Below are 56,866 nucleotides of genomic sequence, written 5' to 3' on the forward strand. Positions count from 1 at the left end.
GCAGGCCTGCGATGACCGTCCCGCCGGAGGCCACGATCGGCTCGAACGCACCGCGCCAGGCGCGGGTGACAGCATCCCATCGCCGCGCACCCTCCGCGATCGCCTCGCGGAACCGTGCGACGTAGAGCAGCGCGTAGTCCGTCGCGGCGCCGATCACGAGGATGAAGAGGATGCCCTGCACCTGTCCGTTGAGGACGACGATGCCCGCGTGGGCGAGCCACCACACCGTCAGGAGGGCGACGCACAGCGCGAAGGTCGAGGTGAGCAGCACGAGGACGGGCAGGAGCGGTGAGCGGTAGACGATCACGAGGATGACGAAGACCGCGAGCAGCGCGACGACGAGCAGGAGGCCGTCGATGCCGAGGAAGCCCTTCACGAGGTCGGCGGTGAAGCCCGCGGGTCCCGTGACCCAAGCCTCCAAGCCCGCCGGGAGGCTCTCGTCGATCATCGCGCGGAGCTCGTCGACGGTGCCGTCGACGTCGCCTCCCGTGTCGATCGGCACGAAGATCTGCGCCGCCTCGCCGTCATCCGAGACGATCGGGGGCGAGACGTCGTCCGTCACGCCGTCCAGAGTCGCGAACTCGTCCGCGAGCTCCTGAAGCCCGGCGAGATCGTCGTCGCTCAGCGTGCCGTCCCCCGTCACGACGACGACGGCCGGGATGCTGTCGCCTCCCACGAAGTCGGGAAGCCGCTCGCTCACCGCGGTCGCGTCGGCGCTCTCCGGGAGGTACGTCGACTGGTCGTTCGTCGAGACCTCGTCGACCTTGCCGAAGTACGGCCCTCCGATCGAGCCGCCCACGAGCCACACCAGGATCAGCAGGACGGGGATGCCGATCCGCAGCCATCGCGTGGGCTGACGGAGTTCGTGGTGAGCGGCGCGAAGCTCGCGGCGAGTCGACATATCGCTAGCTTATCTAGCAATATCGGTTCCGTGACAACCACGTCCTAGGGTGAGTCGGGATGTTCCCTGCATTCCTCGCGCTCGGCGGAGCGCTCGTCTACGGCTCGGCGGACTTCCTCGGCGGCCTCGCCGCCAAGCGCCTGCGCTCGATCGTCGTGACCGCCGTCGCCGCTGCGACGGGGCTCGTCCTGCTGCTCGGCGCCTACCCGTTCGTCGGCGGGCAGTGGAGCGCCGCCGACGTCGCGTGGGGCGTGCTGTCGGGCTTCACAGGGGCGATCGCGATCGTCCTGCTCTACGCGTGCCTCGCGATCGGGCCGATGAGCATCCTGTCGCCCCTGACGGCCGTCGTCTCGGCGGTCCTCCCCATCGCGTGGGGACTCGCGGTGGAGGGCGAGTCGCTCTCGTGGATCGGCTACGCCGGCCTCGTCATCGCGCTCGTCGCCGTCGTGCTCGTGGGCTTCGTTCCCGGCGAGAAGGTCGTGCGTCCCAGCATCCGGGGACTCGTCTATGCGACCGGCGCGGGCCTCGCCCTGGGCGCGTTCCTCATCGTCATCGACCGGACCAGCGACGAGAGCGGCGTCGTGCCGCTCATGGTCAACCGCACGGTGAGCGCGATCCTCACGACAGCCGCAGTGGGGGTGCTCGCGATCGCCGCGGTCCGCGCCGGGCGCCGCGCGTCGAGCGTCTTCTCCGCGACCGCCGCGCACCTCGGCGCGACGCCGACCGGTCACGCCGACCTCGAGCATGCGCACGTCCATCCCGCGCAGGCTGCGGTGACGGCATCCCGGACGTCCGCGTGGTGGCTCGCGATCGGATGCGGGATCCTCGACGCCCTCGCGAACGTCGTGATCCTCTCCGCCCTGCGCATCGGCGACCTGGCGATCGTGTCCGCGCTCACGGCGATGTACCCCGCCGGCACGATCCTGCTCGCCGCCGTCGTGCTGCGCGAGCGCATCGCGCCGGTGCAGTGGCTCGGGCTGGGACTGGCTCTGGCAGCGGGCGGGATGCTGGCGCTCGGCTGATCCCCCGGGCACCGTGTCATACCGGGTTTCGGTGCGGCGCCGGCGGTGCCGCCATGATTCCGACCCGGCCGCGAGAGGTCGCGTCAGCCGCGGACGAAGAGCAGGATCCAGGAGGTGATGAGCGCCACGATCCCGAGCGCGAAGAGCCCGGCTGCGAGCAGCGAGACGGCACGCACGGCGGGTGAGCCGTGGGTCAGCCGCATGCGGTTGGGTGTCCCGCGGCGGTAGAAGATGTCGGCCATGTCGTGCCCGGCGACCTTGTGCGCCTGCTCATGGTTCAGGTGCGCGGCGTTGACCCCGCCGTCGGCATCGAACCAGCGCACGAGCGAGCCGCCGTCGTTGTGCTCGACGATCGCCCGCGCAGGCAGCCACGTGCCGTCGGCCAGCTTGAGGATCAGGGCCACCAGGCCGAGGAGGATTCCTGCGCCGATGCCGACCCACGAGAAGATCTCGATCACGGCGTCGATCGCGTGGTCCATCGGCTCCTCGTCCGGATACGGGCGAGGCCCGCTGGCGAGCGGGCCCCGGGAGACCTGGACTTGACCGCGGACTGCCGCCGGATCCGTCCCCTGTGTCGAGCACCAGCGTAGCCGATCCCCCGCCGCTCCCCGGGCACGTCGGAGGGCGCTGCGCCGTCAGCCGAGCCGCTGGCCGAGCCAGTCGCGCGCTCGCGCGACAAGGCGCACGGCCATGTCGGAATCGGGGGCCCACGCCTCGAATCCGTGCGGCGCGCCGCTGATGGTCTCGAAGGTGACGTCGACCCCCGCCTCGGCCAGCCGCTGGGCGTAGTCGCGATCCTCATCGAAGAAGAGCTCGATGTCCGAGGAGTAGAGCCAGGTGGCGGGCAGCCCCGTGAGGTCCTCCCGCCGTGCCGCGGCCGCGTAGCGGGGCAGCGCGGGCGCTCCCACACGATCGCCGAGGTACGAGCGCCAGCCGACCAGGTTCGAGCGGTTGTTCCAGACGAAGTGGCCCTCGGCATCGCGGGTGCGGTTCGCCGCCGTCCGGTCGTCGATCATGGGGCAGAAGAGCCACTGCGCAGCGATCGACACTCCTTCGTCGTGAAGGCGCTGGACGAGTGACGCCGCCAGTCCCCCACCGGCGCTCTGCCCGCCGACGGCGATCCGATCCGTGTCGATCCCGAGTTCGGCGGCGTGGCGCAGCATCCATGAGAACCCGTTCGCGCAGTCCTCGAGCGGGGTCGGGAACGGATGCCTCGGCGCGAGCCGGTAATCGACCGAGACCACCGTCGCACCCGTCGCGAGCGCCGTTTCGGCGCACATCCGATCGTCGACGGCGGCGGAGCCGAGGACCAGCCCGCCGCCGTGGATCCAGAGCAGGCCGGCACCGGATGCCTCGGACGGCGTGTACACGCGCACACGCGCGTCGCGCCGGACGATCCGCCGCTCGACACCGTCGATCCGCGTCCCGGGGGCCAGCCCCGACAGAGTGGCGAACATCCACCTGTTGAAGCCGTTCTCGAGCTTCAGGACGGGCGCCTTCTCCGTCGCGGCGCGCAGCGACGGGTCGACCTGTGCGATTTCCACGTGCTCTCCTTCGAGTCGAGGTACCTTCGGCTGGTCGATCGATTCGACGGCGCCGAAGGAATACGATACGCATCGTCTCGTAATTACGGAAGAGGTCCGATGGCCGCTCGACGAGGTCCCAAGCGCAGCGAGGCAGCGCGGCTCGCGATCCTCGAGGCCGCCGCGGCCGAGCTGAGCTCGCACGGGTATGAAGGTGTCCGGATGGAGGCGATCGCCGCTCGGGCAGGGGTGGGCAAGCAGACCGTGTATCGCTGGTGGCCGTCGAAGGGCGCGGTCATCGCCGACTGCCTGGCCGAGGGCATGATCCCGCCTCTCGCCTACGCGCCGTCGGACACGGGTGACGTCATCGCGGACATCACGCGCTGGGTCGAGGAGGCGATCGCCCTGATCGACGACGATGGCCGCCGCGGACTCATGCGCGGCCTGCTCGCGGCGGCGCTGGAGAGCCCCGCCGTGGCGCAGGCAGAGGCCGTCTCGAGCCCCGTCGCCGACCTCAGAGCACGCTTCGCCGCCGCGCAGGAGGCGGGGCAGCTGCGGCCAGACGCCGACATCGACACCCTGGCGGTCGCGATCAACGGATGCCTCGTCCTGCGCGTGCTGGAGCCGGGCCCCTCCCAGCCAGACGCCGCCCAGCGCATCGTGCGCACGCTGCTGCCGGGGGCTCAGCCCGAAGCAGCGAGCACGTAGCGGTCGAAGCGAGCAGGCCTGGGTCAGCCCTGCGAGCGGACGAGCTCGTTTCTCGGCGCGACCTTCCCGGGCCTCATGCTGAGCCGCGCGCGGCGGAAGACCCCGACCGGTCTTCCGCGCGGGCCCTCACGATGGGTGTTCGCGGCGACCACGGCATGCTGCCCAGGTATCGGACCGTCTCGAGTGCGGTCGCCTCGCCCGGATCGCGACTGCTGATCAGCGCGAAGTTGCCGTGTGCGTCGGTGATGAGCTCATCCACACCCGCGCCTGCCGCGCTCAGCAGCGGAAGCGCGTCGGACAGCCGGCTGCCGATCCACACCGACCGGAGCGTGGGGGCCGACCCGCCTTCGAGGTCCCCGAACGTTCCCGGCGTGCCGAGCACGAGGAACCTCGTGATCGATCCCGACAGGTCGTCGACTTCTCGCTCGAGCACCCGCAGGCCGTGCGCCTCCGCCTTTCCTGCTCCCGCGAGAGCGACAGCCGGAGACGAGGAGGCGGCCACCTGTTCGAGGGCTGCGGTGGTCGACGCGGTCTCGACGGGGCGCAGTCCCATGCGCCGGACGTAGTCCAGGCATTGGGCGAGCGCTTGAGGATGGCTGTAGACGGTCGCGCCCCGAAGCTCGTCGACGGCCGCGCCGACAGAGGTGTAGGCGTCGAATCTCACCGCGACATCGATGACACCACCGGCGACGATGGGAGCGGGGTTCGCGAGCAGCGCTCTGACCGCGCGCGTGACAAGGCCGGACGCCGAGCTGGACAGCGGAATGACGCCGATCGCACCGTTGGCGACAGCATCCAGGACCTCCTCGAATCCCGGGACGTCCTCGATCTCCGCATCCGCGCCCAGGCGGGAGGTCAGCTGGGCTGCGGCGGTCTCGGAGAAGGTTCCGGCGGGTCCGAGGTAGACGATTCGGCGCGCCGATCCGGAGAGGAACCGTCGCGAGACCCCCAACGGCCAACGGTAGACGGAGCCGATGTGATCGCGGACCTGTTCGATCGCGGAGTCGATCGAGCGATCCGCTCGGATGCCGAACCTCACGACCACCGAGCGCTGCCCCGTTCGGACCACCTCGTCCACGAGAACGGCGTCGGAGATGCCGCCCATCTCGCGGACAGCCTGCAGAACGCCCGCCCCGGAGATCGACTCCGGGACGAGGAAGCGCACGTCGCGCGGGATGCGGGCAAGCCACTCGTCCAGCACGACATCCAGTTCCGCCGGGGAGAGCACCGTCACGTGACCCAGGGACAGGAGGGTGCGGGCGGGTCTCTTCGTCACCCCGATGCGCGCCGCGTTGTCGACGCCCGGTCCGACCAGAAGCGCCGCCCGGCCTTTCGACCCCACGAGAAGCTCCTCGATCTCCACTGAGGTCGACGAGAGTTCATGTATGCGGCCGACATGGACTCTGGGGTTCGGGGCCGAACGCGCCAAACCGACCAGCCCTCCGGTCGCTCGGATCTCGGCGAGCTCGGCGCGCACCCGCTGGGCCGTCCCGATCGTCTGTGCCGCGACGGATCGGAGCGATTCGAAGAACGACCCCGAGAACTGGGAGCGCACCTGCTGGATCCAGCGGCCGGTGTCGGCGGTGCTCGGCGCATCGGGTGCGATTCTGTGCAGAGCGTCTTCGAGGGCCTCCGTCCGCTCGGGGCGAGCGAGAGCCTCCTGAATGACGCTGATCATCGCCTGCTGCCGCGGCTCGAGCACGCGGACGGCGAGTCCGAGGAGGGCCTCGAACAGCGGGGTGCGCGCGAGCCAGAGGTCATCCTCTATGTCGAGGCCGGATGCACCGACGGCTTCCGCGAAGGCGATGAGGTGTCGGTGGGTGAGCGCCTGCACGACCGACATCGTCCGATCGTGCTCCTCGGCCGTCCCCACTTTCATGACGGCGCCCGCCGCGTCGACCATCGATACGACGCGCGGGTCTGCCTTGGATCCAGCAGGCGCGAGGTAGATCGTCTGCCCGAACGCTGTCGGAGCCGCCGCATCGTTGAGCGCATGCACTCCGGTCACGACATCGCGGGGCCAACCACCCTGCAGCGCGACCTCGAGCGAGGTCGCCAAGCCCGCCACCGACACCAGCACCGAGGTCGGCGCGGGCACGACGGCATGAAGGGCCCGGACCACCTGTGGCAGCGCTGACGGCGGCACAGCGATGCAGATCGTCACGTCGTCCGAATCGGCCGGGAACGATCGCTGGGCGGAGCGTGACGTCGCGCCCGGATCGAGCTCGAACGACAGCGAGAGCCCATCGGCGGTCTCGATCGATTGACCGAAGCTGAGACGGCAGTCGAACGACCATTCGAGGTCCCGCAGCCCCGTGCGCGAACGATCGGAGTCGATCAGGTATGCATGGTCCCACTCAGCCCTGCTCAGGACGTGCTCGGCGAGCCAGCGGCCGCTTCCGAGTGCGGCGCCGACCACGACCAGCACACGCCGTGGGGTCCCCTGTCCGGTTACAGCCACGGCGATCCCTTCCTGCCGCACAGGGGCGCGAGGCGATCCGCCGCCGTCAGAGGTTCGCGCAGGGCGTCTGCGGGCGACCCGGCGGCTTTCTGTCCCGGTGAGCCCGTGGACGCACGGAGCGCGACAAGCGCACGGATGTTCGTCGGTCGCATGAGACCCGAGCCTACCGGCGGTCCCGGTCGGCCCCGGGCTCCCGCAGGGTCTTGCGGATGATGTCGACTCAGCGCCGCATCGTCGAGCGCAGGCCGGGCGAATTGCGAGAGTCTCCAGCCGATCACTCGGCGGGGAGGTGCACCGGACATCGCGAAGCCGGTGCCCGCGCGACCAGGTGAATGTGGAGCCACCTAAGGGAATCGAACCCTTGACCTATTCATTACGAACGGCTCTTCCGCCCACCCGGCGGAAGGGGCTTCCTCGAGACGTTGATCTCGACTCACCTGTACTCATCTGGGATCTCTCCCGTTGATGAACTTCGATGCGTCTCGATGCTACCCGACGATTTGGACTGGGCTGGACGCGCCCGTGCTCATTTGTGGTCAACAAATGGACAACGAGCCGGTTGAGCCGAACTAGGCGGCTTGACGGCGCTCGCTAGAGCCGCGCGCATCGGGCGATCCGCCGTGCCGGCTATACGGGCGCCTAGCTCGCCATGGCCAAGGAGCGCCGAAGCGGGGTGATGACCTGGGCGTGATCGACCGGCATCCGCGCGTTGGTCGACCCGCTACTGCGTCGCGATGAACGTCCCCTGGTGGAAGCGCAGCCGCGGCTTGTGACCATCGAGGACCCACACAGATGAGTGACGACTGTCGCCCTCTGCTGCGCGCACCGTGTAGCAGACGAGTGCGACTCCGGGCGCCAGCTCGCTGAACTGCCAGTCGGCGGTGACGACTGGAGCACGTTCGCTTTCGCTCGCGAGAGATTCGACGATCTCGTCACGGGACCATTGCCTGCCTGAACGACCGATCTCGGTGAAATGCGGATGAAGGAGCTCGCGCAACCGATCGGGGTCGTGACGTGTCGCCGACCCCAGCAGCTCTTCGTCCAAGGATCGCAGCAGGGAGAAGTCCATGCAGTCACCTTGGCAGGCCGCGCCGAAAGAGTCTCGATAAGCGACCCGGTTGCGAACGTCTAGCGAGCGCCGGTGCCGCCAGGCGCGCGGCGGCGTCGCCGCTCCAGGCTCTCGTCTCGCGCGAAGACTCCGCAGTAGATCACGCCCACCACCAGACAAGTTCCGACTGACAGGAACAACCCGTTCACCGTCAGCTCGGCCGACCCCAACAAGACGCCGACGACGAACATTACGACGCCGACCGCGAGGCTCAACAGCGCCGTCCACCGCGCAACGCGGAAGGCTGACCGCCGCATTGGAACCATGCGGCCATAATGCCAGCGGGCCGGCCAGATCTCACCAGGGGCGATGGGCACTGCCCCGGGGCGACGACGAAACGCGCACGTGGACCCACGGGTATGCGAGCGAGCCGCCTGACGTGGGACGGCATTGTCGAGGCCTCGAACGGGCCTTCACTTCGCATATCGAGCGACTAGTCAGTGAGGACGACGACGTGTTCGACCTCTGTGGGGTTTTGTCCGGCCAGGCGGACCAGGGGTACGGTCCGGCGTTCCAGCCCCTCTCTGACCGGTTGCCGTTCCATCTCGAGAAAGAGCTCAAACGCTCGGCCACGCGCGTGGCTCGATACCCATCGCTGACCCCCCTCGACATTCGAAGCATCGACGAGTATGTAGGCGTCCAGGTTGAACGCGTACCCCGGAGCTGGCTGCTCCCACAAGTGCACACGGTAAGTGGGAGCCCCGAGCTCGTGGCTCGGCTCGGCATGTCCGGTCGCGTGCACTTCCATCTGGAGAGTCTGGCAGGCGCCCTACCAGGCACAGAAGGACCCGCGATCGAGCCGTTCCCCGTGTGCGGAGGATATGCTCGCAGGTCGATGTAAGTGTCGGGAACGACTCGCCCGAGGCTCAACCGCTGCTTCGTTGCGAGATGGTACCTCGGAAGTGCCCGAGCGAGCGCCCCCAGCGTTGTTACAGTGCCGGACGGCGCATGCGGTTCGACAGGCTTGACCCTGCAAGCACTCCGAGTGCTATCGCCACCATCGTCCCCAACGTCGCGACGAGAGAAGCCGTCCCCGCAGAGTCGCCGCCGAGGATGTCGGCGACACTCACCAACCCGATCGCGCCCGGCACGAGCAAGGCGAACGCGGGCGTGAAGCTCACGAGCGCGGCGGGGCCAGTGGGCTGACGTGCTACGAGGGCGGTGACGGGCGTCACCACCAGTGCTCCGACGAACGCGGACAGGACTCCTCCGACGAGGAGGTCGCCGAGCACCTGTGCCGCATGAGCGACGTAGAGGACGAAGAGGATCCACGGGATCGACTTCCTCGGCGCGGACCGGTGCACGCAGATCGCCACGCCGAATACGGCGACGGCGATCCAGGGTGCGACCGGACCGAGGAGGTCGGGGTGTTTGCTGAAGTCGAAGTCCGGCACGCCGACGATGGCGCCGGCAGTCACGATGCCCGCGCCGCCAGTGCCGCCGGACGCGGACAACCCGCGCCGGAGATCATGTGCCCCATCGACAGCTCGAGGACCGCGGTGGTGAGCAGCGCGCCTGGCAGGAGCACGACAAGCGGCGCCAGGAGTGCCGCCAGGATGCCGCTTCCCCAGCCGAATCTGACCAGCAGCAGCACCACGCTCGCCACGAAGAATGCGATCGCGACCGTGATGAGCGCACCATATCGTCGTGGCACTCGTTCGCTGATGAGCAGCCCCGCACCTACCACCAGCCCGAGGGCAAGGGACAGTGACACGCCCAGCCATGACGCTCCCAGGAGGACAGACAAGGCGCCGCTCAGAAAGCCGTAGCCGACAACCCGCAGCACCGGCCCGTAAGCGGGTTCGATTCCCCGGATGCGACGGATCCGCTCGATCGTCGAGCTCGGATCCAGAACGCCGGTACGCGCGGCATCAGCAGTCTGCTGCACCTCATCGATCTGAGACAGGAGAAGCTGTCCGTCCCCACCTGCGACAGCGCCCGTCTCACGGCGTCCGGCGTCGCGCGCCGACATCAACACAGCGTTGGGGAAGACGAGAACATCGCTTTCTGGCACACCGTTGACGCGAGCGATATCGCTCAGCACGTCCTGCACCGTCTCCACGGTGAAACCCGCCTGGATCATCGCACCGCCCACGGCTTCGACAGACGCCAACGCTCCCGCCGCATCCGGCTCATCATCCGGACGAACCGATACAGCGCCGGTGATCAGAGCAGCGCGTGCGCTGACGGCGATGTCCCGCTCCCCGCGCGCGCGTACCGCCATCAGAAGGATCGCCGCCGCGACGAGCACAGCGACAGCGATCAACGCCACAATCACGGTCATCCCGCCCTTTGCCTGACTCCAAATCGTTCCGAGCGATTATCCATGGCGTGGCCACGAAGCCAGTCCCTCGGACACCACCCCGATCTTCGCCGGTCCAGCGCCAGCTCTACCTGCACCGGATTCCCAGTTCGATCGCCTATAACGACGAGCCCCAACCCGCCGATACGGAGAAGCGGCCCACGCGTCCTGTGAGGCGCGTGTGCTACCGCCCGCTTAAGGACCCCTCACTGTGTCGGCGCCGCACCGAGGACCGTCAAGGGACCTTCGTCGGCGGTCGGGGGCTCGAAGTGGTCGAAGTACTCCGCAGCGACGTTGTAGGGAAGCGCGTAGTCGTCAGCGTGCTCGTGGCTGCGTGCGCCCATCCGTTCCAATGCGACTGATCGCGGCGTCGCTAGATAGATCGTCTCCGGCACCACACCAAGCGGGCGCAGCAATTCCCGATACGCGAGGCGGGCGCGCTTGGACCAGAACGAGTAGTCGAGCACCACGTCTGTGCCGGCCGCGACGAGCGCGATGAGGCGAGCGCGGAGTTCCTGCTCGATCTCTTCGTGCACCTCGTTCGGTAGGGGCATGGTCTGAATCCCACGTCGCCAGGCTTCCTGATCGAATGAAAGGCGCACCAAGCCCTCCGCTTCAAGCCGCCTGGCGACGGTCGACTTGCCAGAACCCGCTGGCCCGCACATCAGAACGACTCTGGTCACCACTCCGACGATAGCCCCCGACCAATCGGGGTCGATCTGTGCGTCGCCCCAGTTTCGCAGGCCGATGCATCCCGGTAGTCCGCGAGCCGGCCGAGCATTTCGCGAAGGATCCGTCCGCGAGGGGACCGACTTGCGAACGGGGTCGATGACGATAGACGCCCTGTTGCATCGGATCGAGGCGGTATCGGAACCGCTTGTGATCGGGTGCCCGTCTATCCGTTCAGGAATGCGTGTATATACTCATAAATATGAACTCCGAGTGCTACTGCACCAGTTTGCGAGTCGCGATGCGACGGATGACCGCCATCTACGATCGGGCCCTTGAGCCTGCTGGCATCAACGTTGCGCAATGGTCGTTGATGCGACGCATTCCATCAGCCGGAGAGGCGCCCATCACGATCCACGAGCTGGCCGCGCGCGCCGAACTCGAGCGATCGACCGTTGCACGCAACCTCCGCGTGCTGGAGAAGGGGGGTTTGGTCGAGGTGAGCACGTCCGTCGCGGATCGGCGGGCGAGCGCGATCGTGCTGACCGCTGAGGCCGAGAGGGTGTCGGTGCTGGCCCTTCCCCTGTGGCAGGGCGCGCAGGCGGAGGTCGAGCGGATGCTGACGGTTGAGGGCGCTGGTCAACTCCGTTCTCTCGCGCTGTCGGTGGGAACCGAGGAGTCATGATGAGCGCGACCCGCATCGTCGACGGTCCGGGCCTGCCGGCAGGCCTCCCGTTCAGTCTTGCGGCCGGAACGGAAGACTTGTGCTTTATCAGCGGGATGCCCGCTTTGAACGCGGTCGGCCGCTATCAACCCGGCACGTTCGAGGAGGAAGCCGCCCTTGCATGGCGCAACGTGATGCGGATCGCCGATGCCGCCGGCTTCGCCCAGCACGAAATCGTCTACGTGCAATGCGTCCTCGCCGACATTGGCGACTACTCTGCGCTGAACGACTGGTGGCGCCGGCAATTCACCGATATCCAGAGCGCGCCTGCGCGCTTCACCTTCCAGGCAGCCGCGCTTCCCTTCGGTTGCAAGGTCGAGATGCAGGCTGTCGCCGCCCATCAACCACGCACCGACCGAGTCTCGTCGTGACCCGCATCGCACCGACCGCAGACGGTCTCCCCGCCCCTCGCCGGCGGCGAAACATCCACCCAGCATGGTGGGTCGCGACTGTCGCCTTCGTCGCGCTGCTCGCCGCAGCCGGCTTCCGCGCCGCTCCGGGAGCGCTCATGGTGCCGCTGAACGAGGAGTTCGGCTGGTCGACCAGCGTCATGTCGTTGGCGGTGAGCGTCAACCTCCTTCTCTATGGACTCACCGCGCCCTTCGCGGCGGCACTCATGGACCGGTTCGGTGTGCGTCAGGTTGTCGCCACCGCCCTCACGCTCGTCGCACTTGGAGCGGGCGGCAGCGTGCTGATGACCGCCTCCTGGCAGCTACTGATCTTCTGGGGACTGCTCATCGGCCTCGGCACCGGATCCATGGCGCTCGTGTTCGCCGCCACGATCGCCAACCGCTGGTTCGTGCGCCGGCGCGGGCTCGTGATGGGCATCCTGACCGCGGGGTCTGCCACCGGGCAGCTCATCTTCCTGCCGCCGGTCGCCATCCTCGCGGAGACGGTGGGCTGGCGGTATGCGTCTCTCGTCGTCGCGGCCGCCGCGCTGCTCGCCGTACCGCTGGTCTGGTTCGTGATGCGCGACTACCCAGCCGATCGCGGCGTGCTCCCGTACGGCGCCGACCCCGGAAGCTACGAGCCGCCGGCACCCGCTACCGGCGGTGCCGCACGACGGGCGTTCGAGGGCCTCGCCTTCGCGGCGAAGACCCGAGCGTTCTGGGCGCTGGCGATCGCCTTCGCCATCTGCGGCGCCACGACCAACGGACTCATCGGCATCCACTTCATCCCATCCGCTCACGACCACGGCATGGCAACCGCGACCGCCGCGGGGCTGCTCGCCGTTGTCGGCGTCTTCGACATCGTCGGCACTGTGGCCTCCGGCTGGCTCACCGACAAATTCGACCCGCGCAAGCTCCTCATCATCTACTACGCCTTCCGCGGGGTAGGCCTCCTGCTGCTGCCCTGGCTGCTCGCCGACACGATCCACCCGAGCATGGTCCTGTTCGTCGTGATCTACGGACTCGACTGGGTCGCCACCGTCCCGCCCACCGCCGCGCTGTGCCGCGAGATCTTCGGCGAGCGCGGCACTATCGTCTTCGGATGGGTCTTCGCCGCCCACCAGATCGGCGCCGCGATCGCCGCGCTCGGCGCGGGCATCATCCGAGACACCTTCGGCGAATACACCTACGCCTGGTGGGGAGGCGCCGCACTCTGCGCCATCGCGGCGATCCTCTCCCTCGCCATCAAACGAGCTCGCGCTGACGCACGGAAGGACAACTCGGAGCGCAACCTACGCGATTCACTCCCGTGACATCGCAACGCCTCCTCTTCAGTGCGATACGCGAGCGGAACACCACTCAGTCCAGCAACCTCGAGGACAACGCGAACGCTACGTCGCCTCCGGCCGGACGGTAAGGGACCGGCTTGCGGCCGCCCGAACGCGATAAAGCTGCCGAGGAATACGTGCCAGAATCGCGGTCGTGGACAGCCGATCATTCCCTCTTAGACCGCGATCGTCCACGGAGCTTGAATCGGGCGACATCCTTGCCGTCCCGATTGATTCGCTTGCCTGGGCGTGTCTCGTAGTGGTCGAAGTTCGCCGCACCGGGCCCGGTTCTCGGACTACGTTCATCGCCGGCACGGTCAGGTGGCGAGGTGAGCAGAGACCGTCAGCAGCGGACATTGCCGCGCGCCCAATCGTCGAGCAGGCGATGACTCGAATTGAGCTCTTCACGGACGGCGGGATCGAGGTCGTAGACAACATCGGCCCGGTGTCCACTCCGTTCGACTCCAACTATCGGGATCACCAGGTGGGAGCCATACATCGGGTGTGGGGTTGGAAGTCGGCCACGGAACACGCTCGACGTCAAGCCGAAGGCAGCGAAGCCGACAGGTAGGCGTTCGCGCGCGCAAGCGGACGCAACCGTGCGGCACGCTGGCGCAGCCGGAGTGGCAGGGCTCGTCGTCGTGATCGTTGCGCTCATTGTCGAGGGGACGGAGCTCTTTCCGCCCTGGATATGGGTCATACCTTTTCTGATCGGAGCGTTCTTCATCGGCGCCTGGTTAGCGTCAGTCAGCCGCAAGCCACGAGTGGCGCAGGCATACGCAGAATGGACTGAAGCAGAGGATGCGGCGGCTGCCTTTCCCGACACTGACTCGGCAAAAAGCGCGCTGATCGTGGCTGCTCACGAACGCTTTGGCGAATGGAAGCGCCTCGACGAGGCAGCGTTCGGGGCGGGCATGATCTTCGGACTCCTCAGCGCGACATTCATCGCGCCCCCGGTGGGCATTCTGGCCCAGATCATCTAGCGGCCACCCGTACCGGCCCAGCATCGGGGCCGCCGGGGTACAGGACCGCTCGTCGAGTCGCATGGAATCGGATGACATCAATCGCAGCAGCGACAATGGAGCTGTGGCGTTGGAGCGGATGGGATCGGGTGATCTTCAGGAGATTCGCGCTTTCCTTCACGAAGCCGACCTGACTCTGTCAGGCCTAGACGACACGACCGTCCAACTGTGGATCGAGCGGGATGAGCACGGAAACATTATCGGCAGCACAGGCTTCGAACTGAGCGCCAATCAGGAGAATGCCCTGATCCGCAGCGTCGCCGTCGCGCCCCGGCACCGGAGTGCCGGGACCGGCACGGGTCTCGCACAGTTCGCCATCGACCAGGCACGGGCGGCCGGTGCCACGCGTGCGTGGCTCTTTTCGCGGCGGTCCGGCCCCTTCTGGCAGAAACTCGGCTTCAGCCGCGCGGACCGGAACCAGCTCGCAGCGGCTCTACCCGACGCTCATCAAGTACTTCTGTTCACTCAGACTGGTCAACTCGAGCGCGAAGTCGCCTGGCAACGTCCGCTTGACAACAACGCACGCTGAGCGACCGTCTGTCGCGCGCTGAATGACTCCGTACAGGCTGCATCTCCCTCACCGCCTGGCGCGCTCTACAACTCCAGCAGCCCCTGCGACAATGCTCGCTTGATCTTTGCGACGCCCGCTCCGTCGCTGAACCCGGGGAACCCGCCGTGCGCGAAGACGAGATTGAGGTACGAGACGAACGATCCGACGTGATCGGTCACGAACAGGCCGTCGGCGCAACCGTCCGGTACGCGGAATCCGTACGGCGCGCCACCGCTGATGTTCGCTTTGTGAAGTCGATCCGGTGCGACAGGCAACACAAATCCGGGAGAGCCGACCGCATCCAGCGACTCCTCCTGCCACGCTTCTCGTTCGCTGGCCCAGTAGTCGAGCGTCGAATATCCCTGGTACCGAGACCCCTCGAGCTCCACCACCAGGGGGTCGGCGTGATCAGAGTCCGGCCACTCCGGGTGCGTTCCCACCAGCCACACATCACCGACGATCCGCATCCACGATGACACCACGAACGGGATGGGGCCGTACTCCCCTTCGAGAGCGGCGACCAGCTCCGTGATCTCGTCGCCTGGCGGGCGGAGCGGAACGACCGGCGCGGCATCAGCGTCGTTCGAGTGAAACCGAAACCCCTGCGCGGTGAGCCGCGCAACGAGGATCTCGACATTGGAGCGCGCACGGCGCGCCATTTCGTCGCAGACGTCACGAGCCTCGGCCTCGAATCTCGGCTCTCTGACAGCTGCACCCAGCTGGCGCAGCTCCCACCACACCTGCTCGCGCTCACCATCGCGATACCGATCAAGCCACCCGCCGCGAGTCATGAACAGCGATTATGCCCTGCCTCGCCTATCCACAGTCGCGCGCTCCTGCAAGTTATCCCCGTGCCGCCCGATTGCGGATCCAACGGGTACGGCCATGCGCCAGATCGAGCAGATGATCTGGGCCGCGACGTCGACATGGAGGTCACCGCTTGCACCTCCACCCCTGGATGCGAATGAACACGACCGACCACACTCGGCGGCATCGTCAAGTTCGCCATTCGTAAGCCAGGCAGGTACCCCGTCTCACTCAGCAAACTGCGGCTCGATCTCGAAGTACAAGTAGCTCGCATTCGTATAGCCGGGCTTCACGAAGCCGTCCAGTGCATCAAATCCAATTAGCTGACCCGCGGAGGTGAAGAGGGCAGATTCGACACCGGGAAGTGTGAAGGGGCTGTTTGGTGAGTTGTTGTAGAGCTCGGCCGAATCCTCGACAAACCGAACGTTGAAGACCTCGTCTGCGACTAAACCGACATTGGCGTACACCTGCAGGGGGAACGACGCGTCCGCAGTCACGAACGCCGACGCGCCGATTGAGGTGCCAGCGCAAGTTGGCAAATTCACCATGACCCTTGTCCCAGTCGCGACGGCATCCGGGTAGGCAGAGTCATTGCGAATGTAGATCCGGAGCGAATATCGATGACCTCGTTCGACCTTCACTTGCGTCTGCCAGCCACCGTCATCCGTGATCGATGCATCACGTATGACGAAAAACGCCCGCTCGTCCCCCACGTTCGGGTTATCAGTGACCGAGTTGAACAGAAGATAGTTCGGGGTCACGGCGTCCGCGAACAGGGGACGCTCAGGGCCCCAGCCGCCAGCGAATACTTCACCGTCCGACCGGCATGCCCCGTTCGTTGTTGCGTCATCCTCCGAATCGGCGCCGACGGGTGGGTTCGGCCCGCCGAGGGACTCGGCAATCGATTCGAGCGCATCACTCTGCCTGGTCTCTTCCGCGTGCGAGGCTGCCGCCGACTCGGCTTCTTCATCGGCCCGGGCATCCTCCCGGGCGTTCGCCCACGTCTGGAGTCCCAAAGGCAAGGCGATCGACACAATCACGGCGACAATTGCAACGACCAAGGAGGCAAGCGCTACCGCCGCCTCGGACCACCGATTACCCGCCATATCCGCACACTAGCGAACCTTGTCGCTGTGGCCCCGTATGGATGCGAAGTCCGCTTCGCGGCATCTGCTCCCGCCGAAAGAGGTGAGGACATCCGGGTACGCTTACACCGCGGCACGGACGGCGCGCGGGCGGGTACGACAGATCCACGAGCTGTTCTCGGTGCGCTACCCTCCGCTCTCGTGCGATGCGCGGTTGAGAATCGTGTTCGACCGTGATTAGGCGACCCGAACGGACCGCGCCTCCGCGCCTCGAGTGGAATCCGGGTCGGCGGGGCGAGATTCATCCCACAGTGGCACCGTGAGCATCTCGCTCACGGCCGCCTCGAGGTGGCGTGAGAGCGAGATCCCGGCGGGGTCGTCGAGCCACTGGCGCTGGAGTCCCTCCTCCAGAGCGAGCAGGCGGACGGCGCCTTCCGCGGGGTCGAGGCCAGGGGTGAGGATGCCGGCGCGCTGAGCTCCGCGCAGCGCCCAGGTGATCCCGGAGCGGACCCGGCGGTAATTCTCGTGCACGTAGGCGTGGGCGGGGTGTTCGGGCGAGATGGATTCCGCCGAGACGACGACGTAGAGCTGCACGAGGCCGGGCACGGTTTCGTTGTGCCGGGCGAGGGCGACCATGCCCCTCAGGACGCCGAGTCCGTCGGGGCGGCTCGAGTCGTGCGCTCGGAAGACTTCTCGGTCGATCGACTCACGGCGGTCGAGGACGGCGATGAGCAGCTCTTCCTTGGAACTGAAGTGGTGCATGAGCCCCGCGCGGGTGATGTTGCACGCGGCGGCGATCTCGAGGATCGATGCTCCGGAGTAGCCGGCGTTCGCGAAAGCGGTGACGGCGGCGCTCAGGATCTCCTCCCGTCGCTCGCGTCCCTTGGCGTAGCCGGTTCGCGCCATCGCCTGCGCACCTGCCTTCTTTTCTCCGGTGACTGCTGGTTGCAGAAACCTACACTAGTGCAGGTATTGTGTTCGAGCCGGTACAGCGCCGGCACCCGAGACGAAGGAGTCACGTTGTCCACATCCACCGAGGGCGTCGAGCCCACCACCGTCGGCGCGGCGGTCGCAGAGTCTGTCGCTCAGGCCCCGGCCAGAGAACCCCGCGGGTTCGCAGCGACCTACTGGCTCGCGACGTACGGCCTGTTCCTGGGCGTCCTCACCCCGATCATGGGCGGGCTGGCGGTCCGCGTGCAGAACCTCGTGGGTCTTGAGGAAGCGCCCGCCGCCCTGGGTCTCGTGATGGGCGTCGGCTCGCTCTTCGCCCTCATCGCGCAGCCCCTCGCAGGCCGCCTTTCGGACCGGACCACGTCCCGGCTCGGCATGCGTCGACCGTGGATCCTTGGCGGAGTCCTGGTCGCCGGCGTGAGCCTGGCGCTCGTGGGCGTCGTGCCCGCAGTCTGGATGCTCCTCGTCGTCTGGTGCATCGCGCAGACCGCGAGCAACTTCGCACAGGGCCCCGAGACCGCTTCGGTCGCCGACCAGGTGCCCCACCTGCGCCGCGGCTTCATCAGCGGCCTGGCCGGAACCGCCACCCCCCTCGCTCTGCTCACCGGCGCAGCCATTCTCAACGCGATGCCCAACGACGCCCTGCGCAGCCTCGTGCCCGCGGTGATCGCCACGGCCTTCGGCCTGCTGTTCGCCTTCACCCTGAAGGACCGAGTGCGCACCGCGCCTCCTGCTGAGAAGTTCAGCTGGCAGGAGTTCGCGAAGACGTTCTACTTCAACCCGCGCACCCACCGCGACCTCGGGTGGGCCTGGCTGACCAAGGCCATGATCATGTTCGCCTTCGGCGCGCTCGGCGGGTTCCTCACGCTGTTCGTAGGCACGCAGTACGGCCTCGATGTCCCCGCGCAGCTCGCCTTCAACCTCACCTGCACGATGATCCAGGTCGCAGCGATGGTCGTCGTGTCGGTGGTCGCGGGCAAGTGGTCCGACAAGGCGAACCGCCGCAAGCCCTTCGTCACCGTCGGCGGCGTCCTCGTCGGGCTGGGCGTCATCGTTGTGGCGCTCTCGCCGCTCGCCGGCGACGGAGGCCTGACGGTGATCCTCGTCGCCGAAGCCATCCTCGGCGTGGGTGCGGGCCTGTTCTTCGGTGTCGACCAGGCGATGTGCATCGACGTGCTGCCCGACAAGGAGAACATGGCCAAGGACCTCGGAGTGCTGAACATCGCCAACACCCTCCCCGCGATGGTCGCACCGTTCCTCGCCGGCACGATCTTCATCCCGATCGGCGGCACTGTGTTCGGCGGCGGGTACACCGTGTGGTTCGCGTTCGCGGGCGCCGTCGGCATCATCGGCGGACTCCTGGTGACGAAGATCCGCGGCGTCAAGTAGCACAATCCCCGGGGGATCCTTGAACCGAACAGGGTCCCCCGGCTCCCAGCATCCGAAAAGCAGAAAGAAGCAAGCGCCTCATGACCACAGTCACCGACACTCGGTTCCCGTTCCAAGACCCGACCCTCTCGCCCGAGCAGCGAGCGGACGACCTGCTCAGCCGGCTGCCCCTCGAAGACAAGGCGGGCCTGCTGTTCGTCGGCATCTCGGTGTACGGCGACCCCAGCCAGCCCAGCCCGATGTTCCCGGCGCCGTCGCTGGAGTCGACGGTGTCGAAGCTGCGGATCAACCACATCTACGTGATCGGCGACGCGGACTCCGCACGCGAGTTCGCGCAGTGGCACAACACGTCGCAGGACATCGCGGCGCGGACGGGCTTCGGCATCCCGATCACGTTCGGAACCGATCCGCGCCACGGCTTCCACTTCAATCCCGGCGCGAGCGCGGCCGCGAAGGTCTTCTCGCAGTGGCCCGAACACCTCGGATTCGGAGCGCTGCGGTCCGAGGAGCTCGTCGAGCAGTACGGCGACATCATCCGCCGCGAATACACCGCCGTCGGACTGCGGCTCGCCCTGCACCCGCAGATCGACCTCGCGACCGAACCGCGCTGGGCGCGTCTGAACGCGACCTTCGGCGAAGACCCCGACCTGGTCGCGGGCCTCGGCGCCGCCTACGTCCGCGGCCTGCAGGGCACGAAGCTCGGGCTCGAATCGGTGTCGGCGATGGCCAAGCACTTCCCCGGCGGCGGTCCGCAGAAGGACGGCGAAGACCCGCACTTCGCGTACGGCAAGGAGCAGATCTACCCCGGCGGCCGCTGGGACGACCACCTCAAGCCCTTCATCGCCGCGATCGAGGCCGGCGTCTCGCAGATGATGCCGTACTACGGGATGCCGGTGGGCACGCAGTACGACGAGGTCGGATTCGCGTTCAACAAGGCGATCATCACCGACCTGCTGCGCACCGAACTCGGATTCGACGGGATCGTCTGCACCGACTTCGGCCTCGTCTCGGACGTCGAGATGTTCGGCGCGCCGTTCCCCGCCCGCGCCTGGGGCGTCGAGGACCTCTCGGCGCAGGAGCGCATCGCGCGCATCTTCGACGCCGGCTGCGACCAGCTCGGCGGCGAGTTCTGCGTCTCCGAACTGCTCGGCGCGGTCTGCAACGGCCTGATCACCGAGGAGCGCCTCGACCAGTCCGCCCGGCGCGTGCTGATCGAGAAGTTCACCCTCGGCCTGTTCGACGACCGCCACGTCGACCCCGAGCAGGCGGAGCTCGCCGTGGCGACCGACGAGATGGTGCAGGCCGGCATCGACGCGCAGCGGCACGCGCACACGCTCCTCACCAACGGAACCGCGGATGCCCCGACGCTCCCGCTCACCGCCGGGCTCAAGGTCTTCACGAAGAACATCGACGGTTCGGTGTTCGACGGCTGCGAGATCGTCGACGACCCCGCCGCCGCCGACGTCGCCGTCCTGAGGATCGCCGCCGCCTACGAACCGCGCACGAACGGCTTCGAGCTGTTCATGCACGCGGGCAGCCTCGACTACCCGGATGCCGAACGCGACGAGATCCTCGCCCTGTGCGCCGCGGTGCCGACCGTGATCGTCGTGAACCTCGACCGGCCCGCGATCCTCACGCCGTTCGTCGACGCGGCCGCCGCGATCATCGCGGAGTACGGTGCGACCGACCAGTCCGTCGCCGACGTGCTGCTCGGCAAGGCCCAACCCCAGGGAGAGCTCCCCATCGACCTCCCCCGCTCGATGGCGTCGGTCGAAGCCAACAAGTCAGACACGCCGTTCGACATGCCCGACGCCCTCTTCCGATACGGACATGGACTGAGATACCAGGGCTGAACCAAACGCCCGAACCGGCAAGCAGCCCGCCCCGCGCAAGCGGAGCGGGCTGCTGTCGTGCGTGGGTGCTCAGGTACTCCGTCAGATCGCGCTCGACCGCACAGTGCCCGTAAGAGGATCGCAACCGAACGCGCTCAGAACCGCCCGCAACCTCCCCCAGTCGGGCAGTGCCCGTTTATGGATCAATGACCCGCTCGGCGGGAAACCTATGTCGGCGCGGCCTACGACTGGTTGGGGAACGCGTCACCTTTGAGGGATGGAGCAGACGGTTTGCCGCTCAGGCTCGGTCGCATCCGCTTCGATCGCTTCTGACCCTTGCGAAACTCATTGACCCAGTCATCGACCGGTGGCCGCATACCACGCGCCGCTCTTAGATCCGTCAAGGACTTATTCCACCGGTTTAGGTACGAGTTGGCCAGCCATATGCCGAGGCCGAACAAGGCAACACCCACGAGAATCACGACGAAGAAAGTAGCGCCCGGATCGCTGCCTGCGTCGCCGAAAAGTCCAAGATACGCAGCGATGGGAAGTCCGAGACCACCCAGGAGCACGGTGACGCTTCCGATGACGATGAGCGCGAGCCCGAGGTCGCGACGAACGTCGCCGAGAGTGGCGACGCGACCGAAGATCCATCGGGCGGTGAGATCGTCGCGGTACATTGCCGCGAGCTCGCGTTCTTTCGTCTCGGGCTCCATCTTTTCGACGATCTCGCTGAGTCGCTTCGCGTCACGCAGATCCGCAGGCCACCGCTCGCGGCCGATCAGTGCGCCAACTAAACCAGACACGGCCGCGATTGCGGCGACCCACAGCGCACTCTGCCAGTCCTCCATCCGCTCACATTAGCGCGCGCTCGTGCCGGGGCACTTTCGCTTGCAGCGCACCATCGTGGACTCTCAGTGGGGCGGCGCCAACGCTCTTGCACGCATGGGAATCACCGCGGGCAGTGCCCCTGCGCGACTGTCCGGCTTTCATGAGAAGTCGTTGTCATCGGCGGGCGTCGGAGTTTGATATTGTTCACGCTAACTGGTCGTCTGTCCACGCGACCGGTAGTGGACCATAAGAAAAGACGATCGAGTACCGAGGGCCTACAGGGGCCAGTGACGCCCCTTGCCTACTCGCGGAAACATCGTCCGGCAGCTCCTCTTATGTGCGCGCGGCCCCCGCGCCGCCGAAATGCTGCCAGGAGCTCCGCCGAGGAGCCTCGACCCCGCCCCGCTACATGCGGGGCTTTCGTGCGTCTACCGGCGACCCCAGGAGACGGCGAACGCACCGACGACTTCAAATCGAACAACTGAATAGAACCCGACAAGACGAACTCGAAGGAGAGATCGTGTCCGTGCCCATCTCGCACCGCTGCGGCAAGGTGCGCTTCCGCGACCACCGCGAAGCTGTCTCAGCACTGCACGACGTTGTGACGCTTCGCAAGCGGGCTGAGGAAGCATCGCTTCCGTCACGACGTCGGGAGGTCCGTTGCTACGAATGCCCTCGCTGCCTTGGCTTCCACCTCACGAGCAGGGCAGCAGCATGAAGAAGACCCTCTCCGACAAGTACAGGAAGATCCGAGCTTGCGACGACTGGGAACTCGACTACATCCGCAGTCTCGCAGAGCGCCGCAGCGACGGCGCTATCGCCTTCTCGACCAACTGCTGGGGCGAGGTGTGGAGCACCGGCCGATACGGGTGCGACCGTGGCCCGCACCTCGATCTCCGCGAGTTCTCAGACGTCCTCGCCCAGATCACCGACGCGTTTCTGCAGCGCCGCCCCCTTGGTGGACGTTTCGAGCTCTTAGGACGATCAGTCGTCTTCTCTGACTCGAAGACGCAGTTCGCGGTCATCAAGCGGTAACGCGGCGCGGTGATCGACGTACACATCTGATGCCCCTCGGAGAGGAGTGCCGTGATTTCGCGACACGCCTCTCAGTCCGACCGCGATGACGTGCAACGCAGTCGGCGCCAGCACGCGGATCCATCGGAGCCGCCGCATGCACGGTTGGGGGCTGCTTGCACGCGTCGCACGCACGGGCATGGCGCGCGGACGTGCACCCAGCCGCACGCCAGGCCCCTTCACCGGACGATGCCCGTTTACGGATCGCGATCGCACGGGTGGGCCGTGCTTCCGAGCATGCGCGTGCTGAAAACAATCCAGCTCATCGGGGACACGCTTTGACGCTGGTCCTTCGTGCTCGTCTTCGTCTCAACCGGAAGTAGTCCCTCGTGTCGACGCAAGGAGTCCGAGGTCTTTCGCAGTGAGTCCGGAGAGAGTAGAGAGAATGTCGTATCGCGGGTCGTCGGGAATGGCCGCATCGTGTGGCACCGCGATTGCTATCGTTCCCGCCGCGACAGCCGACGCGAGACCCGTCGGCGAGTCCTCGATTGCGACGCATCTGGCGGCGTCAACCCCGAGTCGGCGCGCTGCGGTTTGATATGGATCGGGGTGAGGTTTGCCGTGAGCGACGTCTTCCCCGGCGACGATCAATCGGATCGCGTCAACTGGAAGCTTGGCGGCGATGATGAGCGCCATGTCGCGCGGTGAAGTTGTAACAATCGCCTGAGGGATTTCGAGCGCGGCGAGTTCTCCGACGAGCTCATACGCACCTGGGCGCCATTCGATCAGGTCCGTGAGATCGGCGCACACTTCTCTGGTGAGGCGATCGATGATCTCGTCGTCGCCGAGTAAAACTCCAGCGTCGTGCATCGCTTGTGCAGTTGCTTCCATGTCGGCACCGATGAGACCCAGCCCGTTCTCCCACGTCCACACACCGTCGTGCTCGGCCACCAATCGCAATTGGGAACGAATCCAAGAAGGCTCCGAATCGATGAGTGTTCCGTCCATGTCCCACAGCACCGCTGCGGGAAATCTCATTCTTGCCATGCAAAGCTCCTCTCGGGGGTTGATGCTGTTCGTCGATGTTGCTTCGTGTCGTTGCTAGTTGGGGGCGAGGTAGGCCGCCCCAATCGCGCCGCCGAAGACTCCAGCCGATGAGATCCGCACTGGCGGCACTGGACCATAGAGGTCGATCTCGGCGAGGCGGCGGTTGAGCTCGGGCCCGAATGCCGGTTGGTATCGGGCGGCGCTTCCGCCGAGGACGACGCACGATGAGCGGACGACCGTGAGCAGGTCGGCGAGGCCCTCGGCCAGGTGCCGTCCAAATGCGTCGAAGATCGCGATTGCATCGGCATTCCCCTGCTGAGCGCGCTCGGCTGCGTCATCGATGTCCGTGGCGGTGCCTTTCGCGACCCGCAATAGGGAGCCTGCGGCGCGTTGCAGGGCGGATCGCGATACGAGCTGTTCCCAGCATGCGAGGCGTCCGCAGTAGCAGGGCGCGTGAGCGCCGGTGACGCTGAGATGCCCCGCCTCCGGGTGGGTCCCGTCAGATCCGCGCACCGGCTCGATGCCTCGCAGCGCCGCGACACCGACCCCCGTCCCCAGCGTCACCATGAGGGTGCTGGTGGATCCGCGCGCCGCCCCTTGACTCACCTCGTAAAGCGCAGCGGTGACCGCGTCGTTGTCGATGCGCACGGGCGCCGCGAGCTCGGCCGCAATCGGCGCGAGGAGTTCGACGTCGGTGAACGCGGGGAGTGTCTCGGGGTTGCGGATGACTCCTTCGCGGTCGATCGGACCACTCGCCCCGATACCCACTGCACTGATCGATCGGCCGGCGGCCACCGCTCGCGCCTCCCGTACGAGAAACGAGCGCGCGGCAGCGGGTGCGAGATCGACGGGGGTGGCGAAAGTCGCCGTTGCGACAACGACGGAATCGTCGTCGACCGCCACGAACCGGGTTCCGGTACCACCGAGGTCGATGCCGACGCGGACGGGGCCCGACCCGGCTGCCGCCGAGCCGGGTCGGGGTGCCCTGTTCACAGCTTGACCGTCACCTTGCTGCCGTAGGCGAAGGCACCGGGATCGACGCCGTTCGCTCGTGCGACGGCGACCGCGAGCGACTCGGCGACCACCGACTGCGCAGCGAGCGCCTCCAGCGTGCCGCCGACGGATGTCGGGAGGGTCGTGGCGCCGTCGAGCTCGAGATCGCCGACCAGCACGACCGCCGCCCCACTCTCGAGCAGGTCGCCGGCGATGCGGGCGAGCGGGCCGTCGGCGTCATCGGCGGACGCGCCGAAGAGCACGGCGGTAAGGCCGGGTCCGGCGAGCTCATAGGGTCCGTGTCGGAATGCGCCTCCCACGAACCCTTCGATGGCGACCTTGGATGCTTCCTTGATGATGAGCGCGGCATACTGCGCCGTCGCGGCGTCGTCACCCCAGCCCACCGTCGCGAGCCGCGGCCGGGCGTGGGCGAGAGCGTCGCGAGCCAGCAGGGTCGTGTCGAGGGCTAGCAGGGGCTCGATCCGGTTGGCCGCTTCCGCGATCTGCGTCTCGACGGCCGCTTCTTGTGTGGACCCGAACGCGGCGGCGACTCGTCGGTGCACCGCGAGAGAGTTCAGGTAGCTCTTTGTGCTCACGGTCGCCTCGTCGCCGCTGTGCAGCGGGAGATACAGGTCGGCCGCGTTCGACAGTGGGCTCTCCTGCGCGGCTGCGATCCCCACGAGCGCGCCCCACTGAAGGCGTCCCGCAGCGGCACGGTCGATGAGCTCGACCACTTCGCCGCTCGCACCCGACTGCGAGGTCGCGATGACGAGCGTCTCGGGTGTGATGATGCCGGGGGTATCGAGCAGCTGGCCGGCATCAACGTTCCACGCGGACACGCCAGCCTCGACGAGTGCGCGCCAGGTGGGTAGCCCCGCGAAGTGCGAGCTGCCCATTCCCGTGAGCACGACCCGCTCCCACGGCCGCTTGGCGATGGCGGTGAGCCTCGGATCGGCGCCCGCATCCAGCAGTGCACGCAGGGCGTCCGACTGCTCGCGGATGTTGCGTTCGAAGGGGTTCAGTTCGTGCACGTGCTCGAGCGTGCTGCTCATCGTGCGACCTCGATTCCCTCGACCATACGCTCGGGTGCATCAACGCCCGTGCTGGAGGCTGCGCGGGCGCGCAGCATCCGGTGCGCGATGTTCGTGCCGATCATCGCGGTCGGGAGGTTGATGTTGCCGCGGGTGATCGTGGGCATTATCGACGCGTCTGCAACGTAGAGGCCAGCGATGCCGTGCACGCGGCCGTCGGCATCGACTACGGCGAGCTCGTCGCTTGAGGGACCCATTTTGCAGGTGCCTGCGGGGTGGCAGTAGTTGACGATGTCGTCGAGGGGGTTCGCGATTGCCCCGACGACACGTTCGCCGAGAATCTCGGCCAGCTCCGGCTGCAGGGCCATGCGCTCGAGGAGCTCGAGGGCCTCCCCCAGCACCGCCCGGTCGTACCCTTCGGGGTCGGTTCCGTAGCGATGGTCGATCACGGGGTTCGTGATGTCGAGGTCGGGACCGAGCGTGACAACCCCCTCTGAGCGTGCGCGCATCGCGCCGCCGTACAGTGAGATCGGCGGAAGGCCCGGGTGGCCGCTGTTCGCCCCCGCGACCATGAAGACGTGGATGTCGTAGGGACCGCCGTCGCAGCGGCTGGAGCGAGCGCGTCCGAGCGACTGCTCGTCCGGATTCCACGGGAGGGCGGCGAGCTCATCCACGAGGCCGGGACGGCCGGCGTAATCGAGCTGCACGCATTCGTGGTCGAGCAGGTGCCGACCCACGCCGGGGCGATCGACGACGACCTCGATGCCGAGGTCCCGGAGTTCGTCGGCCGGGCCGATACCGGATCGGAGGAGGATCGCAGGCGAGTGGTATGCGCCGGCGGCCAGGATGACGCGCGTGGCGGACACGTGCCAGATCTGTCCGTCTCGCTCTACGAAGGCACCGGTGACGCTGCCGTCCTCGAAGGTGAGCTCCGTCACCCGGGTGCCGCCCGCGATCGTGAGGTTCGGCCGCGTGCGCACCTCGTCGAGGAATGCGAATGCACTGTTCCAGCGCACCCCGTCGACGACGTTCACCGGCATCGGACCGATACCCTCAGCCGCCTCGATGGCATCGAGGTCGTCGGCGAACGGGAGTCCGGCGGCAAGTCCCGCGTTCACGAAGGCCCGCTGCGGCGGGGTGAGTTCATCCATCGTGTACCGGCGGACACGGAATTGGGAGTGCACCCACTCCAGCAGCGGCTCGACGTCGGCGGCGGACCACCCCGGGTTGCCGAGTTGAGCCCACTCGTCGTAGTCGTAGCGGGCACTGACCGAGGCTGTGCAGCCGTTGTGCGCCGAGCATCCGCCGAGGATTCGGGCCCGCGGAAGGTCCAGCGTTCCCTCGCCGGAGGTTCGCACGGTGTGCAGGTCATAGTCGTGCGAGAGCGGGATAGACCGCGCGTCGAGCATGTCCGACGGCCACCCGCCGTCGGCATACGGCCCGTAGTCGGTGCCAGCCTCGATGAGCAGGACGGTCTCGTCACTGCCTGCCGCCAGCACGGCTGTGAAGGCGGCGCCACCGGTGCCGCCTCCGATGACGAGGGTGTCGACGTGGCTCGGAAGGGAGTGGTGAGAAGTGTTCATGGTCGTTCCTGACTTGCGGGGATCTATGCGATGAGGATCTCGGTCCCCGCGACCGAGAGCTCGTTACGTTGCTGTGAGGAGAGGGCGTCGTCGGTGACCATCACGTCGACCTCGTCGAGGCCGCAGATCCGGGCGAACGCCTCGCGTCCGAACTTCGACGCATCAACCGCGACGACCGTGCGTCGTGCCACCGAGAGCGCGGCACGTTTGACGGCGGCGTCCTCGATGTTCCACTCCGTGAATCCGGCCGCCCCGTCGACTGCGGACGCGGTCATCAGGTAGGCGTCGAATCGGTAGCGGCGCAGGGATGCCTCCGCTTCCGACCCGACGATGCTCATCTCGCCGGTGCGGATGATGCCGGCCGGGACCATCACGCGCGTCGCGGTGTCCGACGCGAGGATCTCGGCCACCCGCAGGTTGAGGGCGCAGACCGTGATGCTCCGGCCGACGAGCTCCTCCGCGATGGCGACCCCTGTCGAGCCGCCATCCAGGATGATCGTCTGCCCGTCGATCACCTCACGGGCCGCCGCGATCGCGATGCGCCGCTTGGCCTCGTTGTTCGTGCGGGAGCGGAGGGCGAACGGAGGCTCGAAGCTCCCGCTCGCCGCTGGGGCGGCCCCGCCGTGCGTGCGCACGACGAGGCCCGCAGCGGCCAGTTGGTTGACATCGCGTCGAACGGTCATCTCCGAGACGTCGAAGCGCGCGCTGAACTCGGCGATGCTGGCCTCGCCTCGCTGAGCAAGATGCTCGAGGATCTGCTGCTGCCGGGTCTCTGCGTTCATCGTTGATGCCCTTCCTGGTTGTGCGTTGGAACACTTCTCGTGTTCAGTCAACCTCAGGAAGTTCGCCGGCGCGCGCCATCCAGTCTCGGTTCGCCGGCCGCAGGTTGCGGCCCACGAGTACGACTGCACCGAGGATGACGTAGGTGATCGCAATGAAGGGCGCGAGCAGCACCGGGAATGCCGGCAGCGGCACGAGGCTGTTGTACGCGATGAGCGCCAGTGCGACAGTCGAGACGATCGGCGCGACGACGTAGGCCCAGATGCTGAACTCTTCGGGGTGCCGGGTGCGGAAGAAGCGGAACGCGGCGATGTTCATCAGGATGAAGATCGGGATGTAGACGAACGTGCCGGTCGTCCCAAGCATGTTGAAGAGGTTGTACGGACCGAGCGGCAATCCGATGCCGAGGCACACCACGAGAGCGATCGCCGACTGCACGAAGACTGCGACGATCGGCGTGCGGTACTTGGGCTGCACCCTCGCGAAGACCGACGGCAGGGCGCCGGTGCGCGCGATGCCGTAGATCGTGCGGGTCGCGCTGGTGGTGCAGGCGATGCAGACACCGAGCCCGGAATTCACGAGCGCGATCAGGATGATCAGCGACGCACCGTTGAAGAGCCGGTCGGCGAGCACGAATGCCGGTGCGGTGGGCGATGCCGCGAGCGACGCGAGGTCATCGGTGCCCCACCCGATCTGCAGACCCCAGGCCGTGAAGACGTAGAACAGTCCGATCAGGACCAGGGATCCGATGATGGCGCGGGGAACGATCCGCTTCGGGTCGCGGGACTCCTCGCCGACCGCGGCCGCGCTCTCGAAGCCGGTGAAGGCGAAGATGGACAGCACGACGGCGAGGAAGAATCCTGATCCGTTCTGGATGTTCGCCGGGTTGAAACCCTCAAGGTTCAAACCGCCGGGGCCGGGCGCGATGAGGCCCGCGACGGCAAGGCCCAGACCGACCAGCATCTCGAAGATGGTCATGACGACGAGGAACTTGATAGAGATGACGATCCCGCGGTAGGCGCAGGCGAAGCAGACGACCAGGATCGCTGTCGCGTAGACCCACCAGGGGATCATGATCCCGTACTTGCCGCCGAGCTCATCCTGGAGGATTGCGCCGGTGAACGCGGCGAGCGCGGCGGGGACGACGGTCACCATGATTGCGTACAGCCAACCGGTCATGAATCCGGCCTTGGGGCCGATGCCGGCGGAGACATAGGTGTAGAAGCCTCCGGCGGAGGGCAGGTGCCTGGCGAGTCCGCGCATGGGGACGGCGATCAGCAGGCAGACGAGGAAGGCTGCCAGGTAGGTCAGTGGTGCGCTGATTCCGGCCTGACCCGTCGTGAAGGCGATCGTGTAGAAGATCCCGAGGGTTGGTGAGATCTGGGCGATCGACTGCATCAATGTGCCGCCGAGGCCGATGGATCCGGTGCGCAGTTCGGTCGTCACCGTGGACGGACCTTCCTGCACGAGGCCGGGGTTGGTGGGGGACATCCTGCTCTCCTTCGAACCGAGGGTCTGTGTATGCGATGCATATCGAACACGTCGCACGTTCGACCTTACACGCGCACTGTTAGTTTGAACAAGATATGTTTCTTCCAGTGTTTGGTTAGAGACCCGCGCAGCCGCCCGAATGCCTCTTCAGCACGTGCCTTCGCGGTCTACAGCTGAGCGGGAGGGGACTCCCCTGTCGCCACGCGAGGGGTCACAATTGATCCGTATCGTCGCGACGCTCGGACAGTGGCTAGACGAAGAGCGCAAAAGTTGCGCTGGGCGGAATCTTCCAAGAGTGAGGAGAGCGCACCGCGACGGATGGACGCGGACGCACTGCCCCTGGCTGTTTGTTGACATGCGTCCCTCGTTGCGGCGTACGGGCCACCTGCGGTGGCTGGCAACGGACGTGTCGCGTATGGCACTCGATACAGCACACTCGATGCTCAATCGCAGTGTGCGGGCACGTAGGTAGGCGCACACGGTGGGTCCCGGATTCGGGCACTGCCCGAGTAGGCATCATCCTCTGGCGCGGACGTAAGGCTCGAAACGTCCCGCTTTCGTACCGCGATCGGAGAAGGATCCTCAGCGCTTCTGGCTGACGCCCCTGCGCACGAAGCTGACCTGCGCCGGCGAGAGAGGGTCCCATCGACTGTTCTTGGGATGATCCGGGAAACCCTTGCGCAGGGCGGCGCGAACGGCTCGCCCGTCGTCGTCGTAGCCGAGCTCGCGCATGAGCTCCTTCACCGTGACGACATCATCCATGGTGGCGAGCATACGGCGGCGTCCCTGCTTGAGTTCCGTTGCCCAGAGCAACGCTCGCAACGGTCCCCTATTCGCACAATGTCCGCAAGGGGATCCCTGCGGTCAGGGGCGAAGCCCTGAGCTATCCACAGCGATTCGGAATTGGTCCAGGTGCAGAGCCGGCCTCCTGTACGGTTCGACAACGGACACACGCCGTGTCCGCCGAGCCTTGGAGAGCGGAAGTCGACATGCCCCTCGATCGCCAGCCACCGTTTGAACGCTCGGCGTGCGCGTGGGAGAGCAATCTCATCGTTCAGTGCGGGGTCAAGGGCATCGAGGTTTGGACGATGGACCTCGATGACTACGTCCGCGGCGACATCTCGGCGATGGACGATTCCTACGGTTCTGTCGCGACCAACGACACCTGGATGAGTCTCGAGCGGTTCGGTGCGCAACCGCTAGCGATGCTGATCGAGATCCGCGACCTACTTAGTCCGCAGCGCGAGCTCGAGCTCTTCGAAACGCTGGGCGTTTACCCGAACGCAAAGAAGGACGTCATCGAGTTGGAGGCGTTCTGCAATCTGGCTGTCGAGGACGAAGACCGACGCGCTTTGCGCGACGACGACTCCTCATCACCCTGGGTGCAGATGCGTCGAATGGTCGAGCAGCGGGGCGCGAAGCTCGTGGAAACGCGTGTCCGCGGCGGAGCCTCTAGGATGAGCATCCGCCTAAGGCTCGACCGCGATGCGATCTCTCCCCGCATGACCATCGCCGAGATCCGCGATGGCGGCCTGATTGTGATCTTTGAGCGGGTCGCTGCCTTCGCGCAAGTAGTCGCCGACGCTGAGTCCGGCGTGAAATCGTTCATCGTTGGGCAGAACCGGGGATCCTCCGGGTGCTATGTCGCCACCGCGGTGTATGGGTCGTACGACTGCCCACAGGTGCGGGTCCTTCGCCGCTGGCGAGACCAACGTCTGTTGACGACGCCCCTGGGCAGGAGGTTCGTTGCCACCTATTACGCGATGAGCCCGCATCTGGTACGCCGAGTTGGTCACCACACCGCGTTCGCCGCTACATTCCGGCCTCCGCTCGAGGCCCTGGTGCGGCACCTGCGGCGCGCGGGGATCTCGGACGCCGCCTATCGCGATCGCCATTAGTGCTCCGCATAGCCAAAGCCAGAGGTGAGTTTCGAAGCGCGGAGCATTCAGACGATTCGGCTAGACGCTCGGCCCTCCGATGCGACGCTGCCACGTCGAGACGCTGACGGGAAGAATACTCGGTCAGGCGTTCGGATCGGCCGCCCGCACAGGCTCCAGTTTCGGGGCACGGCCCGCAGAGGGATGCCCAACGCATGCGCTCAAGGCCCCGCCCTTCCGACCTCGTCCTGGCAATGCCCGGATACGGATACGGATCCCTCGGGACGCACTCTCCGCTTGCGTGTAGTGCGGCGCCCGCACGGTGCGGGGTCTTCGATCGCGTTCCCCGAGGTTAACCGAAGGCGCCAGCGGTGGTCCGTAGCGCGTGTTCGCGGGCGAGTTCGTCGCCGACATCCAGGATCGATGCGAGCCGTTCGAGCTGGTCCGGATTCGGGTCGGTGAGCGGCGGGCGAACCGGCCCGACCGGCACTCCGCGCAGCCGCAGCCCTGCCTTGATCAGCGAGACTCCGAATCCGGGAGTTTCGTCACGCAGGGCGACGAGGGGCACATAGAAGCGGTTCAGGATGTCGAGCCGCGCTGCCTCGTCGTGTGCGAGGTACGCGCGGTGGAAGGCCGTCGCGACGCCCGGGGCCATCGCGAAGGCGGCCGAGGAGTAGAGCGGCACGCCGACGCCGCGGTAGGCGCCCTGGCTCAGTTCGGCGGTGAGGAGCCCGTTGAAGAACAGGAAGCGCGTCCGGATGGCAGTGACCTCGCTCACGATCCTCTGGACGGCGGCGAGGTCCCCCACGCCGTCTTTGAACCCGATCACGCGCGGATTCGCTGCGAGCCTGCGCACGATGGCCGGCGGATACACGGCGGATCCGCGGTTGTAGAGCACAACCGGCAGGTCGCCGGCGGCGAGGATCGCCTCGACCCATGCGGCGAGGCCATCGCCTGGTCCTGCCACGAGATACGGCGGGAGGAGAAGAAGCCCGTCGACTCCGACGTCCTGTGCCTCTCGAGCGAGCGCGCTCGCCGTCGCGACGGGACCCCCGACACCCATGAGCACAGGGGCGCGACCTTCGGTCGCACGCACGGCGACGCGAGCGGCCTGCAGCACCTCGCGAGGATCGAGGGCGTGGAACTCTCCCGTCCCGCACGCGACGAACACGCCGCCCGCGCCGTTGTCGACCCCGGAGCGGATGTGCGATTCGAGCACGGCCTCGTCGATTCGACCGGAGTCGTCGAACGGCGTCACGGGGAAGAACAGCACTCCTTCGAAGGCGAGCGTCATGCCGCACCTCCGTGGGCCGCGTCAACAAGTTCCAACAGGCCGATGTGTTCGAGCGGAACGATGTCGGGTCGAGGTGCGGTGGTCGTCAGGTCCTGGGGAGCGCCCGTGCGGGCGGCTTCATCGATCGACGCCATGATGTCGACGACGTGCAGAGCGAGTTCGGCGGACGCCCGATGATCCTCGCCCGCGGCCGCCCGGCGTGCCAGGTCGGCGATCCCGAATCCTCTGCCTGAGTCGATGTAGCCGGCGATGTCATCCATGACCCGCCACTCACGGGAGTCGTCGAGGAGTTCGACCTTGCCGTCGAATCGATTGGGGTCGGGCACCGCGACGGTGCCGGCCGTGCCGAACACCTCGATGTGCGGCTGGCGGGATCCCCATACCTCGAAGCTCAACATCAATGTCGAGACTGCACCGCTGGCGTGCTCGACGTGCGCCGTGATGTGGGTATCGATCTCGACGCCGAGGGACTCCCCCGCGCGGGGTCCGGTCGCGATGGCGCGTGGACGGTCGGAGCGGCGCGACGTCGCGCTAACGCGCACGACGGGCCCGAGCAGCGTCACGAGGGTCGTGAGGTAGTAGGGCCCCATGTCGAAGAGCGGGCCCCCGCCCGGGCGATAGTAGAAGTCGGGTGCGGGGTGCCACCGTTCGTGACCCGGCGACGACCAGCTGGCGGATGCGCCGATGGGTGTACCGATCTCGCCCCGATCGATGAGGGCGCGCGCCGTCTGGATGCCCGTGCCGAGGACCGTGTCGGGCGCCGCGGCGAGGCGGAGGCCGTTCTCACCTGCAGCACGAAGGAGCGCCTTTCCTTCTTCGACGGTCGAGCACAGCGGCTTCTCGACGTAGACGTGCTTGCCAGCCGCGAGAGCCGCCATCGACACCTCGGCGTGCGCCGCGGGGATGGTGAGGTTGAGCACGAGGTCCACCTCATCGTCCGCGAGGAGGGCATCGACGCTCAGCGCGCGGGCGCCGTGCTCGCGGGCCACGGTCCGTGCGCGCTCCGCGTCGAGATCTGCCACGGCCACGACCTCGACCTCGGGAAGGCGTGCGAAGCTTGCGAAGTACTGGCCGCTGATCACCCCCGTGCCGATGATGCCGACGCGCAGCGGAGCGCTGCGGGCGTGGTGGCTTCCGGTCAGGTTGTCGGTCAGTGTCGAGCCGCCCACAGCAGCCCCCTTTCGGTGATCGTACGCACGGGATCGGCCGCGAGAACGTCGAGATGATGGCCGGATGTCGAGACGAAGACCCGCCCCTGGCCCCAGTACCGCTTCCACACAGACGGCGTCGTGACCGGCTCGTGCCAGGCATCCCACTCCCGAACGGGCTGGGTCGTCGTGGCGAGCACCTCCATGTAGGGGTCGGAGAGCACCCAGTACTGCTCCGTATCGATCACGAAGTCGTCGACGCCGGCCATGATCGGATCATTCCGGCCGAGGTCGGTGATCTCGATCGTGTGCGGGCGGTAGTTGTCGGACTGCTCGCCGGTGCGGTCCGCGGGGTCGCAGCCGGGGTGCGCCGCGAACTGGCCGCCGACGAGCTGCATGTAGTCGGCGCTGTTGCGGTAGGAGTCGATGATGCCCCCGTGCCAGCCGGCGAAACCTGTCCCGGCAGCGACGGCAGCGCGGAGGCCGTCGAGCTCGGCCTTCTCGATCGTGCTCTTGGTGACCGCCTGCACGATCAGGTCGACGCCCGCCATGTAGTCGGCGTCGGCGTAGACGGCGGGGCTCTCGTGCACATCGACCGAGAAGCCCTGCTTCTCGAGGAATTTGCGCATGAACTCGGTCGTGTCGACCGGTTCGTGGCCGAACCATCCGCCTCGCACGATGAGTGCACGCCGCGCGGTCACTTGCCGAACCCCGCTGTCATGCCGCTCACGATGTGGCGTCGCCCGAAGATGTACAGGACGAGGATCGGAAGGGTGGACAGGACGACGGCGGCCATGATGCCGGGCACGTTCACGTTGAATTCTCCTTGGAAGGTCCACAGCGCCAGCGGAAGGACGCGGTTCTCCGGGCTCTGAGTGAGCACGAGTGGGAAGAGGAAGGCGTTCCAGACGGTCAGCGCGTCGTAGATCGCGACCGTTGTGATCGCAGGGCGTGCGAGCGGCGCGACGAGCGACCACAGGATCCGCCATTGCCCAGCGCCGTCGACCTTCATCGAGTCGAAGAGCTCAGCTGGGATGTCACGGATGAAGTTGACGAGGATGAGGACCGTGATCGGCACGGCGAAGCCGATGGACGGGAGGATGACGGCAGCGAGGCTGTCGTAGAGTCCCACCTGGCTGAGCATGAAGAACAGCGGCACGATCGTCGCCTGCAGAGGAATCGCGAGCCCCATGAGCAGTAGTGCGAATGACGCACGGGCCGTCCAGTGCGTCGAGCGGACGATCACGAACGCGGCCATGAGGGATGCCGCGACCGTGACTCCGACCGTCACCACCGTTACGATGACGCTGTTGATGAGATACAGGGCGAAGTCGCCCTGCAGAACGAGTGCGTACGCGTCGAGCGTCGGATTCGCCGGTGGTAGGAGCTGATTCTCGCTGAAGAAGCCCTCCTGGCGACGCAGGCTCGTGATCACGATGTAGTACACCGGGATTACGATGAGGAGCAGCCAGGCGTATCCGCCGAGAGCGCCGAGAACATTGGGCCGGCGGACGCCGGCGCGAGCGCGTCGGGGCGTGCGGCCTCCTGTCACGGCCCGCAGCTGGGTGGTGGCGCTCATGCTCCCTCCTGCTCGCTCTTCATGCGGGCGAAGCCGCTCAGCCGGGTGATCCCGAGGGCGATGAGGAGCCCGAGGACGACAAGCACCATGGCGAGCACGCTCGCGCCGCCCATGTCGTTGGCGGCGAAACCGGTTAGATACATGTCGATGGGGAGAATCCGGATGCCGTAGCCCGGCACTCCTCCCGTGAGCACGAAGATCACATCGAAGTAGGTCAGCGAGCCGACGAGCATGATCGTCGACGACGTGACGATCGTGTGGCGCAGCTGCGGCAGCGTGACGTGCCAGAAGGCCTTCACGCGGCCGGCGCCGTCGAGTTCGGCGGCTTCGTAGAGGGAAGCCGGAATCTGCCGCACGCCGGCCTGGTAGAGCAGTGCGTGGAACGGCACGAACTGCCAGGCGATGATGAAGACCACCGTCACGAAGATCAGCTGCGGGTTGCCGAGCCAGTCCTGACGGAGGAGGTCGAACCCGGGCACGGACCCCAGGCCGAAGTTGGGGTCGAGGATCGCCTTGAAGGCGAGGGCCGTCGCCGCCGACGAGAGGATGAGCGGGAGGAAGTAGATGGCGGCGAGCCCGGCCCGATATCGCTGAGGCCCCGCCGTGAACACGCCCAGCAGCAGGCTGATGGGGGTCTGCACGAGCCACGATACGACGATGACCTGCAGGCTGAGGATCAGTCCGTTGCGGAAGTTCTCGCCTGTCAGGATGCGCACCCAGTTGTCGATCCCGATCCACGTGGGCGCGGAGATCGCGTTCCAATCGGTGAAGCTCAAGTAGAACGCGACGCCGAGCGGCGCGACCGCGAAGAACGCGAAGAGTGCCACCGCGGGGAGCATGAGCAGCGCGCTGGGGCGATCGTCAGCAAGGGTGCGGCGTCGGGTCGGGGGGGAGGGACGATCGCCGGCTGCGGCCGAAGCGGTGCCGGCGGGAGGGACCCGCCCCGCGGAGACGGCTGCCGCCGTCTCCGCAGGGCGATGAGCAGTGGTGGTCATCAGTCGAGCGTCTCGTTCATGGCGTCGGAGAACTCCTTCGGCGTGATCTGGAGGTTGAAGAGCCGGTCGAGGTTCGTCAGCATCTCCTGCGCCTGAGCGGGCTCGAGCGCCTGGTCCCACGACATCTGGAAGCTCGGGGCTGCGCTGATGAGCTCGTAGACGAGGGCGCCGAACTCCGCGTCGGGTGCTTCCGCGATCGCGTCGCCGATGCCGGCGAGCGGGGGAACCTGGTTCGCGGCGATGAGCCGATCGACGTACGTGTCGTTCCACAGGCCCGTCCGCAGGTAGTCGATCGCGGTCTCCTGCTCGGCCTCGCTGGCATCCGCCGAGATGGAGAAGTAGCTGGTCGGGTTGCCGACGATGTTGGCGGGGTCGCCGATCCCGCCCTCGACCGTCGGGAACGTGAGGTAGCCGAGCGACGACTCGGCGAAGTCCGGAGCCTGCTCGCGGAAGGTATTGTTCACCCATGTGCCCTGCAGCAGCATGGCCGCCTTGCCCGTGTAGACGAGCGCTGCGTCGGCACTGGAGTCCGTCGTGACGGAGGCGAAGCCTTCTGCGAAGCCGCCCGCGCGCACCAAATCCTGGATCATCGTGTTCGCCTCGAGGATCGCGGGGTCGGACCAGGCGTCGTCTTCGCCCGCGAGGATGCGGTTGAACACTTCCGGCCCGCCGATGCGGTCGGCGAGGTACTCGAGCCACATGAGTTCGGGCCACTTGGCCGCGCCGGCGAGAGCGAACGGCGCGACGCCAGCCGCCCGGAGATCCTCGACGGCGTCCAGCAGCTCGTCCCACGTGCGCGGCGGCTCGACGCCCGCGGCGTCCATGACGTCCTCGTTGTAGTAGATGACGACGGGTGCGACCGCCTTCATCGGCACCGCGTAGACAGCGCCGTCGAAGGTCACCGGGTCGAGTGCGAAGGGCAGGAAGCGGTCGACGTCGTCGCCGAGGGCTTCGGTGAGGTCGATGACCTTGTCGGCGTCGACATACGACGCGAGGGTCCCGCCGCCCTTGTTGTAGATGATCGTGGGACCGGCGCCGGCACCGATCGCGGTTCGGATCTTCGTCTTGTACGCCTCGCCCTCGAAAAAGCTCGCCTCGATCGGCTGCTCAGGGTTGGCGGTGTTCCAGTCGGCGACCGACGGCTCGATGATCTCCTGGTCGGAGGTGATCCCCCAGAGGGCGACCGCCTGGGAGCCGCCTCCCCCTCCGCCGCTCGCGCAGGAAGCGAGCAGGACAGCGGCGCCGAGAGCGGCGGTTGCGGCGATGGCGCGAGCAGCCCGGCGGGCTCCTCGGGACGAGGTAGATGTGCGAAGCATCCTTGCTCCTTCGTTCGGGTGGATCGGCGTCATTGGCCGCTCGGTGAAACTATGAGGTCGCGCAATCGGTGCGCAAGTGTTCGCATCCTCATTGGAAACTTTTCGCGGGTGGCGCCGTGCTCTCACGCACGATCAGGGTCGTCGCAAGCTCTCGGCGAGACTCCGAATAGGGGGCTGCGGAGGGTCGGAGGACGAGCTCGACCGCTTCGGCCGCCATCTGCGCGAGCGGCTGCTTGATTGTGGTCAGCCCCGGCGCGATCCAGTCGGCCAGGCTGATGTCGTCGAACCCCACAACGGAGAGGTCTCCGGGGATCGAGAGCCCCGTGCGGCGGGCGGCTTCGTAGACGCCGACGGCCTCCATGTCGTTCGAGGCGAAGATCGCCGTGGGCCTGTCGGGTCGATCGAGCAGCTGCAGGCCCGCGGCGACGCCCGAGTCGCGGGTGAAGTCGCCCTGGACGATTCGTCCGGGGCCGATGGGCAGGCCGGCGGCTTCCATCGCATGCCGGAAGCCCGACAGTCGGGCGTGGGTGCACATCATGTCGGACGGCCCCGTGATCATGCCGATGTCGCGGTGGCCGAGCCCGATGAGGTACTCGGCTGCGGCGACGCCACCCGCCCAGTTCGTCGCTCCGACCGAGGGGACATCGGGGTCGGGTGAGCCCGCCGGGTCGATCAGCACGAAGGGTATGTTGCGTGTCGACAGCCGGCGTTTGTGCTCGGCCGACAGATCCGTCAGCACGAGGATGACCGCGACCGGCCTGCGCTGCGCGACTCCCGAGATCCACGCCGAGCCGGGATCGTGGCGTGCCTCGGTCTGCGACAGGACGACATTGAGACCGTGTCGGCGCACGACGGACTCAACCCCCCGGATGATCTCGAGCGCCCACATGCTCGACATCGCCTGTTCGACGACGACCTCGATGAGTCCGCCGGCTCGCCCCGCCTCGCCGCGGCGGAGGTAGCCGTGCTCGTGGAGCAGTTGCTCGACGCGCTCGCGCGTGTCGGTCGACACCCCCTTCCGGCCGTTCAGGACCTTCGACACCGTCGACAGCGACACCGACGCCTGTTCTGCGATCACCTGCATCGTTGGCTTGGTGGGCGACGTCTCGAGAAACTTTTCGTTCACTCGAGCGACACTAGTGTCCCGATCCGGCTGACACAATGGCCGTCATCGCATCGAAATCGGAAAGGCGGTAGGCGGTGTCCACCACGTCACTCCCACGGGCCAAAGAGGTGACGAACGCGGCACGCGATGCTCTCGCCGCCTTCAATATGACGCGCAGCGCCTCGGCCGCCGAGCGCGGAGTGTGGCTGGAAGCGACGGCCTCCGCGCTCGAGGATTCCCGCGACGAGCTCGTCGCGATCGCAGCCGAGGAGACCCATCTGACGGTCGCGAGACTGGAAGGCGAGGTGGCGCGAACGGCGACCCAGCTGCGACTGTTCGCGGCAACGCTCGCCGACGGCGGATATGTCGAGGCGATCATCGACCACGCGCGTCCGGAGGCGACACCGCCGACGCCGGATCTCCGGCGCATGCTCCAACCGCTGGGACCCGTCGCCGTGTTCAGCGCGTCGAACTTCCCCTTCGCCTTCTCCGTTCTCGGCGGCGACACCGCCTCAGCGATCGCCGCAGGTTGCCCCGTCATCGTGAAGGCCCACTCCGGCCACCCCAGTCTTTCCGCGCGGACCGCCGAAGTCGCTCTCGCTGCGCTCCAGGGCGCCGGTGCACCCGCCGGAATCCTCGGCCTCGTTCGGGGTCGCGCCGCAGGAACGGCGCTCGTCACGGCTCCGGAGGTCGCGGCGGTCGGCTTCACGGGATCGGTGCAGGGCGGGCGGGCCCTCTTCGATCTCGCGTCCGCTCGCCCAGATCCGATCCCGTTCTACGGCGAGCTAGGCAGCGTCAACCCCGTGTTCGTCACCGCGAAGGCCGATGCGGCACGCTCGGTCGAGCTCGCGGCGGGCTTGGTGACGTCGTTCCAGCTCGGACATGGCCAGTTCTGCACCAAGCCGGGGCTTGTGTTCATCCCGGAGGGAGGACGCTTCGAAGGTGAGGTTGCCGCACTCCTCGGCGAGTCCGGCTCCGCACGACTTCTCACCGCCTCCATCGAGGCCTCGTACCGGGAGAGGGTCGCGAAGCTGAGCGTCGCCCCCGGCGTCCGCCGAGTCGGCGGTGCACCACGTCAGCCAGACCATGCCGGGGCGTCGAGTGTCGTGTTCGCGACCGACATCGCGACAGCGTCCGCAAATCCAGAACTGCTCGAAGAGACGTTCGGCCCGACGACTCTCCTCGTCAGCTACACATCTCTCGATGATGCGCTGCACCTGGCGGCAAGGCTGGGCGGAAGCCTCACCGCGACACTGCACGCGGAGCCAGGAGAGCCTGTCGCGGATCTCGCGCGCCACCTCACCGCAATCACCGGCCGCGTCCTGTTCGCAGGGTGGCCAACAGGCGTCGCAGTGACGTGGGCCCAACACCACGGCGGCCCGTGGCCAGCAACGACTTCACCCCACACTTCTGTCGGCCCCACCGCCATCCGCCGCTTTCTCAGGCCGGTTGCCTACCAATCCGCGCCGACAGCCGCATTGCCGCCAGAACTGCGCGATGGAAATCCCCTCGGGATACCGCGGCGAGTGGACGGGGCGGTCGGTCTTCGCTGAGCACATCTCCCTGAGCACCAGACAGACGCGTTTGCACCGGACTCGAGTTCGTTCGAGGACGACACCACGCGCCGGTGGAAAGCGCTAGCCCGAGTCGTCATCTGGGGTCGCTGGCGGAGGGATCGTCCTCGCAGCAACGATCGAACGTCCGATGGCCTGATCAATGTCAGTCATCGCGAACTGGCGGTCTCCGCCGTGAGGCGACCGCGCCTCTCACACGCATGCCCGCAAGCGGATCCCTACCGTTCGACTGAGTTGGGCAGCCGTTCTGGGTGACGTCGCGCTGGCACCGCGTCGGGTCGGGGCCGACCGCGCTCAGCTACCAGGAGCGCCCGCTCAGCGTGCTGGACGACGTTCGAGCCGACTGCGGGATCGAGCGAGGTGCCGGTTGACTTGTCCAGTACCTCTGCGAGCGCGATGCGGATCAGGAGCAAGTCCTGGGAGAGTCGAGGCTTGCCGCGCCGGCCACGTGCCACATTCTCAAGGTCGGCGTCAGCGTCGAGTCGTGTGCGATGTCTCGCAAGGTGAACTTCCACGGCATCGATCAGGGCTCTGATCTGCTTCTCGCGGGTTGCAGTGACCAGGGCCGATTTGGCGCTCCGCACGGCGGCAGCGATCTCGCGACCAGTCAACAGGTCGACGCGCTTCATGCGGTCCGCGACGGCCTGCGCCGCGCGGGCGTACATGATGTCCTCTGGGTCGACAACTGGTAGGCCCATGCGGACTCGCGCAGCAGTGTATGACCTCGCGAAGTCCAGCATCCGGTCGCCTTGCTCGACGACAAGGTCCGTCATGGTCACGGTGAACACCGTGAACTGGCGCAAACGCTCGGGAAGCGCTGGATCAGCGAAGTACCCGTCAGCGGCGCGACTGTTCGATCTCCTCTCGCGGGCCGCGGTGCGATGCAGTCGCTTCGGCGGAAGGCCTGCTCGCTCGAGTCGGCGTGCGAGCCGCTTCGCGGCGGAGTTCGCGTCTAGATCGGCTCGGTACTTCACAGGATCGCTGCGCCGCGTGCGTTGGATCTCGGCCGTGCGCTCCTTGTTGCGATCCGCCCAGGCCTTGCGGGCACGCTTCATCTTGTCCGGCTCGGAATCACGCCATGCAGTCGCGCGGGCGTTGAGCTCCTCCCGGTGCTTCGCGTGATAGCGCCGGCAATACTCGTTGACCTTGTCCCGGTTGGCCGCCTGCCACTCACGGTGATAGGTGCGAACGTGTTCGGGATGGGCTTCCTTCCATCGCCGCGAGGCCTCGTTGGCGCGGCGCCGCTTGTCAGCCAGCCGGCGCTTGCGTGCGGCTGATCGGCGCATCGATTCCCGGTTGAGCTCCCTCGACCTTTCGCGGTTCTCCCTCTTCCAGCGACGATTCATCTCACGCACCCGCTCCGGGTTCGCCTCTTTCCAGCGACGCGTCGCTGCGGCGTGTCGTTCCGGATGCGCCTGGCGGTACTGCCGATTTCGCTCGTTCCTTCGGGCCATCTTCTCGGCCGCGGCGTCCGTCGATTCGCCGTGCGCAGCGCCGCGTGCGGCGTCGTCGGGAGCGGCAGCCATCGCTGGTCTACCCTTCGGTCGGCTCCGGTGCGAGTTCGATGACCAACTCGATGAGCGCCGCGCGATGAGCCGACGGATTGGCTATCACGCGCCCGATAAGCGTCCGCAGTCCAGCCAGGTCATCGGCATCCAGCCCCATCACGGGCTCGAGACAGTACTCGATGTCGTTCTGCAGGTTGTACTCGGTGTCATCCGCGGCGATCTCGGGGTAGTAGAACAATGACGCCAACGCCGTCCGCTGCAAAAGCTCGTCGAACTGCTCCTGGGGCAAGGTCATGAGACACCTCCGATATTCCGCACGACCTTTTACAAGACTGGCCCGCAGAGGAGGTGCGCACCTCACCCCGCGCGGCGAGCGGCGGAATCAGTGCATTGCGCGCGCTGGTGCCCGAGTAGCCCGTTCGAGGTGGATTCCTTCACTCATGACTGCCACTCGCATCAGGCGTCGGATCTGTGCTTCACGTATGCGCACGCGTACCAGGCAGAAGAGACTCGCCGGCCCGGCCGCGAGGAACTTGAGCGCGTTCCAGAAGCAGAGCAGCACCAGCAGGTTGAGCCAGCCAGGCGCTCCTTGCCCGACCAGTCCAGCGAACAGCACCGCAGCCGCCAGGTAAACCACGGCGATGGACATTGCGGGCACGCCCCACTTGAGACCGCGCCGAGTGAAGATGGCGGCGAGAAGGATGTTCGTCGGCATGAACCGACGCAGGAACGTGCGGAGTCGGATGCTGAGCATCCAGACTGCTCCGAACATGCGGCTGCCCTCCATGCGTTCAGCAACGAGGACTTGGAAGGACTGGCCGGTGGGCCGTCGTATCGGCGCGACGAGCGACGATGCATATGAGGTTGCCTGGGGCCCACTGTAGAACTGGGCGCCGACAAAGGGAAGGCCACTACCGAACGGGGGCCGCCGACGGGCGCCCGCTCCCCCGCTGCCCGCTGTGCTGGTCTTGTGCTGCTCGAGAGAGCCGATGCGCCGTCTCGATCGCAATGCGTGCGCGGACAGCATCCCGCTCTTGAGCACTGGTCGCCGGAGAGTCTCCGAGGGGGCGATGCCCGGTGACCCCATACCTGTCCCGATACGCGGCGACGACTTTCACCTGGCGGCGCCATGCTGCCCTGGCGGATCCGTCGGGCTCGACGCCGAGCGCGCTCATCCATGACTCGTGCTTCGCGATGGCCTTCGCCGCGAGTCCGTGGGCCCGTTGCTCGATCAGGTCCCGGCGCTCATCGAGTGCACGCCGCATCTCGAGCGCCATCGGTCCTAGCGCCTCAGGAATGAGACCTGCAATCAGCCGCGGCGCCATACGCCCGAAACCACTCCGCGCCTCACGCGCCATCGCCCTCTCGAGTCGCGACAGCAAGACTGCCGCGATGTCGTCGGCGCCGTCGAAGCCGCGTGCCCCCACGAGAGCGGCCAGAAGCCGCGCCACATCGTGATGATCGGCCTCTGCGCGACGGAGCCCTGCTGTCAGAGGCCCGAAAGCGTCAGAGTCGATCACCGCCCCTTGATCGACAACGGCCAGACCAGAGGTCTCGATCAGTGCCACCCAGCGGTCACGCTGCGCCGCGGCCGCAATGGTCTCGTACTCCGCAGAAAGCTGCGCCATGGATCCCCAGCGATCCTGTTCCGCGGCGATAGTCTCGTGCGCCGACAGTTCCGCGCCGACATGCTGCACCACGCCGCGCAGCACGGATCGAGCTGTCACATCTATTGGGTCGCCAGGATGCGGCCCAGCGTGCGCTCCTTCCGGTCGGTCCACTGCGACATACGCGGTGTTCGCCTCACGTCCACGAGTCATCGCGACGTAGAGGCTCTCGCGTGTCATTCCCGATCGCACGAGAACGTGCGCGGTGTCCGTCGTGATGCCCTGCGCGCGGTGGGCCGTGATCGCGTAGCCCAGGTCGACATGCTCAGCGACGTAATCGCCGGGCAGTGCCACGTTCGCGCCTCCGTTGCGGCCGGCGCGACGCACGAGCATCCCGCCGTCGCGGTGCAGTGCGATGACGCTCCATCTGTCGCCGTTGCGCACCCATGTTCGCCCGGTGCGCAGCGTGCGGTCGTTGCGCCTGGTGAGCACGATGTCGCCGACCGCTGCGGCGTTGCCCGCGTGCAATGCGACCTCGTCTGGTCCCGTGATCTCGCCGTCGAGGATGCGCTCGGCGCGGGCACGGACGTTGAGTGCGGCAACGGCGTCGTTCGAGTCCGCAACGAGGACGCTGGACTTGCCGCGTTGCACATCGCGGCGCCAGCTCGCGTAGGCGGCGTCGATCATCGCGTCCGAGTCGCCCTCGAGCACCCGCTCCTGCTCCGCGTAGGCGTCGATCGCGTCGGCGTCTCCATCCCGCAATTGCACCGACGCTTCCTTCTCCCAGGCGTGGACGAAGCGGTGGATGTCGACGAGCTCGGGCACGTCATCCCGATCGTGCACGAGCAGCGCGAACGCACCGCCGGCGTCTACCGCCTGCAGTTGCGCGTGATCGCCGACGAGCAGGACCTTGGCGCCAGCAGCCGCCGCCAAACCGGTGATGCGGTCCAGCGACAGCGTGCCGGCAAGCGATGCCTCGTCGATGATGACGAGCTGCCCGGGGGCGAAGGTCTCGCCGTGGATCAGGTGGTTTGTCCACCACTTGGCAGTGTTCTCCGTCGGGATGCCGAGCTCTTCAGCGAGCACGTGCGCAGCACCCGCCGACGGTGCGAGTCCGACGACGGCCCCTCGTCCGTACGCGGCTTCCCACGCGTCGCGCAGAGCTCGCATCGCCGTCGTCTTGCCCGTGCCGGCGGCTCCGACGAGCAGGTCGACGGCACGCCCCGAGCTGACGATGTTGTCCAGTGCTTCCCGCTGATCCGAGCCGAGGGCCACGCCCTCGCGCCGGGAGCGAGTCTGGAGGGTCGCGATCCGTGGCGCAGTCACATCGCGCGTGCGGTCCAGCAGCCGGGACTCGGCCTCGAGGAGCAACTTCGCCGTGAACACGGCGCTGCGACGTGCGCGGAAGACCGACGAGCCATCGGCGCGCTGGAACTCGAGCGGGCTCTCCGCGATCTCGGGCGGTGAGAGACGCAGGGATGCGTTCTCGGCGGCATCCGCGACGCGTTCGACTACGGCTTCGCGATCGGATGCTGTCGCAAACCGCATCGGCATCGTCTGGCGTGCGGCCTCAGCGATAAGGGTCCAGCGGCGCCAAGTCGTGCGCTTCTCGGCGACGGCCACCATCACACTGTTGCCAAGAGTCTCGAAGAGCTCGGGTGGGACGTCGGCTGCGCGCATTAGCGTCGGCGTCTTGCTCGTTGCAACCGTCGCGTGCGCCCACGTCGTTGCATCGCTCTCGAGCACGCGCGTTGCACGCTCGCGCCATCCGGCCGTCAACTCGGCCAGCGAGTGCAACTGCTTCTCGGGACGTGTCGAGAGAGTCGCCTGCGCGCGCAACTTCATGATTGTTGCGGGAGCGGGGCGATGGCCGTGCGCGGTGACGTAGTCGGCGATCAGCCGGTCCGTCTCGTCATCGATGGCGTGCGCGCGAGTCGAGAACTCGGCAATCAGCTCATGAGGGACGCCAGCAATCGCCCACATCGTGTTGCGATCGCGGCCCCGATCGCGCGCCTCCCAGCCGACACCGAGCGTTCGCGTGAGCTCGTCGCTGAAGATCGACTCGTGCAGCTCGGACAACGCGACGACCGCCGCGTGCAACGGGCGGCCATCCAGCGAGCGCCATTTCCCGTCCAGGGCCGTCTGCACCTTGTTGCTCACGACGACGTGCGTATGCAGGTGGGGATCGCCCGCACGACTGTCGAAGTGATCGAAGGCTGTTGCGATGAGCCCGTTCACGGCCACCTGCGCAACCGCGCCGTCTCCGGCCGTCGCCCCCGTGCGCGTGAACGCAACCTCGCGCTCCATGTACGCAACGACGTGGGCAACGGCGCGATGGTGCGCATCTGCGATGAGCTCCTGAGTCTGCGCGTCGGCGACGGCCCACAGCGCACTCGCCGACTTCGGAATCGAGAAGGTGAAGTCGTAGCCCGCAACGGCCCGCTGACGCGAGCCGCCCTCGTGGCCATACTCCGGGTACGCCCGCCCGAGCGGTTCGCCGCTGACCGGGTGCCGCCCCATCCCGATCAGCAGCTGCAGTTGGGCTTCGCTGACGCTGTCGCCGTCACGGATGCTGGAACCCATCGAGTCGACGCCGGCACCCATCCACCGGCCCGGCGGAGTTCCCTCGACGTGGTAGTAGCGAGTAAGCGGTGTGTAGAGCGAGCGGGCTCCGTCCCCGGCGGCCACGGTGCGGAGCAGGTACTTGTAGCCGTCGCCGGCACTCATGACCCGCATCGAGACCGTCACCGCGGCACCTCCCGTCTTCACGGAGGAGGTGCGCGCCCTCGATCTGCAAGAGGCGTGGCCGCTTTGAGGATGGAGGTGTCGGCGGTCGCCGCCTGGCCGTCAGGCCTTCGGGAGCCGAGCCGTAAGCCAGGAGGAGACGACGGTCTGCCAGCGCTCGGAGTCGGAGTTCCAAGTCATTGTGTGGCCTGCGTCGAACTGCTCGAGCCGCACGACGTCGGCGCGGATCCCGGCGAGCGTGCGGGCGAGGTTGAGAGGCGCCGAGTCGTCGCGGGTGCCGTGAAGGATCAGCGTCGGTGTCTCGAGCTCGTGTGCGCGAGCGATCCCATTGAGCGCTCGAAGCGGAACCGGCCCGGGCAGCCCAATGGTGCGGGCGAGCGGGCCGAGCGCCAGCCAGGGAACTGCAAGAAGTCCGGCGGCGGCAGGAAGGCCGGCGCGTACGCAGTTGGCCTTCACCGTCTCGATCCAGTCGAGAACGGGCGACTCGAGGACGAGCGCGCGGATGTACGCGGAGTGGCGTGGATCGGCAGCAAGTTGCAGTGCGATGGCGGCGCCCATCGACCAGCCGAAGAGAACGACACGCTGTGCGCCTTGGTCGACGGCGTACTGAACCGCTGCGGCGACGTCGTCGGCCTCAGCCGCGCCGAGCGTGGACCCCCGACTTCCGACCCACGGCCCGTCGCCGTCGTTTCGGTAACTCACGACGAGTGAGGTGTAGCCGAGGTCGGCTGCGACTCGCGCGCCACGAAGCGGCCCTGAACGCGGGCTACCCATGCCATGGATGTGGATTGCCCAGGTTTCGGGATTCTCGCCTTTGATAAGCCACGCGGGCGCGGCACCGGCGGGCGTCGAAATCCGGACCTCTTCCGCGTCGAGACCGGCGTCGGCGGGCGTCACGAAGAAGATCCCGCTCCACGAAACGCGATCGTCGATCGCCGGCGAGAGTCCGGTCGACAGCCCGGTCACGCGCCGCGCGACCCGATCGCGGCCCCGCTCGACGGCCTCCTCGGCGAGCTGAGCCCATCCACCGCCTTCGAAGAGAAGCGTGTACAACCCGTGGGCGAGCGTCTGCCGAGTCCTGTCGAGCACGACGACGATCTCGCCGTCCTCGTTCTCAACGACGCGAATCACGAGGTCAAATGATCGCGGGCCGGGCGGCGCTGTCAGCCGGCGCGCAATGAGAGCGCCGAGGCCGAGCTTCGCGACGGCAGCGGCGCCCAGAATCCAGCCCAACGTTCTCAGTGTGCGCACATCACCACCCGATCCTGCGCCGAGCTCGACTCACCGCGCATCCGAGCCAAGCAGATGGGCCTCGGCACGTTCCAGCAAGTGACGGTCTTCGATAGTCGGATCGAACTCAACCCGCGGGTCGATAATCGCGTCGCGGATCTCGACGACCTCGCGATGCAGTACTGCTTCCGGGTCCTCGAGCCGAATGGCGGTGGCATCCCGTTGCCTGAGCCCGGGACGAACCCGAGTTGCGGCATCCCACAGCGGAGCGAGCTGCTTCACGAAGGTCTGCGTCCGCGTGAGCCGCCTGCGCTCCCCCACGTACCGAAGAGTCGGCTGCCCCGCGAGGCCGATGCAGAGGAAGACAAACGTCAAGAGGAACAGCGGTCCGTACAAAGTGCCTACCGCCGCCATGGCGTCCAGATTGCCCGTGAGGTGTGCAACGTCCATGACGATCACGACGATGCTGAGCGCGACGCCGAGCACGGCGCCGATGATCAGCGAACCCGCAGGGATCCTCTGAATGCCGGAGCGCAGGCGGAATTGTCGGATCGCGACCGTCGCCATGGCCGCGACGACGACGCCGTAGTAGGTGAACTGGATGATCGAGTACGCGGCCGCGGCAGGCTGATCGCCAAGGTCGAGCATGAAGTTCGTGGTTGTCGAACCGGTGTCGATCAGCAGGAAGGCTGTCACGAGGCCCGCGAGCGCAACGACGAGCGCGATCGGGCCCAGCGCGATGCGAACCAGGAGTGGGCGGTAATCGGCCGCCTTCATGATTCCGCGGCCGAGGAAGAAGACGCCGACCATCAAGGCAGCGTCAGCGATCAGAGTTCCGATGTTCGTGGCGCCGAGGACCGCATCCACCGACGAGTAGACGACATCGACGCTGAGCGTCATAGCGACAGCGATCGTGATGGCGGCGTAGGTGATACTGCGTTCCGTCCGCCGCCGACGCAGGACCAGCAGGCAGATGACAAGCATCCACATCAGCACCGCGATGATCGCCTGGATCATCCGAAGATCTCCAGATACCGAGACTCCGCGAACGCTGATCCCCTGATTGCGGCAGCAAGGCGGTCGGCGAGCGACTCCGCAGCCACTTCGATCTCGCAGTCGAGATCCTGCCTGGCAAGGACACGGCGGCGCAGGCTCGGCGGAATGTCGGGAAGGAGGACGTCATCGTACAAGCAGTCGTCATCATCGCCATGGTCGAGGATCATGTGCGCGAACTCATGGAGGACGAACTGCTGCCGGTGGAGAACTGAATCGGTTTGTGCATGAAGCACGAGATCCTCGGAGTCGTACATGAACAAGATCGCGCATACTCCGTCGTATTGTCCGAGATCGGAGAGTTCTACGATGCGAAGTGATTTGCCGCGACGCCGCTGAAGAACGGCGACGAGTTCGTCGAAGGTGAAGGCGCTGCCGAGCGCGAGGTCCTCCACAGCCATCGACACGGTCTGTTCGATGTTCACGTGTCCCACTCCCTTCCGGGAGCACGCGCACGGGCGGGTCGGCGAGGACCGGTGCGCACTGCTCAGGTTTGTTTCATGTCCTCATCCAGGAACTTGCTGATCGCTCGAAGTGCTTTGGGAGAGACATCCCCCAACGTTCGCGCAGCGTACGACTTGACGCGCGCCGCTCGCATCGAGCGGATGAGGTCCAGCTGAGCATTGACCTTTTCGGGGGTGGGCGCACCCTCGTCCCCAAGTAGGAACTGCACGTCGACGTCGAAGAAGGCCGCGAGCCCGTCGACGATCACCGGGTCTCTGACGTAGCGGTGCCCGTTGACCATATATGTCCACCGGGAGCGGGACAGGCTTGCCCCACGGGACTCCAGGAATGCCGCGATCTGGCCGTAAGTCGGCTCGGCGCCTGACTCTACGATCGAGACATCGAGCAGGAGCCTGAGCCGTTTGGCCAGATCCTGCGCTGCTGACTGGTTGTCGTCGTCCGTCATTCCGCTGGACCACCCTTCGCCCTCGGGCAAGGCAAGGCATCGTCGCTCGACTAGGTATCGCGCCCATCGCTTGGGCATGCTCAACGTACCCCTTGGTCATGCTCAAATCAATGGTTGCGCATGCTCAAATGTGATGCTAAACCAGAGTCAGCGAGCATTTGAGCATGCTCAATGGAGGTAATCCACAGACGAACTAAGCCACGTAGGACTGCGGCAGCTCGTAGCCTTTGCCCCGACAACCGCCGCCCGGAGCCATAGATCTCCGGGCGCTCTGAGCTCGCACTCCGCCTTCAGATGACCCCGCTCAACGCGGTGCGGTCTCGCGAAGTGCCTCATCTGCTCCCGATGGAGCACCTCAGTGTCATGGACGCGCGCCTCAACATCGCGCGCCGCCACTCAGGAGAGGTGAACGTCGTGTCCGACCAGATGACAAGGCCCGACTCGGAATCGAAGCTGAACGAGCTGCACGAACGACTCGTCCGCTCTGTCGAGGCGCTGATCGGAAGCGACGATTGGAAGCGGGCGATCGAGTTCGCAGCCCACTTCCGCTCGCGCTCGTTCAACAACACGCTGCTCATCTGGGCGCAGCACACGGCCGCGTTCGAGGCCGGCACCGTCACCGAGCCCATGCCGACGTTCGTGGCCGGCTTCCGGCAATGGGAAGAGCTCGGTCGGCACGTCGTGGCCGGCCAGCACGGCTACATGATCTTCGCCCCGCGGACCGCGCGGTTCGCGACGACCACTCCCCTGGATGCCTCGTCGTGGCGCCGCCTCGCACCGCGTGAACGCCCTCGCCCCGGCGAAGCCGTCCGTCCCGGGATCACCGGCGCGCGGCCCGCATACGTCTGGGACATCGCGCAGACGACCGGCCCGCCGGTCGCTGAACTCCCGCGACCTCAACTCCTGCGAGGCGAGGCGCCCGCCGGGGTATGGGTGGGGCTCGCCACCCTCATCGAAGACGAAGGCTTCAGCCTGTCGATGGTCGCAGATGCCGCCGCACTGGACGGCGCCAACGGACAGACCGACTTCTCGAGGCGACACGTCGCGATCCGAGACGACATGGATGCCGCCGCCCGAACGAAGACCCTCGCTCACGAGCTCGCCCACATTCGACTGCACGGCCCAGAGCACGAAGCACTCGCGCACCGCGGCATCGGAGAGGTCGAGGCCGAGTCGGTAGCCCTCATGGTCGCCGCCGCTCACGGGATGGACACGCAGGACTACACGATCCCCTACGTCGCCGGATGGGCCGCCGCCGTTCCAGAAACGGATGCTGTCACCGTCGTGCAGCAGACCGGTGAGCGGGTACGGCGCACGGCGGTCACCATCCTCGATGCGCTACCCACCGAACAGATCGGCGCGGGCAACCCTCCCCGCCTCGACCGCCCTGGCCCTGCGCGCGAACAGCTCCGCCCGCCCACGTCCTCCACTCCCCCACGCAGTACCGAGCCCACTCCGGCGCGGAGCATCTCGTGAACATTGCCGAGGTCTTGCTGCGCGTCGGACGCTCAAGCACTCGCGAAGCCGCTGCGCGGTTCGCCGCCGAAGGAGTGCCGATCTTCCCCTGCGAGCCAGGCGGAAAGCGACCCCTGACGGGGGCCGGGTTTCTCGACGCAACAACGGACATCGACCGAATCACAGCGTGGTGGAGCCGATCCCCTCGCGCGAACATCGGGATGCCGACCGGCGGCCCCTCGGGGATCGATGTCGTCGACGTCGACGTCAAGGCCGACGGGACCGGGTTTCCTATGTTGCAGCGAGCGCTTGAGGAAGGTCTGCTCGAGGGCGAACTCGCACGCGTCCGAACCCCCTCGGGCGGCCTGCATGTCTACTTCCCGGCGGCGGCGAGTCCTCAGCGATGCTGGCAGGCTGCCCGCTCGCACATCGACTTCCGGGGGGATGGCGGGTACGTCATCGTGCCGCCCTCCGTCGCCTTCGCAGCAAACGGAATGAAGGCGTACAGCCCGTACTCACTCTCATCGGCACCGAGCAGACCGGTCAATGCCGGTGCGCTTCGCGACTTCGTGGATCCACGCCCCACTTCACGCGGAGGTGCGCACCGAGAAGGCGTCAGCGCCGAAGTGCTCTCGCAATGGGTCGGTCGGCTACGCGAGGGCGAACGCAATCACGGGCTCTTCTGGGCCGCGTGTCGGCTCAGCGAGGCGGGCGTCATCGCCGACGCGATCGTCGAAGTGCTCGGACCCGCCGCCAGTCGAATCGGTCTGGATGCTGGCGAGATCGAGCGCACGGTCTCTTCCGCGTACCGCCACACCCACGCCGGCCGACCGACCAGCGCCATGACAGCCGCGGGAAATGCTCCGCTTCGGCGTCAGCTGTCCCCTCCGACGCGGAGCTTCCCGTGAGGCCGGCGGGAGGCGGTATCCGGCTCGCCATGCTGACCGCTGTCGCCGGCACGGTCTTCATCGCGGCTGGGGCGTTCTGGCTGTCGTTCACGTCGCTCAGCGACCTCGCGCGACGCTCCGGACTCGGCGCCGACCAGGCGTGGGCCTGGCCGCTGATCGTCGACGGGATCATCGTCGTGGCGACAGTCGCGGTCGTCGTGCTGTCCGGGACTCGGGGCGTCTGGTATCCGTGGATGCTGCTCTTCGCGGGCGCACTGATCTCCGTTACCGGAAACGCCTTGCATGCGGTCGTGACCACCACATCCGATGTGCCGCTCGTTGTGGCGGCCGCCGTGGCGGCAGTTCCACCCCTGGTGTTGCTTGCCATCACCCACCTCACGTCTGTGCTCACGCGTCACGCCGCACGGTCCGCCTCGCTCGAGACAGCGGCCGAAGCCGAGAACGTGTCGGCCGTATCCGTCGACGAAGCACTCGAGCTCGGCGTCATTGCAGGCGAGGAATCCGCCGCCCTGAACAAGGCCGGCCCCAATGACGCCGCAGAGCTTCGCGCGTCCGGATGGTCCAACCGAGCGATCGCCCACCGCCTCGGCGTACACCCGTCGACAGTCGGCCGATGGCTGCAGGACCGCGTGACCGCGGCCGGACCACAGAACGAACTCACCGAGAGGAGTTGAGCGTTGAACGCGACACGCAACAGCTTCGAAGACGGGACCCTCAAGCCGCTGACCGAGAGTCAGGCCCTCGAGATGCTCACCGAGGAGGATCACCCACACCTGAGCCGGTTTGATCGTGCTGCAACAGAACACCGACTTCGCGAGAACCTCCGCCCGGCGCATCGAGTCACATGGGTGCGCATGTCGGATCTGCTCAGCGCCGGAACCGGACGCATCGCCGGGCGCGGCATCGACATCGAAGCCGAACTCTCCCGACGGCTACACCACCCGATCGAGGTCACGCGTCAGGCCATTCGGAACCGCAGCGCAGCACTGCCACCGCTCAACGCGTTCGGTCGCCGCCGCTCCCGCACCACCCGCGACACGCTCGGACGGAGCTGATCACGAATGTCCTCCAACCAGAACTCGTCCACCGAGGCGATCGCCGAGAACGCCGTGCGCACCTTCCCTCAAGGAGGTGCCGCGATGCAGCAAACAGGCCAGGCCAAGATCACAACGTTCAAGGACCCCGAAGGGCTCCGAGCCATCCTCGATCGCATGAGCAGCGACGACGCCGCGACATGGCGATCGGACCGTGAGGTCGCGGACCTCATGAGCTACGCCGCATCTCGATATGCCGCGCTCGCTCGAAAGCACGGTCTGGATCCGTGGGAGGCAGCCGCCGCCGCGTTCGATGCCATGCGCGCCCCCTCAACCCGCCGCGCCGAGGATCCCTGGGCCATCGTGACGCGCGCCGTGCAGGTCACGTGCATCGCTGAGGAGCGAGCACACGGGCTGCTGTGCTCGGTTCATCAGGCGCGACGGCCTCGCTACTCGGTCTTCCACGACGCGGAGCGCTTTAGCGACCGCGACAACCCGCTGGCGGACTATCACCCGGCCTTCCGGGTTCAGTCGCCGCAATACGATGTGCTCGAGCAGTCTGACGGTGTCCAATCCGCGATGGAGGACGCCAGCGCGCTGTTCGCGCTGGTGGGGTGGCCCGCCGACACAGCCCGTTCCGGTGTCGAGTACGTCTGCGCGCGCCTCGCGGACGCGACCTCGCGACCGGCCGCCTTCGAGCAGCTCCGCCGCGACCACGCGGCTCGCGCGCTGCTGGACGTCCCCCAGACGGCGTGGCGCGCGATGCTTCGGGCACTGCTCGGCTGCCCCGATCCCGCGCAGGAACACACTGCGGCAGGTCGCGGCATCCTTCTCCGTCTTCTCATCGGCGAGTCACTGGAGTCGCTGCTCCACGACGACCGCCTGCTCGCCGACCTTCTTCAGGCTGTGCCCTGCCGACGACCATGAAGCAGCAAGGGCACATCGAGCTCGAGCGGTCCGTCGACTCCATCCGCGTCGGATCGAGGCACCGGGTCGACCTCGGAGACATCGACGCCCTGGCCGAATCGATCGAGCAGCAAGGGTTGTTGCAGCCCATCACGGTCACCCCCGAGGGGGTCCTCGTCTGCGGCGCCCGCCGACTCGCCGCACTTCGGCAGCTCGGGGTCCGCAAGGTCAGCGTCTGGGTGCGCGCCGGGATCTCCGATCGGCTCACGCAGGTGCTCGCCGAGCAGGACGAGAATGCACAACACAAGCCGCTGTCGCCGACCGAGGGAGCCGCGCTGTATCGCGAGTGCAAGACGCTCCTGGCAGAGGATGCGGCGCGCCGCCAGATCGCGTCCCGCTTCGGCGCAGCCGCCGACCTCGGCGAGAGAGACGGTGCCGTTACGCTAACGGCACCGTCGAAGCGGAACGACGGAGATACTCGAACTCAGGCCGCCTTGCTGGTCACCGGGCGACGCGCGTTCACGACTCTCGAACGCATCGGGCGCTTGCAGGACATCGCAGCGGACGAGGCGCTGCCCGCCGAGGTTCGCCGGCGGGCGCAAGAGGGGCTCGAGGCTGTGGAGAACGGCGCTCCGGTGCTCCCCGCCTTTCGCCAGGTAAGCGAAGACCAGGTCCTCGCGGAACTCGACTCCGTCGCGCACTCCGCCATTGAGACCGATGAGGCTCGAGGCGCCGCAGACGAGGCGGCAGCACGAATCCGGGTCGGCGTGGCGCCCTCATGGGGCGAAGACCCGAAGCAGTTCGCTGCGAGGGCGCTGAGCCGGTCCAAGACGGTCGACGCCCCGAAGAGCCCGCGGCCGAACGCCGCGGCCGCCGAGCTCAAGCGGTTCGTCTACACATGGGATGACCTCGCCGAGTGGTGGGAGCGGTTCGACCCGTCCGTCCTCGCGGCAGGCCTCACCGACGACCAGTGGCGCCGCTTCGAGGCAACGCTCGAAGGCAGCCTTCGCTTCGCTGATCGCGTCCGCGAGATGCGGGACGACAGCGCATCGACCTCGCAGCGCGCCAGCTGACCACTGACTGCGGCAGGCTGCGCGCACCTCTTCGTCGACTCCTACCGCGACTCGACGGGATACCTCTCATGCATGCGCAACGCCGACGCCGGATGCTCATCGCGACGGTGATGGCAGGTGCCAGCATCCTCGCCCTCCTGATCACGATCGGCGTCTACGGTCTCATCCTCGGACCAGCATCCGTGCAGCCCCAGGCGGCACCGGCCGCGGCCTCGTCAGTGGCATCCGGGGCGCCGCCTATCGCCCAGCCGCGGCCTGTGTCAGCGGGGACCGACTCGGAGACGTTCGCTCGCGCCGCAGCGATGACCGTGTTCCGCTGGGACACCCGCAGCCCAGCGGGACCATCCGAGTGGGCGCAGATCCTCATGGACGTCGCAGACCCCGAGGAGGCCGCAGGGCTCGCCTCCGACATCCGCGGGTACGTGCCCTCCATCGAGCAATGGGAGCAGCTCAAGGTCTACGGAACCCGCCAGCGGCTCGCAATCGACTCCGCCTACGTTCCGGACGCGTGGACGACCGCCTTGGCGCAGGCTGCGCCCGGTCAACTCCCACCCGGCGCTGTCGCGTACACCATCAGCGGCCAGCGGCATCGTGACGGGATGTGGGATGACGAGCCGATCGCGACGTCCAGCGCTGTGACGTTCACGGTGTTCATCGCCTGCCCGCGCAGCCAGGACTGCCGGCTGCTGCGGCTGTCGCGCCTGAACGAGCCGCTCGAGTGACGCGATGGCGAAGCTCCTCAGCATCCTTCTCGTCCTCGTCCTCGCTTTCCCGTCGGTCGGTCTCATTACTGTCGCGACACTCCTCAGCCCCGCAGTGGTGTCGTGCTCGATCAGCAACCTGATCGTAGGCCCGATCCCCGAGTCGCTGACCGCCCGAACGCGCGATGGCGACAGTGTCACCCTCAACCGGCAGCAGCTGACGCATGCCGCCACGATCATCACCGTCGGCGGGCAGACGCTCGGTGTCGGTCGACCAGGAGTCGTCGTCGCGCTGATGGCCGCCCTCACCGAGTCCACGCTCCGGATGCTGTCGAACTCGAACGCGTACCCTGAGTCGACGACCTTTCCGAACGACGGAGATGGGTCCGACCACGACTCGCTCGGGCTCTTCCAGATGCGGCCCGCAGCCGGGTGGGGCGCCGTCTCCGAGCTGATGGACGCGACGTATCAGACCCACGCGTTCTACGGCGGCCCGTCCGGACCCAACGGCGGCTCACCACGCGGGCTCCTCGACATCGCCGGCTGGCAATCGCTCGACCCAGGCGTCGCCGCGCAGTCCGTGGAAGTGAGCGCGTACCCCGATCGGTACCAGAACTACCAGCCCGTGGCCGAGGCGATCCTTGATGCACTCACTGCGGGGCCCCCCGGCGCTACCGTCGGTAGCGTCCGCGTTCCCGAGACGACGCGGGTCGTCTTCCCGCTTCCTGCGGGGACTTACACCGATACCTCGAGCTACGGGTGGCGCACGGACCCGTTCACCGGCAGACGGACCTTCCACGAGGGCAGCGACCTCGCCGCCGACGGCGGAACCCCGATCCTCGCCATCGCCGACGGCGTCGTCACCTTCGCGGGCCGCCGCGGTGGATTCGGCAACCTCATCATCATCGAGCACACCGTCGACGGAGAACCGGTCGCCTCCCACTACGCGCACATGTGGGATGCCGGCATCCACGTCGTCGCGGGCAGCACCGTCACGGCAGGCCAACACATCGGCGATGTCGGATCTTCCGGTCGCTCGTCAGGGACCCACCTCCACCTCGAGATCCACCCCGGCGGGTCGGGACATCCACCGGTGAACGCCATCGACTGGCTCGCCGAGACCGGCGCTGAAGGCCTCGAGAACGGGGCGCTCGTGCCAGCGGGCTGCGTCGCGACCGGATCATGAGCATGGGCGTCTTCCCTGACTTCGGCGCTGTCGGCGGTGCCAACCAGCTTCGCGAGGTTGTGGGCGCGTTGATGATGATCGCGCTCATCACTTCAGTGCTCATGCTGATCGTCTGTGCTGT

The 56,866-nt window shown here is 67.1% G+C and carries 55 protein-coding genes and 1 pseudogene (2 of these 56 cut by a window edge); 22 read left to right on the forward strand and 34 right to left on the reverse strand.

The window, feature by feature from the left end; translation table 11 throughout:
- Nucleotides 1–901, reverse strand: the beginning of a protein-coding gene (locus tag ABZ477_RS03715; RefSeq protein ID WP_360128079.1) for an efflux RND transporter permease subunit. It extends 1,400 nt beyond the left edge of the window; 901 of the gene's 2,301 nt are visible here — the first part of the coding sequence; the start codon lies at nt 899–901; its stop codon lies off the left edge, out of view.
- Nucleotides 902–960: 59 nt separating this feature from the next.
- Here ABZ477_RS03715 and ABZ477_RS03720 point away from each other — a divergent pair, with 59 nt between their 5' ends.
- Nucleotides 961–1,923, forward strand: a complete 963-nt coding sequence (locus ABZ477_RS03720) for an EamA family transporter (protein WP_360128082.1) — start codon at nt 961–963, stop codon at nt 1,921–1,923.
- An 83-nt stretch (nt 1,924–2,006) separates the two neighbouring features.
- Here the strand turns inward: ABZ477_RS03720 and ABZ477_RS03725 are convergent, their stop codons facing one another.
- Complete coding sequence (locus ABZ477_RS03725; RefSeq protein WP_360128085.1) at nt 2,007–2,402, reverse strand: hypothetical protein; 396 nt, start codon at nt 2,400–2,402, stop codon at nt 2,007–2,009.
- 156 nt (nt 2,403–2,558) lie between these two features.
- Nucleotides 2,559–3,467 (reverse strand): alpha/beta hydrolase, encoded by a 909-nt coding sequence (locus ABZ477_RS03730; RefSeq protein WP_360128088.1) that lies wholly within the window; start codon nt 3,465–3,467, stop codon nt 2,559–2,561.
- A 99-nt stretch (nt 3,468–3,566) separates the two neighbouring features.
- On the opposite strand from ABZ477_RS03730, the gene ABZ477_RS03735 reads away from it, so the two are divergent.
- Nucleotides 3,567–4,154 carry a TetR/AcrR family transcriptional regulator gene (locus tag ABZ477_RS03735; RefSeq protein ID WP_360128091.1) on the forward strand — a complete coding sequence of 196 codons (588 nt, stop codon included), beginning with the start codon at nt 3,567–3,569 and terminating at the stop codon, nt 4,152–4,154.
- Between the two features lie 73 nt (nt 4,155–4,227).
- On the opposite strand, the gene ABZ477_RS03740 is transcribed toward ABZ477_RS03735, so the two are convergent.
- The 5 genes from ABZ477_RS03740 to ABZ477_RS03760 all read right to left on the reverse strand — a co-directional run bounded on the left by ABZ477_RS03740 (nt 4,228) and on the right by ABZ477_RS03760 (nt 10,708).
- Nucleotides 4,228–6,615 (reverse strand): prephenate dehydratase domain-containing protein, encoded by a 2,388-nt coding sequence (locus tag ABZ477_RS03740; RefSeq protein WP_360128094.1) that lies wholly within the window; start codon nt 6,613–6,615, stop codon nt 4,228–4,230.
- 721 nt (nt 6,616–7,336) lie between these two features.
- Nucleotides 7,337–7,684: a nuclear transport factor 2 family protein gene (locus tag ABZ477_RS03745; RefSeq protein ID WP_360128097.1), complete on the reverse strand. Its 348-nt coding sequence runs from the start codon at nt 7,682–7,684 to the stop codon at nt 7,337–7,339.
- 968 nt (nt 7,685–8,652) lie between these two features.
- A complete protein-coding gene (locus tag ABZ477_RS03750) occupies nt 8,653–9,141 on the reverse strand; it encodes a hypothetical protein (RefSeq protein WP_360128100.1) in 489 nt (162 codons plus the stop codon).
- Nucleotides 9,138–10,007: a threonine/serine exporter family protein gene (locus ABZ477_RS03755; RefSeq protein WP_360128103.1), complete on the reverse strand. Its 870-nt coding sequence runs from the start codon at nt 10,005–10,007 to the stop codon at nt 9,138–9,140. The genes ABZ477_RS03750 and ABZ477_RS03755 overlap by 4 nt, the downstream gene beginning before the upstream one ends.
- Nucleotides 10,008–10,231: 224 nt before the next feature.
- A complete protein-coding gene (locus tag ABZ477_RS03760) occupies nt 10,232–10,708 on the reverse strand; it encodes an ATP-binding protein (protein WP_360128106.1) in 477 nt (158 codons plus the stop codon).
- A 248-nt stretch (nt 10,709–10,956) separates the two neighbouring features.
- On the opposite strand from ABZ477_RS03760, the gene ABZ477_RS03765 reads away from it, so the two are divergent.
- The 5 genes from ABZ477_RS03765 (at nt 10,957) to ABZ477_RS03785 (ending at nt 14,686) form a co-directional block, all read left to right on the forward strand.
- Entirely contained in the window at nt 10,957–11,379 is a 423-nt protein-coding gene (locus ABZ477_RS03765; protein WP_360128109.1) for a MarR family transcriptional regulator, read from the forward strand.
- On the forward strand, nt 11,379–11,789 hold the full coding sequence (locus ABZ477_RS03770; protein WP_360128112.1) for a RidA family protein: 411 nt from the start codon (nt 11,379–11,381) through the stop codon (nt 11,787–11,789). Before ABZ477_RS03765 ends, ABZ477_RS03770 begins: the two co-directional genes overlap by 1 nt.
- Nucleotides 11,786–13,120 (forward strand): MFS transporter, encoded by a 1,335-nt coding sequence (locus ABZ477_RS03775; RefSeq protein WP_360128115.1) that lies wholly within the window; start codon nt 11,786–11,788, stop codon nt 13,118–13,120. Before ABZ477_RS03770 ends, ABZ477_RS03775 begins: the two co-directional genes overlap by 4 nt.
- A gap of 656 nt (nt 13,121–13,776) precedes the next feature.
- Nucleotides 13,777–14,118: a hypothetical protein gene (locus tag ABZ477_RS03780; protein ID WP_360128118.1), complete on the forward strand. Its 342-nt coding sequence runs from the start codon at nt 13,777–13,779 to the stop codon at nt 14,116–14,118.
- 61 nt (nt 14,119–14,179) lie between these two features.
- Nucleotides 14,180–14,686, forward strand: coding sequence for a GNAT family N-acetyltransferase (locus ABZ477_RS03785; protein WP_360128121.1), 507 nt, complete (start codon nt 14,180–14,182; stop codon nt 14,684–14,686).
- Nucleotides 14,687–14,751: 65 nt separating this feature from the next.
- Here the strand turns inward: ABZ477_RS03785 and ABZ477_RS03790 are convergent, their stop codons facing one another.
- From ABZ477_RS03790 to ABZ477_RS03800, 3 genes are all read right to left on the reverse strand, one after another.
- Nucleotides 14,752–15,498, reverse strand: coding sequence for a hypothetical protein (locus ABZ477_RS03790; protein ID WP_360128124.1), 747 nt, complete (start codon nt 15,496–15,498; stop codon nt 14,752–14,754).
- 243 nt (nt 15,499–15,741) lie between these two features.
- Nucleotides 15,742–16,620 (reverse strand): hypothetical protein, encoded by an 879-nt coding sequence (locus tag ABZ477_RS03795; protein ID WP_360128127.1) that lies wholly within the window; start codon nt 16,618–16,620, stop codon nt 15,742–15,744.
- A 216-nt stretch (nt 16,621–16,836) separates the two neighbouring features.
- Nucleotides 16,837–17,505, reverse strand: coding sequence for a TetR/AcrR family transcriptional regulator (locus ABZ477_RS03800; RefSeq protein ID WP_360128130.1), 669 nt, complete (start codon nt 17,503–17,505; stop codon nt 16,837–16,839).
- Nucleotides 17,506–17,619: 114 nt separating this feature from the next.
- On the opposite strand from ABZ477_RS03800, the gene ABZ477_RS03805 reads away from it, so the two are divergent.
- On the forward strand, nt 17,620–18,939 hold the full coding sequence (locus ABZ477_RS03805; RefSeq protein ID WP_360128133.1) for an MFS transporter: 1,320 nt from the start codon (nt 17,620–17,622) through the stop codon (nt 18,937–18,939).
- A gap of 80 nt (nt 18,940–19,019) precedes the next feature.
- A complete protein-coding gene (locus ABZ477_RS03810; RefSeq protein ID WP_360128136.1) occupies nt 19,020–20,792 on the forward strand; it encodes a glycoside hydrolase family 3 N-terminal domain-containing protein in 1,773 nt (590 codons plus the stop codon).
- Nucleotides 20,793–21,013: 221 nt separating this feature from the next.
- On the opposite strand, the gene ABZ477_RS03815 is transcribed toward ABZ477_RS03810, so the two are convergent.
- Entirely contained in the window at nt 21,014–21,622 is a 609-nt protein-coding gene (locus ABZ477_RS03815) for a hypothetical protein (RefSeq protein ID WP_360128139.1), read from the reverse strand.
- 694 nt (nt 21,623–22,316) lie between these two features.
- Between ABZ477_RS03815 and ABZ477_RS03820 the strand changes: the two genes are divergently transcribed.
- The gene (locus tag ABZ477_RS03820) at nt 22,317–22,637 is read left to right on the forward strand and encodes a hypothetical protein (protein WP_360128142.1); all 321 of its coding nucleotides are present in this window, start codon (nt 22,317–22,319) and stop codon (nt 22,635–22,637) included.
- Nucleotides 22,638–22,985: 348 nt separating this feature from the next.
- Here ABZ477_RS03820 and ABZ477_RS03825 read toward each other — a convergent pair whose 3' ends face one another.
- From ABZ477_RS03825 to ABZ477_RS03855, 7 genes are all read right to left on the reverse strand, one after another.
- Complete coding sequence (locus ABZ477_RS03825; RefSeq protein ID WP_360128145.1) at nt 22,986–23,663, reverse strand: HAD family phosphatase; 678 nt, start codon at nt 23,661–23,663, stop codon at nt 22,986–22,988.
- 54 nt (nt 23,664–23,717) lie between these two features.
- Complete coding sequence (locus ABZ477_RS03830) at nt 23,718–24,656, reverse strand: ROK family protein (protein WP_360128148.1); 939 nt, start codon at nt 24,654–24,656, stop codon at nt 23,718–23,720.
- Nucleotides 24,653–25,708 (reverse strand): SIS domain-containing protein, encoded by a 1,056-nt coding sequence (locus ABZ477_RS03835; RefSeq protein ID WP_360128151.1) that lies wholly within the window; start codon nt 25,706–25,708, stop codon nt 24,653–24,655. The genes ABZ477_RS03830 and ABZ477_RS03835 overlap by 4 nt, the downstream gene beginning before the upstream one ends.
- Nucleotides 25,705–27,270, reverse strand: a complete 1,566-nt coding sequence (locus tag ABZ477_RS03840; RefSeq protein ID WP_360128154.1) for a GMC family oxidoreductase — start codon at nt 27,268–27,270, stop codon at nt 25,705–25,707. The genes ABZ477_RS03835 and ABZ477_RS03840 overlap by 4 nt, the downstream gene beginning before the upstream one ends.
- Before the next feature lie 23 nt (nt 27,271–27,293).
- Nucleotides 27,294–28,052, reverse strand: a complete 759-nt coding sequence (locus ABZ477_RS03845) for a DeoR/GlpR family DNA-binding transcription regulator (protein ID WP_360128157.1) — start codon at nt 28,050–28,052, stop codon at nt 27,294–27,296.
- A gap of 43 nt (nt 28,053–28,095) precedes the next feature.
- A complete protein-coding gene (locus ABZ477_RS03850) occupies nt 28,096–29,541 on the reverse strand; it encodes an APC family permease (protein WP_360128159.1) in 1,446 nt (481 codons plus the stop codon).
- Nucleotides 29,542–30,123: 582 nt separating this feature from the next.
- Nucleotides 30,124–30,303, reverse strand: coding sequence for a hypothetical protein (locus tag ABZ477_RS03855; protein WP_360128162.1), 180 nt, complete (start codon nt 30,301–30,303; stop codon nt 30,124–30,126).
- Between the two features lie 227 nt (nt 30,304–30,530).
- On the opposite strand from ABZ477_RS03855, the gene ABZ477_RS03860 reads away from it, so the two are divergent.
- Nucleotides 30,531–31,439 carry a CFI-box-CTERM domain-containing protein gene (locus ABZ477_RS03860; RefSeq protein WP_360128165.1) on the forward strand — a complete coding sequence of 303 codons (909 nt, stop codon included), beginning with the start codon at nt 30,531–30,533 and terminating at the stop codon, nt 31,437–31,439.
- Nucleotides 31,440–31,770: 331 nt separating this feature from the next.
- Here ABZ477_RS03860 and ABZ477_RS03865 read toward each other — a convergent pair whose 3' ends face one another.
- The 7 genes from ABZ477_RS03865 to ABZ477_RS03895 all read right to left on the reverse strand — a co-directional run bounded on the left by ABZ477_RS03865 (nt 31,771) and on the right by ABZ477_RS03895 (nt 38,876).
- Nucleotides 31,771–32,712, reverse strand: a complete 942-nt coding sequence (locus ABZ477_RS03865; protein WP_360128168.1) for a 5-dehydro-4-deoxyglucarate dehydratase — start codon at nt 32,710–32,712, stop codon at nt 31,771–31,773.
- The gene (locus tag ABZ477_RS03870; RefSeq protein ID WP_360128171.1) at nt 32,709–33,881 is read right to left on the reverse strand and encodes a Gfo/Idh/MocA family oxidoreductase; all 1,173 of its coding nucleotides are present in this window, start codon (nt 33,879–33,881) and stop codon (nt 32,709–32,711) included. The genes ABZ477_RS03865 and ABZ477_RS03870 overlap by 4 nt, the downstream gene beginning before the upstream one ends.
- The gene (locus tag ABZ477_RS03875) at nt 33,863–34,561 is read right to left on the reverse strand and encodes a ThuA domain-containing protein (RefSeq protein WP_360128174.1); all 699 of its coding nucleotides are present in this window, start codon (nt 34,559–34,561) and stop codon (nt 33,863–33,865) included. The genes ABZ477_RS03870 and ABZ477_RS03875 overlap by 19 nt, the downstream gene beginning before the upstream one ends.
- On the reverse strand, nt 34,558–35,439 hold the full coding sequence (locus ABZ477_RS03880) for a carbohydrate ABC transporter permease (RefSeq protein ID WP_360128177.1): 882 nt from the start codon (nt 35,437–35,439) through the stop codon (nt 34,558–34,560). The genes ABZ477_RS03875 and ABZ477_RS03880 overlap by 4 nt, the downstream gene beginning before the upstream one ends.
- Complete coding sequence (locus ABZ477_RS03885) at nt 35,436–36,266, reverse strand: sugar ABC transporter permease (protein ID WP_360128180.1); 831 nt, start codon at nt 36,264–36,266, stop codon at nt 35,436–35,438. The genes ABZ477_RS03880 and ABZ477_RS03885 overlap by 4 nt, the downstream gene beginning before the upstream one ends.
- Nucleotides 36,267–36,433: 167 nt before the next feature.
- Nucleotides 36,434–37,750, reverse strand: coding sequence for an extracellular solute-binding protein (locus ABZ477_RS03890; RefSeq protein ID WP_360128183.1), 1,317 nt, complete (start codon nt 37,748–37,750; stop codon nt 36,434–36,436).
- 88 nt (nt 37,751–37,838) lie between these two features.
- Nucleotides 37,839–38,876 carry a LacI family DNA-binding transcriptional regulator gene (locus tag ABZ477_RS03895; protein ID WP_360128186.1) on the reverse strand — a complete coding sequence of 346 codons (1,038 nt, stop codon included), beginning with the start codon at nt 38,874–38,876 and terminating at the stop codon, nt 37,839–37,841.
- Nucleotides 38,877–38,950: 74 nt separating this feature from the next.
- On the opposite strand from ABZ477_RS03895, the gene ABZ477_RS03900 reads away from it, so the two are divergent.
- Nucleotides 38,951–40,408 (forward strand): aldehyde dehydrogenase (NADP(+)), encoded by a 1,458-nt coding sequence (locus ABZ477_RS03900; RefSeq protein WP_360128189.1) that lies wholly within the window; start codon nt 38,951–38,953, stop codon nt 40,406–40,408.
- Between the two features lie 239 nt (nt 40,409–40,647).
- Here ABZ477_RS03900 and ABZ477_RS03905 read toward each other — a convergent pair whose 3' ends face one another.
- From ABZ477_RS03905 to ABZ477_RS03940, 8 genes are all read right to left on the reverse strand, one after another.
- The gene (locus tag ABZ477_RS03905) at nt 40,648–41,955 is read right to left on the reverse strand and encodes a hypothetical protein (RefSeq protein WP_360128192.1); all 1,308 of its coding nucleotides are present in this window, start codon (nt 41,953–41,955) and stop codon (nt 40,648–40,650) included.
- 7 nt (nt 41,956–41,962) lie between these two features.
- Entirely contained in the window at nt 41,963–42,232 is a 270-nt protein-coding gene (locus ABZ477_RS03910; RefSeq protein WP_360128195.1) for a hypothetical protein, read from the reverse strand.
- Nucleotides 42,233–42,319: 87 nt separating this feature from the next.
- A complete protein-coding gene (locus ABZ477_RS03915) occupies nt 42,320–42,691 on the reverse strand; it encodes a sulfate permease (protein WP_360128198.1) in 372 nt (123 codons plus the stop codon).
- Between the two features lie 157 nt (nt 42,692–42,848).
- Nucleotides 42,849–46,271: a MobF family relaxase gene (gene mobF / locus ABZ477_RS03920; protein ID WP_360128201.1), complete on the reverse strand. Its 3,423-nt coding sequence runs from the start codon at nt 46,269–46,271 to the stop codon at nt 42,849–42,851.
- Nucleotides 46,272–46,391: 120 nt separating this feature from the next.
- The gene (locus ABZ477_RS03925) at nt 46,392–47,522 is read right to left on the reverse strand and encodes an alpha/beta fold hydrolase (RefSeq protein ID WP_360128204.1); all 1,131 of its coding nucleotides are present in this window, start codon (nt 47,520–47,522) and stop codon (nt 46,392–46,394) included.
- 48 nt (nt 47,523–47,570) lie between these two features.
- The gene (locus tag ABZ477_RS03930) at nt 47,571–48,536 is read right to left on the reverse strand and encodes a DUF6545 domain-containing protein (RefSeq protein WP_360128206.1); all 966 of its coding nucleotides are present in this window, start codon (nt 48,534–48,536) and stop codon (nt 47,571–47,573) included.
- Complete coding sequence (locus ABZ477_RS03935) at nt 48,533–48,997, reverse strand: hypothetical protein (RefSeq protein ID WP_360128207.1); 465 nt, start codon at nt 48,995–48,997, stop codon at nt 48,533–48,535. The genes ABZ477_RS03930 and ABZ477_RS03935 overlap by 4 nt, the downstream gene beginning before the upstream one ends.
- A gap of 62 nt (nt 48,998–49,059) precedes the next feature.
- Entirely contained in the window at nt 49,060–49,482 is a 423-nt protein-coding gene (locus tag ABZ477_RS03940) for a hypothetical protein (protein ID WP_360128210.1), read from the reverse strand.
- 345 nt (nt 49,483–49,827) lie between these two features.
- On the opposite strand from ABZ477_RS03940, the gene ABZ477_RS03945 reads away from it, so the two are divergent.
- From ABZ477_RS03945 to ABZ477_RS03990, 10 genes and pseudogenes are all read left to right on the forward strand, one after another.
- Entirely contained in the window at nt 49,828–50,958 is a 1,131-nt protein-coding gene (locus ABZ477_RS03945; RefSeq protein WP_360128213.1) for an ArdC family protein, read from the forward strand.
- Nucleotides 50,955–51,845: a bifunctional DNA primase/polymerase gene (locus tag ABZ477_RS03950; RefSeq protein WP_360128216.1), complete on the forward strand. Its 891-nt coding sequence runs from the start codon at nt 50,955–50,957 to the stop codon at nt 51,843–51,845. Before ABZ477_RS03945 ends, ABZ477_RS03950 begins: the two co-directional genes overlap by 4 nt.
- 29 nt (nt 51,846–51,874) lie before the next feature.
- Complete coding sequence (locus ABZ477_RS03955) at nt 51,875–52,519, forward strand: DUF2637 domain-containing protein (protein ID WP_360128219.1); 645 nt, start codon at nt 51,875–51,877, stop codon at nt 52,517–52,519.
- A 3-nt stretch (nt 52,520–52,522) separates the two neighbouring features.
- Entirely contained in the window at nt 52,523–52,900 is a 378-nt protein-coding gene (locus tag ABZ477_RS03960; RefSeq protein WP_360128222.1) for a hypothetical protein, read from the forward strand.
- A 6-nt stretch (nt 52,901–52,906) separates the two neighbouring features.
- A complete protein-coding gene (locus tag ABZ477_RS03965) occupies nt 52,907–53,806 on the forward strand; it encodes a hypothetical protein (RefSeq protein ID WP_360128225.1) in 900 nt (299 codons plus the stop codon).
- Nucleotides 53,803–54,048 (forward strand): annotated as a pseudogene (locus ABZ477_RS03970) (ParB N-terminal domain-containing protein); the annotation flags it as partial. The gene ABZ477_RS03965 and the pseudogene ABZ477_RS03970, both read left to right, overlap by 4 nt.
- 9 nt (nt 54,049–54,057) lie before the next feature.
- Nucleotides 54,058–54,858 (forward strand): hypothetical protein, encoded by an 801-nt coding sequence (locus ABZ477_RS03975; protein ID WP_360129850.1) that lies wholly within the window; start codon nt 54,058–54,060, stop codon nt 54,856–54,858.
- 68 nt (nt 54,859–54,926) lie between these two features.
- Nucleotides 54,927–55,580: a hypothetical protein gene (locus ABZ477_RS03980; RefSeq protein WP_360128228.1), complete on the forward strand. Its 654-nt coding sequence runs from the start codon at nt 54,927–54,929 to the stop codon at nt 55,578–55,580.
- A gap of 4 nt (nt 55,581–55,584) precedes the next feature.
- Nucleotides 55,585–56,745: a M23 family metallopeptidase gene (locus tag ABZ477_RS03985; protein ID WP_360128231.1), complete on the forward strand. Its 1,161-nt coding sequence runs from the start codon at nt 55,585–55,587 to the stop codon at nt 56,743–56,745.
- A 2-nt stretch (nt 56,746–56,747) separates the two neighbouring features.
- Nucleotides 56,748–56,866, forward strand: the beginning of a protein-coding gene (locus ABZ477_RS03990) for a DUF6112 family protein (RefSeq protein ID WP_360129793.1). 148 nt of this gene lie beyond the right edge of the window; only the first 119 of its 267 coding nucleotides appear in the window; the start codon lies at nt 56,748–56,750; its stop codon lies off the right edge, out of view.

It is taken from the genome of Microbacterium sp. NPDC019599, assembly GCF_040632175.1.
Classification (GTDB): Bacteria; Actinomycetota; Actinomycetes; order Actinomycetales; family Microbacteriaceae; genus Microbacterium.

Excerpts from the sequence above, each read along its gene's own strand:
- ABZ477_RS03720 (WP_360128082.1), top strand. The coding sequence starts at position 961 with ATGTTCCCTGCATTCCTCGCGCTCGGCGGAGCGCTCGTCTACGGCTCG.
- ABZ477_RS03725 (WP_360128085.1), bottom strand. The coding sequence starts at position 2,402 with ATGGACCACGCGATCGACGCCGTGATCGAGATCTTCTCGTGGGTCGGC.
- ABZ477_RS03735 (WP_360128091.1), top strand. The coding sequence starts at position 3,567 with ATGGCCGCTCGACGAGGTCCCAAGCGCAGCGAGGCAGCGCGGCTCGCG.
- ABZ477_RS03745 (WP_360128097.1), bottom strand. The coding sequence starts at position 7,684 with ATGGACTTCTCCCTGCTGCGATCCTTGGACGAAGAGCTGCTGGGGTCG.
- ABZ477_RS03755 (WP_360128103.1), bottom strand. The coding sequence starts at position 10,007 with ATGACCGTGATTGTGGCGTTGATCGCTGTCGCTGTGCTCGTCGCGGCG.
- ABZ477_RS03765 (WP_360128109.1), top strand. The coding sequence starts at position 10,957 with ATGAACTCCGAGTGCTACTGCACCAGTTTGCGAGTCGCGATGCGACGG.
- ABZ477_RS03770 (WP_360128112.1), top strand. The coding sequence starts at position 11,379 with ATGAGCGCGACCCGCATCGTCGACGGTCCGGGCCTGCCGGCAGGCCTC.
- ABZ477_RS03785 (WP_360128121.1), top strand. The coding sequence starts at position 14,180 with ATGGAATCGGATGACATCAATCGCAGCAGCGACAATGGAGCTGTGGCG.
- ABZ477_RS03790 (WP_360128124.1), bottom strand. The coding sequence starts at position 15,498 with ATGACTCGCGGCGGGTGGCTTGATCGGTATCGCGATGGTGAGCGCGAG.
- ABZ477_RS03795 (WP_360128127.1), bottom strand. The coding sequence starts at position 16,620 with ATGGCGGGTAATCGGTGGTCCGAGGCGGCGGTAGCGCTTGCCTCCTTG.
- ABZ477_RS03800 (WP_360128130.1), bottom strand. The coding sequence starts at position 17,505 with ATGGCGCGAACCGGCTACGCCAAGGGACGCGAGCGACGGGAGGAGATC.
- ABZ477_RS03810 (WP_360128136.1), top strand. The coding sequence starts at position 19,020 with ATGACCACAGTCACCGACACTCGGTTCCCGTTCCAAGACCCGACCCTC.
- ABZ477_RS03815 (WP_360128139.1), bottom strand. The coding sequence starts at position 21,622 with ATGGAGGACTGGCAGAGTGCGCTGTGGGTCGCCGCAATCGCGGCCGTG.
- ABZ477_RS03820 (WP_360128142.1), top strand. The coding sequence starts at position 22,317 with ATGAAGAAGACCCTCTCCGACAAGTACAGGAAGATCCGAGCTTGCGAC.
- ABZ477_RS03825 (WP_360128145.1), bottom strand. The coding sequence starts at position 23,663 with ATGGCAAGAATGAGATTTCCCGCAGCGGTGCTGTGGGACATGGACGGA.
- ABZ477_RS03835 (WP_360128151.1), bottom strand. The coding sequence starts at position 25,708 with ATGAGCAGCACGCTCGAGCACGTGCACGAACTGAACCCCTTCGAACGC.
- ABZ477_RS03840 (WP_360128154.1), bottom strand. The coding sequence starts at position 27,270 with ATGAACACTTCTCACCACTCCCTTCCGAGCCACGTCGACACCCTCGTC.
- ABZ477_RS03845 (WP_360128157.1), bottom strand. The coding sequence starts at position 28,052 with ATGAACGCAGAGACCCGGCAGCAGCAGATCCTCGAGCATCTTGCTCAG.
- ABZ477_RS03850 (WP_360128159.1), bottom strand. The coding sequence starts at position 29,541 with ATGTCCCCCACCAACCCCGGCCTCGTGCAGGAAGGTCCGTCCACGGTG.
- ABZ477_RS03855 (WP_360128162.1), bottom strand. The coding sequence starts at position 30,303 with ATGGATGATGTCGTCACGGTGAAGGAGCTCATGCGCGAGCTCGGCTAC.
- ABZ477_RS03860 (WP_360128165.1), top strand. The coding sequence starts at position 30,531 with ATGCCCCTCGATCGCCAGCCACCGTTTGAACGCTCGGCGTGCGCGTGG.
- ABZ477_RS03865 (WP_360128168.1), bottom strand. The coding sequence starts at position 32,712 with ATGACGCTCGCCTTCGAAGGAGTGCTGTTCTTCCCCGTGACGCCGTTC.
- ABZ477_RS03880 (WP_360128177.1), bottom strand. The coding sequence starts at position 35,439 with ATGAGCGCCACCACCCAGCTGCGGGCCGTGACAGGAGGCCGCACGCCC.
- ABZ477_RS03890 (WP_360128183.1), bottom strand. The coding sequence starts at position 37,750 with ATGCTTCGCACATCTACCTCGTCCCGAGGAGCCCGCCGGGCTGCTCGC.
- ABZ477_RS03905 (WP_360128192.1), bottom strand. The coding sequence starts at position 41,955 with ATGGCTGCCGCTCCCGACGACGCCGCACGCGGCGCTGCGCACGGCGAA.
- ABZ477_RS03910 (WP_360128195.1), bottom strand. The coding sequence starts at position 42,232 with ATGACCTTGCCCCAGGAGCAGTTCGACGAGCTTTTGCAGCGGACGGCG.
- ABZ477_RS03915 (WP_360128198.1), bottom strand. The coding sequence starts at position 42,691 with ATGCTCAGCATCCGACTCCGCACGTTCCTGCGTCGGTTCATGCCGACG.
- mobF (WP_360128201.1), bottom strand. The coding sequence starts at position 46,271 with ATGAGTGCCGGCGACGGCTACAAGTACCTGCTCCGCACCGTGGCCGCC.
- ABZ477_RS03930 (WP_360128206.1), bottom strand. The coding sequence starts at position 48,536 with ATGATCCAGGCGATCATCGCGGTGCTGATGTGGATGCTTGTCATCTGC.
- ABZ477_RS03940 (WP_360128210.1), bottom strand. The coding sequence starts at position 49,482 with ATGACGGACGACGACAACCAGTCAGCAGCGCAGGATCTGGCCAAACGG.
- ABZ477_RS03945 (WP_360128213.1), top strand. The coding sequence starts at position 49,828 with ATGGAGCACCTCAGTGTCATGGACGCGCGCCTCAACATCGCGCGCCGC.
- ABZ477_RS03955 (WP_360128219.1), top strand. The coding sequence starts at position 51,875 with ATGCTGACCGCTGTCGCCGGCACGGTCTTCATCGCGGCTGGGGCGTTC.
- ABZ477_RS03965 (WP_360128225.1), top strand. The coding sequence starts at position 52,907 with ATGTCCTCCAACCAGAACTCGTCCACCGAGGCGATCGCCGAGAACGCC.
- ABZ477_RS03980 (WP_360128228.1), top strand. The coding sequence starts at position 54,927 with ATGCATGCGCAACGCCGACGCCGGATGCTCATCGCGACGGTGATGGCA.
- ABZ477_RS03985 (WP_360128231.1), top strand. The coding sequence starts at position 55,585 with ATGGCGAAGCTCCTCAGCATCCTTCTCGTCCTCGTCCTCGCTTTCCCG.